Source organism: Bacillus sp. FSL K6-2865, assembly GCF_040311405.1.
Lineage (GTDB): Bacteria > Bacillota > Bacilli > Bacillales > Bacillaceae > Bacillus > Bacillus velezensis.
In genome coordinates, this window is sequence record NZ_CP152036.1 from 622501 (window position 1) to 679819 (window position 57319).

Annotated in this window: 57 protein-coding genes and 2 riboswitches (2 of these 59 running past the window's edge); of the genes, 43 read left to right on the forward strand and 14 right to left on the reverse strand. The window is 46.7% G+C overall.

All coding sequences use genetic code 11. The features are described from left to right. The 5 genes in view from thiL to tsaD are tightly spaced (at most 15 nt apart) and all read left to right on the forward strand, a layout consistent with a single transcriptional unit that may run on beyond the window. A protein-coding gene (gene thiL, locus NYE42_RS03110) for a thiamine-phosphate kinase (RefSeq protein WP_144665094.1) crosses the window boundary here: on the forward strand, positions 1-100 show its 3' end. The gene continues 878 nt to the left of window position 1, outside the view; 100 of the gene's 978 nt are visible here — the last part of the coding sequence; the start codon falls outside the window, past its left edge; its stop codon occupies positions 98-100. Between the two features lie 15 nt (positions 101-115). Continuing rightward, positions 116-592, forward strand: coding sequence for a tRNA (adenosine(37)-N6)-threonylcarbamoyltransferase complex ATPase subunit type 1 TsaE (tsaE, locus tag NYE42_RS03115; protein ID WP_007408853.1), 477 nt, complete (start codon positions 116-118; stop codon positions 590-592). Next, the gene (gene tsaB / locus NYE42_RS03120) at positions 573-1262 is read left to right on the forward strand and encodes a tRNA (adenosine(37)-N6)-threonylcarbamoyltransferase complex dimerization subunit type 1 TsaB (protein WP_033574938.1); all 690 of its coding nucleotides are present in this window, start codon (positions 573-575) and stop codon (positions 1260-1262) included. Before tsaE ends, tsaB begins: the two co-directional genes overlap by 20 nt. A gap of 10 nt (positions 1263-1272) precedes the next feature. Continuing rightward, a complete protein-coding gene (gene rimI / locus NYE42_RS03125; RefSeq protein WP_003155993.1) occupies positions 1273-1728 on the forward strand; it encodes a ribosomal protein S18-alanine N-acetyltransferase in 456 nt (151 codons plus the stop codon). Then, positions 1721-2761: a tRNA (adenosine(37)-N6)-threonylcarbamoyltransferase complex transferase subunit TsaD gene (gene tsaD, locus NYE42_RS03130; protein WP_020955419.1), complete on the forward strand. Its 1041-nt coding sequence runs from the start codon at positions 1721-1723 to the stop codon at positions 2759-2761. The genes rimI and tsaD overlap by 8 nt, the downstream gene beginning before the upstream one ends. 222 nt (positions 2762-2983) lie before the next feature. Here tsaD and NYE42_RS03135 read toward each other — a convergent pair whose 3' ends face one another. Beyond that, entirely contained in the window at positions 2984-4912 is a 1929-nt protein-coding gene (locus NYE42_RS03135; RefSeq protein WP_352426748.1) for an ABC-F family ATP-binding cassette domain-containing protein, read from the reverse strand. A gap of 139 nt (positions 4913-5051) precedes the next feature. On the opposite strand from NYE42_RS03135, the gene moaC reads away from it, so the two are divergent. The 4 genes from moaC to tatC are packed head-to-tail and all read left to right on the forward strand — an operon-like array spanning position 5052 to position 7165. Further along, entirely contained in the window at positions 5052-5564 is a 513-nt protein-coding gene (gene moaC / locus NYE42_RS03140; protein WP_003155986.1) for a cyclic pyranopterin monophosphate synthase MoaC, read from the forward strand. After that, on the forward strand, positions 5561-6208 hold the full coding sequence (locus NYE42_RS03145) for a redox-sensing transcriptional repressor Rex (RefSeq protein ID WP_003155984.1): 648 nt from the start codon (positions 5561-5563) through the stop codon (positions 6206-6208). Before moaC ends, NYE42_RS03145 begins: the two co-directional genes overlap by 4 nt. Positions 6209-6226: 18 nt before the next feature. Continuing rightward, complete coding sequence (locus NYE42_RS03150) at positions 6227-6397, forward strand: twin-arginine translocase TatA/TatE family subunit (RefSeq protein ID WP_003155981.1); 171 nt, start codon at positions 6227-6229, stop codon at positions 6395-6397. A 6-nt stretch (positions 6398-6403) separates the two neighbouring features. Beyond that, positions 6404-7165: a twin-arginine translocase subunit TatC gene (gene tatC / locus NYE42_RS03155; RefSeq protein ID WP_095284668.1), complete on the forward strand. Its 762-nt coding sequence runs from the start codon at positions 6404-6406 to the stop codon at positions 7163-7165. A gap of 38 nt (positions 7166-7203) precedes the next feature. Here tatC and NYE42_RS03160 read toward each other — a convergent pair whose 3' ends face one another. Further along, entirely contained in the window at positions 7204-7395 is a 192-nt protein-coding gene (locus NYE42_RS03160; RefSeq protein ID WP_003155975.1) for a YdiK family protein, read from the reverse strand. Continuing rightward, positions 7392-8126 (reverse strand): type II CAAX endopeptidase family protein, encoded by a 735-nt coding sequence (locus NYE42_RS03165; RefSeq protein ID WP_003155972.1) that lies wholly within the window; start codon positions 8124-8126, stop codon positions 7392-7394. The genes NYE42_RS03160 and NYE42_RS03165 overlap by 4 nt, the downstream gene beginning before the upstream one ends. Before the next feature lie 236 nt (positions 8127-8362). Between NYE42_RS03165 and groES the strand changes: the two genes are divergently transcribed. After that, on the forward strand, positions 8363-8647 hold the full coding sequence (gene groES, locus NYE42_RS03170) for a co-chaperone GroES (RefSeq protein ID WP_003155970.1): 285 nt from the start codon (positions 8363-8365) through the stop codon (positions 8645-8647). A gap of 41 nt (positions 8648-8688) precedes the next feature. Further along, complete coding sequence (gene groL, locus NYE42_RS03175; RefSeq protein ID WP_003155941.1) at positions 8689-10323, forward strand: chaperonin GroEL; 1635 nt, start codon at positions 8689-8691, stop codon at positions 10321-10323. Positions 10324-10540: 217 nt separating this feature from the next. Here groL and NYE42_RS03180 read toward each other — a convergent pair whose 3' ends face one another. Further along, entirely contained in the window at positions 10541-10888 is a 348-nt protein-coding gene (locus NYE42_RS03180; protein WP_014417068.1) for a DUF4064 domain-containing protein, read from the reverse strand. Positions 10889-11902: 1014 nt separating this feature from the next. Beyond that, entirely contained in the window at positions 11903-14404 is a 2502-nt protein-coding gene (locus NYE42_RS03185) for an NB-ARC domain-containing protein (RefSeq protein WP_352426749.1), read from the reverse strand. 200 nt (positions 14405-14604) lie between these two features. Here NYE42_RS03185 and gutB point away from each other — a divergent pair, with 200 nt between their 5' ends. The 8 genes from gutB (at position 14605) to NYE42_RS03225 (ending at position 22396) form a co-directional block, all read left to right on the forward strand. Next, a complete protein-coding gene (gene gutB / locus NYE42_RS03190; protein ID WP_352426750.1) occupies positions 14605-15666 on the forward strand; it encodes a sorbitol dehydrogenase in 1062 nt (353 codons plus the stop codon). 73 nt (positions 15667-15739) lie between these two features. Further along, a complete protein-coding gene (locus NYE42_RS03195) occupies positions 15740-17113 on the forward strand; it encodes an MFS transporter (RefSeq protein WP_352426751.1) in 1374 nt (457 codons plus the stop codon). Positions 17114-17214: 101 nt separating this feature from the next. Further along, positions 17215-18177: a carbohydrate kinase gene (locus tag NYE42_RS03200; RefSeq protein ID WP_352426752.1), complete on the forward strand. Its 963-nt coding sequence runs from the start codon at positions 17215-17217 to the stop codon at positions 18175-18177. A gap of 232 nt (positions 18178-18409) precedes the next feature. Further along, positions 18410-18727 carry a YjdJ family protein gene (locus tag NYE42_RS03205; RefSeq protein WP_041482420.1) on the forward strand — a complete coding sequence of 106 codons (318 nt, stop codon included), beginning with the start codon at positions 18410-18412 and terminating at the stop codon, positions 18725-18727. Positions 18728-18841: 114 nt separating this feature from the next. After that, positions 18842-19528, forward strand: coding sequence for a PspA/IM30 family protein (locus tag NYE42_RS03210; protein WP_015239300.1), 687 nt, complete (start codon positions 18842-18844; stop codon positions 19526-19528). Between the two features lie 50 nt (positions 19529-19578). Continuing rightward, a complete protein-coding gene (locus NYE42_RS03215) occupies positions 19579-20604 on the forward strand; it encodes a TFIIB-type zinc ribbon-containing protein (RefSeq protein WP_352426753.1) in 1026 nt (341 codons plus the stop codon). Further along, the gene (locus NYE42_RS03220) at positions 20604-21365 is read left to right on the forward strand and encodes a TPM domain-containing protein (protein ID WP_012116978.1); all 762 of its coding nucleotides are present in this window, start codon (positions 20604-20606) and stop codon (positions 21363-21365) included. Before NYE42_RS03215 ends, NYE42_RS03220 begins: the two co-directional genes overlap by 1 nt. A 26-nt stretch (positions 21366-21391) precedes the next feature. Continuing rightward, a complete protein-coding gene (locus NYE42_RS03225) occupies positions 21392-22396 on the forward strand; it encodes an SPFH domain-containing protein (protein ID WP_020955434.1) in 1005 nt (334 codons plus the stop codon). Positions 22397-22438: 42 nt separating this feature from the next. Here NYE42_RS03225 and NYE42_RS03230 read toward each other — a convergent pair whose 3' ends face one another. The 4 genes from NYE42_RS03230 to NYE42_RS03245 all read right to left on the reverse strand — a co-directional run bounded on the left by NYE42_RS03230 (position 22439) and on the right by NYE42_RS03245 (position 27206). Then, positions 22439-24349, reverse strand: coding sequence for an acyltransferase family protein (locus NYE42_RS03230; RefSeq protein WP_352426754.1), 1911 nt, complete (start codon positions 24347-24349; stop codon positions 22439-22441). A gap of 271 nt (positions 24350-24620) precedes the next feature. After that, positions 24621-25481 (reverse strand): anti-sigma-V factor RsiV, encoded by an 861-nt coding sequence (gene rsiV, locus NYE42_RS03235; protein ID WP_015416955.1) that lies wholly within the window; start codon positions 25479-25481, stop codon positions 24621-24623. Beyond that, complete coding sequence (locus NYE42_RS03240; RefSeq protein ID WP_003155802.1) at positions 25481-25978, reverse strand: RNA polymerase sigma factor; 498 nt, start codon at positions 25976-25978, stop codon at positions 25481-25483. Before NYE42_RS03240 ends, rsiV begins: the two co-directional genes overlap by 1 nt. 187 nt (positions 25979-26165) lie before the next feature. Next, the gene (locus tag NYE42_RS03245) at positions 26166-27206 is read right to left on the reverse strand and encodes a 2,3-butanediol dehydrogenase (RefSeq protein ID WP_007408876.1); all 1041 of its coding nucleotides are present in this window, start codon (positions 27204-27206) and stop codon (positions 26166-26168) included. A gap of 365 nt (positions 27207-27571) precedes the next feature. Here NYE42_RS03245 and NYE42_RS03250 point away from each other — a divergent pair, with 365 nt between their 5' ends. Together NYE42_RS03250 and NYE42_RS03255 are read left to right on the forward strand one after the other, a co-directional pair. After that, positions 27572-27940 (forward strand): RlpA-like double-psi beta-barrel domain-containing protein, encoded by a 369-nt coding sequence (locus NYE42_RS03250; protein ID WP_007408877.1) that lies wholly within the window; start codon positions 27572-27574, stop codon positions 27938-27940. 65 nt (positions 27941-28005) lie between these two features. Continuing rightward, a complete protein-coding gene (locus NYE42_RS03255; protein ID WP_007408878.1) occupies positions 28006-29052 on the forward strand; it encodes a PD40 domain-containing protein in 1047 nt (348 codons plus the stop codon). 31 nt (positions 29053-29083) lie between these two features. Here NYE42_RS03255 and NYE42_RS03260 read toward each other — a convergent pair whose 3' ends face one another. From NYE42_RS03260 to gabP, 4 genes are all read right to left on the reverse strand, one after another. Continuing rightward, positions 29084-29242 (reverse strand): hypothetical protein, encoded by a 159-nt coding sequence (locus tag NYE42_RS03260; protein WP_003155794.1) that lies wholly within the window; start codon positions 29240-29242, stop codon positions 29084-29086. Between the two features lie 98 nt (positions 29243-29340). After that, the gene (locus NYE42_RS03265) at positions 29341-29550 is read right to left on the reverse strand and encodes a cold-shock protein (protein WP_007408879.1); all 210 of its coding nucleotides are present in this window, start codon (positions 29548-29550) and stop codon (positions 29341-29343) included. Positions 29551-29754: 204 nt separating this feature from the next. After that, positions 29755-31293, reverse strand: a complete 1539-nt coding sequence (cotA, locus tag NYE42_RS03270; RefSeq protein WP_352426755.1) for an outer spore coat copper-dependent laccase CotA — start codon at positions 31291-31293, stop codon at positions 29755-29757. Between the two features lie 108 nt (positions 31294-31401). Further along, positions 31402-32787: a GABA permease gene (gabP, locus tag NYE42_RS03275; protein WP_007408881.1), complete on the reverse strand. Its 1386-nt coding sequence runs from the start codon at positions 32785-32787 to the stop codon at positions 31402-31404. A 386-nt stretch (positions 32788-33173) separates the two neighbouring features. On the opposite strand from gabP, the gene NYE42_RS03280 reads away from it, so the two are divergent. From NYE42_RS03280 to guaA, 5 genes are all read left to right on the forward strand, one after another. Next, positions 33174-34046: a cation diffusion facilitator family transporter gene (locus tag NYE42_RS03280; protein ID WP_352426756.1), complete on the forward strand. Its 873-nt coding sequence runs from the start codon at positions 33174-33176 to the stop codon at positions 34044-34046. 138 nt (positions 34047-34184) lie between these two features. Next, complete coding sequence (locus NYE42_RS03285) at positions 34185-35147, forward strand: MoxR family ATPase (protein WP_007408884.1); 963 nt, start codon at positions 34185-34187, stop codon at positions 35145-35147. Further along, positions 35147-36331: a DUF58 domain-containing protein gene (locus tag NYE42_RS03290; RefSeq protein ID WP_039252488.1), complete on the forward strand. Its 1185-nt coding sequence runs from the start codon at positions 35147-35149 to the stop codon at positions 36329-36331. Before NYE42_RS03285 ends, NYE42_RS03290 begins: the two co-directional genes overlap by 1 nt. Positions 36332-36349: 18 nt before the next feature. Beyond that, on the forward strand, positions 36350-38557 hold the full coding sequence (locus NYE42_RS03295; protein ID WP_352426757.1) for a DUF4129 domain-containing transglutaminase family protein: 2208 nt from the start codon (positions 36350-36352) through the stop codon (positions 38555-38557). A 163-nt stretch (positions 38558-38720) separates the two neighbouring features. Next, on the forward strand, positions 38721-40262 hold the full coding sequence (guaA, locus tag NYE42_RS03300; protein ID WP_007408887.1) for a glutamine-hydrolyzing GMP synthase: 1542 nt from the start codon (positions 38721-38723) through the stop codon (positions 40260-40262). A 184-nt stretch (positions 40263-40446) separates the two neighbouring features. Here the strand turns inward: guaA and NYE42_RS03305 are convergent, their stop codons facing one another. Then, complete coding sequence (locus NYE42_RS03305) at positions 40447-41214, reverse strand: GNAT family N-acetyltransferase (RefSeq protein ID WP_277506922.1); 768 nt, start codon at positions 41212-41214, stop codon at positions 40447-40449. 319 nt (positions 41215-41533) lie between these two features. Between NYE42_RS03305 and NYE42_RS03310 the strand changes: the two genes are divergently transcribed. The 17 genes from NYE42_RS03310 to purN form a co-directional block, all read left to right on the forward strand. Beyond that, positions 41534-42067, forward strand: a complete 534-nt coding sequence (locus NYE42_RS03310; protein ID WP_144664896.1) for a sigma-70 family RNA polymerase sigma factor — start codon at positions 41534-41536, stop codon at positions 42065-42067. Then, on the forward strand, positions 42049-43491 hold the full coding sequence (locus tag NYE42_RS03315) for a DUF4179 domain-containing protein (protein WP_144664897.1): 1443 nt from the start codon (positions 42049-42051) through the stop codon (positions 43489-43491). The genes NYE42_RS03310 and NYE42_RS03315 overlap by 19 nt, the downstream gene beginning before the upstream one ends. A 122-nt stretch (positions 43492-43613) precedes the next feature. After that, a riboswitch (purine riboswitch) is annotated at positions 43614-43715 on the forward strand. Positions 43716-43846: 131 nt separating this feature from the next. Further along, complete coding sequence (locus tag NYE42_RS03320; RefSeq protein ID WP_007408891.1) at positions 43847-45169, forward strand: NCS2 family permease; 1323 nt, start codon at positions 43847-43849, stop codon at positions 45167-45169. Between the two features lie 197 nt (positions 45170-45366). Next, complete coding sequence (locus NYE42_RS03325; RefSeq protein ID WP_324636074.1) at positions 45367-46149, forward strand: hypothetical protein; 783 nt, start codon at positions 45367-45369, stop codon at positions 46147-46149. Positions 46150-46286: 137 nt separating this feature from the next. After that, positions 46287-46460, forward strand: coding sequence for a Fur-regulated basic protein FbpA (locus NYE42_RS03330; RefSeq protein ID WP_352426758.1), 174 nt, complete (start codon positions 46287-46289; stop codon positions 46458-46460). A 121-nt stretch (positions 46461-46581) separates the two neighbouring features. Beyond that, positions 46582-47136 (forward strand): DUF5698 domain-containing protein, encoded by a 555-nt coding sequence (locus NYE42_RS03335; RefSeq protein ID WP_007408893.1) that lies wholly within the window; start codon positions 46582-46584, stop codon positions 47134-47136. After that, on the forward strand, positions 47133-47330 hold the full coding sequence (locus NYE42_RS03340; RefSeq protein ID WP_003155772.1) for an NETI motif-containing protein: 198 nt from the start codon (positions 47133-47135) through the stop codon (positions 47328-47330). Before NYE42_RS03335 ends, NYE42_RS03340 begins: the two co-directional genes overlap by 4 nt. Before the next feature lie 78 nt (positions 47331-47408). Then, positions 47409-47510, forward strand: a riboswitch (purine riboswitch). Between the two features lie 132 nt (positions 47511-47642). Then, complete coding sequence (purE, locus tag NYE42_RS03345; protein ID WP_007609846.1) at positions 47643-48131, forward strand: 5-(carboxyamino)imidazole ribonucleotide mutase; 489 nt, start codon at positions 47643-47645, stop codon at positions 48129-48131. Beyond that, positions 48085-49266 carry a 5-(carboxyamino)imidazole ribonucleotide synthase gene (gene purK, locus NYE42_RS03350; protein WP_352426759.1) on the forward strand — a complete coding sequence of 394 codons (1182 nt, stop codon included), beginning with the start codon at positions 48085-48087 and terminating at the stop codon, positions 49264-49266. The genes purE and purK overlap by 47 nt, the downstream gene beginning before the upstream one ends. Continuing rightward, on the forward strand, positions 49266-50558 hold the full coding sequence (gene purB, locus NYE42_RS03355) for an adenylosuccinate lyase (RefSeq protein ID WP_007408896.1): 1293 nt from the start codon (positions 49266-49268) through the stop codon (positions 50556-50558). The genes purK and purB overlap by 1 nt, the downstream gene beginning before the upstream one ends. A 75-nt stretch (positions 50559-50633) precedes the next feature. Next, positions 50634-51353: a phosphoribosylaminoimidazolesuccinocarboxamide synthase gene (gene purC, locus NYE42_RS03360; RefSeq protein ID WP_015416969.1), complete on the forward strand. Its 720-nt coding sequence runs from the start codon at positions 50634-50636 to the stop codon at positions 51351-51353. Then, positions 51353-51607: a phosphoribosylformylglycinamidine synthase subunit PurS gene (gene purS, locus NYE42_RS03365; protein WP_352426760.1), complete on the forward strand. Its 255-nt coding sequence runs from the start codon at positions 51353-51355 to the stop codon at positions 51605-51607. The genes purC and purS overlap by 1 nt, the downstream gene beginning before the upstream one ends. After that, positions 51604-52287: a phosphoribosylformylglycinamidine synthase subunit PurQ gene (purQ, locus tag NYE42_RS03370; RefSeq protein WP_007408898.1), complete on the forward strand. Its 684-nt coding sequence runs from the start codon at positions 51604-51606 to the stop codon at positions 52285-52287. The genes purS and purQ overlap by 4 nt, the downstream gene beginning before the upstream one ends. Next, positions 52271-54499 (forward strand): phosphoribosylformylglycinamidine synthase subunit PurL, encoded by a 2229-nt coding sequence (gene purL / locus NYE42_RS03375; RefSeq protein WP_144664900.1) that lies wholly within the window; start codon positions 52271-52273, stop codon positions 54497-54499. Before purQ ends, purL begins: the two co-directional genes overlap by 17 nt. Further along, positions 54475-55905: an amidophosphoribosyltransferase gene (purF, locus tag NYE42_RS03380; RefSeq protein WP_007609856.1), complete on the forward strand. Its 1431-nt coding sequence runs from the start codon at positions 54475-54477 to the stop codon at positions 55903-55905. Before purL ends, purF begins: the two co-directional genes overlap by 25 nt. 91 nt (positions 55906-55996) lie before the next feature. Then, a complete protein-coding gene (gene purM / locus NYE42_RS03385; protein WP_015239317.1) occupies positions 55997-57037 on the forward strand; it encodes a phosphoribosylformylglycinamidine cyclo-ligase in 1041 nt (346 codons plus the stop codon). Continuing rightward, positions 57034-57319 carry the 5' portion of a phosphoribosylglycinamide formyltransferase gene (purN, locus tag NYE42_RS03390; RefSeq protein WP_012116999.1) on the forward strand. Its footprint extends 302 nt past the window's final position, so the window shows 286 of its 588 coding nt (coding positions 1-286); the start codon lies at positions 57034-57036; its stop codon lies off the right edge, out of view. The genes purM and purN overlap by 4 nt, the downstream gene beginning before the upstream one ends.

A 57319-nucleotide genomic window follows, 5' to 3' on the forward strand; every position in this document is an offset into this window, starting at 1 on the left:
AGGAGCGGTATCTGAACGGAAGGAAGCATGTGTTCTTTTGACAGCCAATGATCAGAGACAAATCGTCCTTGAGAAAAAAGGATACAATCATTTTAAATAAGACGGGTGACTCACTTTGAAGACATTACAATGGAGAACGAAAAACCCCGAAGAAACGAAAGCCGTAGCCAAGCTTGCCGCTTCTTTGGCAAAGCCGGGAGACATTTTGACACTGGAAGGCGACTTAGGTGCGGGAAAAACGACTTTTACAAAGGGTTTTGCCGAAGGACTGGGAATCACGAGAGTGGTAAACAGCCCGACTTTTACAATTATAAAAGAATACCATGACGGTTCGCTTCCTCTATATCATATGGATGTGTATCGTATGGAGGATGAAAGCGAAGACTTAGGGCTTGAAGAATATTTTGAGGGACAAGGCGTCTGTTTAATTGAATGGGCTCATTTAATTCAGGATCAGCTGCCTGCTGAACGGCTGCAGATCGTCATCACAAGAGCCGGTGATGAGGCAAGGGACATTACCTTTACGGCTTGCGGAACACGGTATGAAACGCTTTGTGAGGAGATAAATAAACATGACAATACTGGCAATTGATACGTCAAATTACACACTGGGTGCCGCGCTCGTTCGTGACAAAACGGTGATGGCGGAGTATATTACATATTTAAAAAAGAATCATTCCGTGCGGGCCATGCCTGCTGTCAATTCATTGCTGAAGGATTGCGGCCTAACACCGCAGGACCTTACGAAAATAGCGGTGGCGAAAGGACCGGGTTCGTACACAGGTGTCAGAATCGGTGTGACGCTGGCAAAAACATTGGCATGGTCGCTGAAGCTTCCGGTTTCCGCTGTCTCGAGTCTGGAGGTGCTGGCGGCTAACGGACGGCACTTTCAAGGACTGATCTGCCCGTTATTTGATGCCCGGCGCGGACAGGTATATACGGGGCTTTATGAATATCAGGACGGCCGATTACGATCCGTTATTCCTGATCAGAATGTCCTTTTGACTGATTGGCTCGGCATGCTGAAAGAAAAAGCGTCTCCGGTTTTATTTTTAGGGCACGATACAGCCATTCATGAAGAAACCATTCTTCATGAATTGACATCTCAAGCAGTGATTGGAACGGCTGCACAGCATAATCCGCGGCCGTCAGAGCTGGCGTTTTTAGGCTTGGAAAAAGAGGAAGCGGATGTCCACAGCCTTGTTCCGGATTATTTGCGTCTGGCAGAGGCTGAAGCGAAATGGATGGAATCTCAAAAATAGGGTGATAGGGATGAAAACGAAAACGGCGATTCGAAGCATGCGTCCGGAAGATATTGATCAAATTTATGAAATTGAAACAGCATCCTTTACTTCTCCGTGGACGAAGGATTCATTTTATCATGAGCTTTTGGAAAATCCGTATGCCCACTACCTTGTCATTGAAAAGGACGGCTGTCTGGCGGGGTATTGCGGAATCTGGATTATTATAGATGACGCGCAGATTACGAACATAGCCATTAAGCCGGAATATCGGGGCCAATCATTGGGAGAAGCGTTGTTTCGCTCTGCGATAGAATTGTGCAGAGAAAAAAAGGCAAGAAGGCTCTCTCTCGAAGTCAGGGTCTCAAATCATCCCGCCCAATCCTTATATAAAAAATTCGGTCTTCAGGCCGGAGGAATCAGAAAACAATACTATACAGATAACGGAGAAGATGCGTTATTAATGTGGGTGACATTACATGAGTGAAAAACAAGATATTTATGTATTAGGAATCGAAACAAGCTGTGATGAAACAGCGGCCTCAGTCGTAAAAAACGGGAATGAAATTATTTCAAACGTTGTCGCTTCTCAAATTGAAAGCCATAAACGTTTCGGCGGGGTCGTGCCTGAAATAGCGTCCAGACATCATGTGGAGCAGATTACCCTTGTAATTGAGGAAGCTCTTTCAAAAGCGGAGATGGGCTTTGATGATCTTGATGCGATTGCCGTAACGGAAGGACCCGGACTTGTCGGAGCCCTGTTAATCGGAGTCAATGCGGCAAAGGCGTTAAGCTTTGCCCATCAAATACCGCTAGTCGGCGTCCATCACATCGCGGGCCATATTTATGCAAACAGGCTGATAGGAGAGCTTCAATTCCCGGCGCTTGCTTTGGTTGTGTCAGGCGGACATACGGAATTGGTTTATATGAAAGAGCACGGTTCATTCGAGGTTATCGGTGAAACGCTGGATGATGCCGCAGGCGAAGCTTACGATAAAGTGGCAAGAACGATGGGGCTTCCTTATCCGGGAGGGCCGCAGATTGATAAGCTGGCTGCTGTGGGAACGGATTCCATTCCGCTTCCGCGTGCGTGGCTGGAAGAAGGGTCTTACAACTTCAGCTTCAGCGGCCTGAAGTCAGCCGTGATTAACACGCTTCATAACGCCTCGCAAAAAAATGAGGTGATTCCTCCGGAGGATCTTGCAGCAAGCTTTCAGCAGAGTGTCATTGATGTACTGACGGCAAAAACCTCTAAGGCCGCGAAAGAATATGGGGTTAAACAAGTGCTGCTGGCAGGGGGCGTAGCCGCTAACAAAGGGCTGAGAGCCGCACTGCAGCAGGAATTCAGCCATTCGGGAGATCCCGAGCTTGTCATCCCGCCGCTTTCTTTATGCACGGACAATGCAGCGATGATTGCGGCTGCCGGAACCGTTGCTTTTGAAAAGGGAATTCGGGGCTCATATGATATGAACGGACAGCCCGGTTTGGAATTAACATCCTTTGATCGTCTCACGTTGTAAAACGTGAGGCTTTTTTTACTTATTAACAGATAATTCTAACATATCCACAGGATTGTGAATATATCCAGAAATCCAGGCTGGATAAGGGGCTGTAAGTTGTTAGTAAAGTGGATAAAGTCAGAAAATTTTGTGGATAGTGTGTATAAAACGCTTACTTACATGGCTGACAAGGAGGATAGCTGTGGATAAAAAAGCACCCCTTAAAGAGGTGCTTGACGTTTTCTATTCTTCTGAGGAGAGTTCCTCCCATTCTGCTAATAAGTTTTCGAGCTCTTGATTCAGAGCTTCATTCTCCGCGTGAATAGTCTGTACCTTTTCATGATCCTGATACACGTCAGGATCGCACAGAAGCTCCTCATTGGCGCTGATTTTCTCTTCGGCGGATGAGACGGCTGTTTCAATTTCTTCAATGCGTCTCAGGCGCTGCCGTTCTTTCTTCTTCCATTCTTTTTCTTCCTCGTAAGTTCTTTTCGTATCCTGTTTGACCTTGCCGGCAGGCTGAGCCTGCTCTTTTTCCTGCCGCTTCATTTCTTCCAGTTCCAGCTGCTGGGCTTTTTTCTCGGTGTAATAGTCATAGTCTCCCAAATATTCTTCTGCATGATCAGGTGACAGCTCCAGCACCCTTGTGGCGATCCTGTTAATAAAGTAGCGGTCATGCGATACAAATAACAGTGTTCCCGGATAGTCGATCAGGGCGTTTTCCAGCACTTCTTTACTGTCCAGATCAAGGTGATTTGTCGGTTCATCAAGGATGAGAAAGTTTGCTTTTTGCAGCATCAGCTTGGCAAGCGCGACTCTTGCTTTCTCCCCGCCGCTTAACGAGCGGACCGGTTTCAGGACATCGTCTCCGCTGAACAGGAAGTTGCCGAGGCATGTTCTGATCTCTTTTTCCGGCATGTCCGGATATTCATCCCACAGCTCGTCCAGCACGCGTTTGGACGAGGTCAGTTCAGCCTGCTCCTGATCGTAATAGCCGATTGTGACATTGGAACCGTACGTGATCGACCCGGATTCCGGGCTGATCGTGTTCATAATGGTTTTCAGCAAGGTTGATTTGCCGATTCCGTTCGGTCCGACGAGGGCGGCGCTTTCGCCTCTTGTAATGCCGAAGGTCAGGTTTTTCAAGAGCGGCGGCTGGCCGTCATAGCTGATGGAAACATCCTGTACGCGCAGGACGTCGTTTCCGCTCTGTTTTGTAATGTCAAAACGGAAGGCGGCTGATTTTTCATCCCCGAGCGGCTTTGCCATGACGTCCATCCGTTCAAGCTGTTTTCGTCTGCTTTGAGCTCTTTTCGTTGTAGAAGCTCTGGCCAGATTGCGGTCGACAAAATCTTGAAGCTTGGCGATTTCGTCCTGCTGTTTTTCATACAGCTTCAGGTCTTTCTCATACTGCTCAGCTTTTTGTTCTAAATAGGCGCTGTAGTTGCCGAGATATTTTTTACTTTCTGTCCGTGAGACCTCATACACTTGACTGACGACTTTATCAAGAAAGTATCTGTCGTGGGAGACGATCAGAATGGCGCCTGAATATCCCTGTAAATAATGCTCAAGCCATGTAAGCGTATCGATGTCGAGATGGTTCGTCGGTTCATCCAGAATAAGCAGATCAGGCTGGGTCAGCAGCAGTTTTCCGAGCGCAAGCCTTGTTTTCTGGCCGCCGCTCAGGCTTTGCACTTTCACGGAATCGTCAAATTTTCCGAAGCCGAGTCCGTGAAGGATAGATCGGACGTCCGCTTCATATTGATAGCCGCCTTTATCCTTGAAATCCTGCTGAAGCCTGTCATAGGTTTTCATCAGCGTCTCAAGCTCCGCGGGGGCGGCCGTGGCCATCTTTTCTTCAATAGAGCGCATTTCTTTTTCCATTGCTTTCAGGAAATCAAAAACACTCAGCAGTTCTTCTTTTATGGTAAGCTGGGATTCCAAGCCTGTGTGCTGGGCAAGATATCCCATCGTTAATTCTTTCGGTTTGATTAATTCACCCTTTTCATATGAAAGGTGACCTGCGATAATTTTAAGGAGAGTTGATTTGCCGGCTCCGTTTCTGCCTACTATGGCGATGCGATCCCGAGATCTGACTTCAAGCTTTATATTGTTTAAAATAGGATCAGCGCCAAAAGATTTGGATAGCTGATTAATTTGTAAGATCATCATATTATTTCACCTCTGTTATAATAAGTTAAGTGTAGCTTATCAACCTGCTGTCAGCAAACAATACATCATAATTGGAACATTATAGGATAAGACATCAGGGAGAAAATAGTGTATGATCAGAAGTAAGGAGAGTTTAAATATGAATGGATTTTCTCATTTTAATGAAGAAGGCCGTGCCCGCATGGTGGATATAAGCGATAAATCTTCAACAGTCCGTACTGCCGCTGCGATATCCAGCGTACACATGAAGCATGACGTGTACAGTAGAATCAAAAACCGCGAGATCGGAAAAGGAGACGTGCTGGCTGTCGCACAGGTGGCAGGAATTATGGCCGCAAAGCAGACGTCAGCGATTATCCCGATGTGCCACCCGCTTTCTTTAAGCAGCGTCGACATTTCATTCGGCTGGGAGGAAAAGGATTCCGAAGCCGTTCTTCATATACAGGCAAGCGTAAAAACGAAAGGGAGTACAGGTGTGGAAATGGAAGCGCTAACTTCCGCTTCAGTCTGCGCTTTGACCGTTTATGACATGTGCAAGGCGCTGGATAAAGGAATGGTCATCGGCCCGACCTGCCTCATGGAAAAAACAGGAGGCAAAAACGGTGATTTTAAAAGAGATGCATCTGAGTATAAAGTGGAGGACCAATCATGAACAAGGATCAATCAAAAATTCCACAGGCGACGGCAAAACGGCTGCCGCTTTATTATCGCTTTTTAAAGAATTTACACGCGTCAGGAAAACAGCGCGTTTCATCAGCTGAACTGAGCGACGCGGTAAAAGTCGATTCGGCCACGATCCGCCGGGATTTTTCCTATTTCGGGGCGCTCGGCAAAAAAGGATACGGCTATAATGTGGATTACCTGCTGTCATTTTTTAGAAAAACACTGGATCAGGATGAAACGACGAACGTCATTTTGATCGGTGTCGGGAATTTAGGGACGGCGTTTCTTCACTATAATTTCACAAAAAATAATAACACAAAAATATCTATGGCTTTTGATGTGAATCAGAGTAAAATAGGAACTGAGGTAGGCGGTGTGCCTGTCTTTGATCTTAATGATTTAGAGCTTCACATTAAGGATGAACCCGTGGCGATTCTTACCGTTCCGGCGGTTGCCGCCCAGTCAATCACCGACCGGCTCGTGTCGCTCGGAATCAAGGGAATCCTTAACTTTACGCCGGCCCGTTTGAATGTGCCGGATCACATTCGAATTCATCATATAGATTTAGCTGTAGAGCTTCAATCATTGGTTTATTTCTTGAAGCATTATTCTGTTTTGGAAGAAATTGAATAGCGAAAGGAGGAGCTGCACATGATCGGTCCTGGAAGCCTGGCGGTTATCGGTGTGGTGGCGGTGATTATTTTCGGTCCGAAGAAGCTTCCCGAGTTAGGAAAAGCCGCGGGGGACACGCTTCGTGAATTTAAGAACGCTACTAAGGGATTAGCCGGTGAAGAAGAGGAAAAAAAGAAAGAAGAACAGTAAGATAGGATGACGCGTATGAGAGTGAATCAAATGACGCTTGTGGAGCATATTGCCGAACTTCGGAAACGATTGCTGATTGTGGCGTTATCCTTTACGGTTTTCTTTATTGCCGGCTTTTTTCTGGCAAAACCTATCATTGTGTATCTTCAAAAAGCCGATGAAGTAAAAGAGCTCACCCTTAATGCTTTTAACCTGACGGATCCGCTGTTTATCTTTTTGCAGTTCGCGTTTATCATCGGCATCATTTTGACTTCGCCGATTATTCTCTATCAGATTTGGGCGTTTGTCAGCCCGGGCCTGTATGAGAAGGAGCGCAAAGTAACACTCAGCTATATTCCGATTTCGATCGTGCTGTTTGTCGGCGGTGTGTCGTTTTCTTATTATATTTTATTTCCGCTGGTCGTTGATTTTATGAAGCGGGTCTCGAATGACCTCGATGTCAACCAGGTGATCGGGATCACCGAGTACTTTCATTTTCTGCTCCAGCTGACGATTCCGTTCGGGCTGCTGTTTCAGATGCCGGTGCTGATCATGTTTTTAACGAGACTCGGTGTTATCACGCCGATGTTTTTATCGAAGATCAGGAAGTACGCGTATTTTGTGCTGCTTGTGATCGCCGCGATGATTGCGCCGCCTGAGCTGCTGTCTCACTTGATGATTACCATTCCGCTTTGCATTTTATATGAGATCAGCATTCTTATCTCAAAAGCGGCGTATCGGAAAAGGCAGACCGGCAGCAGCGAATCCGATCAGGACGTATCAGCATAAAAAAAGCCATTTCTCAATGATGAGAAATGGCTTTTCTTTTATTTTTGATTTTTCTTCACTTTAAATGAGAAAGCGAACATTTTAAACGAGATGCTGATATTATAAGCGGCGAAAACCATCAGCAGTATGGAATAAAAAGACCACATGCTTCCCGGAGAGCTTGCGGCCAAATACGTAAAGATACAGCCGACTGCGAAATAAATCAAGCCCCAAGTCATTGGGTTCCTCATACAAACAATCCTCCAATAATTAATTGCATTTGCTCACTATGCTGTTCAATATATTTTTGGGCGGGGCCGAGCTGCATGACCACGACAATGGTATTCATCATGACATGGGCGAATATCGGCACAATAATCCGTTTCGTCTGCACATACAAGAACGCAAAGGTAAAGCCCATGGCCGTATACAGCAGCAGGTGCGTGAGGTCTTGGTGCACAATGCCGAAAATGACGGAACTGATCAGTCCGGCGATAAAGAAATTCGTTTTTTCATATAATACACCGAAAATGATCTTCCGGAAAATGATTTCTTCAAGAATCGGCCCGACGATAGAAGAAACGATAATCATGAGCGGCATGGCTTTAATAATGTTAAGAATGGCTTTCGTGTTTTCGGAACCGCTGCCCACATGAAAGACATACTGCTCAATCATCCCGGCGATTCCCTGAGAAAATAAAGCGAGCCATATTCCCGCGACCGCCCAGAGAACGGACATGCCGGCGGATGCTTTCTTCCCGTTTCTTAATGTCTGCTTCGGCGCGGTTCTCAAAATCAAGAGAACGATAATCAGGCAGATGAAAAAGCTTACGACGGAATAAATCCCCTGAGCCATGGTGAGATTCGCATTCGTAGGGTGCCCGCCCGCATAGCCGAATTTGTACATTAAAGGAATGCCGATCAATGCGGAAAGCTGCATGATAACATATGTCAAAATGATATACCAATACTGTTTTCTCAAATGATATGTACTCCTTTATCCTATAAAATCAACTTATTTGTTCTTATTGTAACACAAGTGAACTTGACGTGAAAAAAGGAGAAAATCAGTGTGAGAGAGAATCATGTAAGCGTGAAAATTTTTTATTCTTATGACTTGAAATTGGAAGTGAGATTCTTTATTATAATAACTGTGTTAGCACTCTTTAGAGCTGAGTGCTAAAATTACATATTCATACTATTGAGGAGGTTATTACATTGTTAAAGCCATTAGGTGATCGCGTTGTCATTGAACTCGTAGAATCTGAAGAAAAAACTGCCAGCGGAATCGTATTACCGGATTCTGCAAAAGAAAAGCCGCAAGAAGGCAAAATCGTGGCAGCCGGTTCAGGTCGCGTGTTGGAAAGCGGAGAGCGCGTTGCTTTAGAAGTAAAAGAGGGCGACCGCATTATCTTCTCAAAATACGCCGGTACTGAAGTGAAATACGAAGGTACTGAATACTTAATCTTACGTGAAAGCGACATTTTAGCTGTAATCGGCTAAGCAAATAAATATTTTTAAAAATTCGAGGAGGTTTCGTTAACATGGCAAAAGATATTAAGTTTAGTGAAGAAGCACGCCGCGCTATGCTTCGCGGTGTCGATGCGCTTGCTGACGCTGTAAAAGTAACTTTAGGGCCAAAAGGACGCAACGTGGTTCTGGAGAAAAAATTCGGTTCTCCGTTAATTACAAATGACGGTGTGACAATCGCAAAAGAAATTGAACTTGAAGATGCGTTTGAAAACATGGGTGCGAAGCTTGTAGCTGAAGTAGCCAGCAAAACAAACGACGTTGCCGGTGACGGTACGACGACTGCGACTGTACTTGCGCAGGCTATGATCCGCGAAGGCCTTAAAAACGTAACTGCGGGGGCTAACCCTGTCGGCGTGCGTAAAGGTATGGAACAAGCCGTGACTGTAGCAATCGAAAACTTAAAAGAAATTTCTAAGCCGATCGAAGGCAAAGAGTCTATCGCTCAGGTTGCTGCGATCTCTGCTGCTGATGAGGAAGTCGGAAGCCTTATCGCTGAAGCAATGGAGCGCGTAGGAAACGACGGCGTCATTACAATCGAAGAGTCTAAAGGATTCACGACTGAGCTTGAAGTTGTGGAAGGTATGCAATTCGACCGCGGATATGCGTCTCCTTACATGGTGACTGACTCTGATAAGATGGAAGCGGTTCTTGACAATCCTTACATCTTAATCACAGACAAAAAAATCACAAACATCCAAGAAATCCTTCCTGTGCTTGAGCAAGTTGTACAGCAAGGCAAACCATTGCTTCTGATCGCTGAAGATGTTGAAGGTGAAGCTCTTGCTACACTCGTTGTCAACAAACTTCGCGGCACATTCAACGCTGTTGCCGTTAAAGCTCCTGGCTTCGGTGACCGCCGTAAAGCAATGCTTGAAGACATCTCTGTTCTTACAGGCGGAGAAGTGATCACAGAAGACTTAGGCCTTGACCTGAAATCTACTGAAATCGGACAATTGGGACGCGCTTCTAAAGTTGTGGTAACGAAAGAAAACACAACAATCGTAGAAGGCGCCGGCGACACTGAAAAAATCGCTGCACGCGTCAACCAAATCCGCGCTCAAGTGGAAGAAACAACTTCTGAATTCGACAGAGAAAAATTACAAGAGCGTCTTGCGAAACTTGCCGGCGGCGTAGCTGTCATCAAAGTCGGCGCTGCGACTGAAACTGAGCTGAAAGAGCGTAAACTTCGCATCGAAGACGCCCTCAACTCAACTCGCGCAGCTGTTGAAGAAGGCATCGTATCCGGCGGTGGTACAGCGCTTGTCAACGTATACAACAAAGTCGCTGCAGTGGAAGCTGAAGGCGATGCGCAAACAGGTATCAACATTGTGCTTCGCGCGCTTGAAGAGCCGATCCGTCAAATCGCGCACAATGCAGGCCTTGAAGGATCTGTCATCGTTGAGCGCCTGAAAAACGAAAAAATCGGCGTAGGCTTCAACGCTGCAACCGGCGAATGGGTAAACATGATCGAAAAAGGTATCGTTGACCCGACAAAAGTGACACGTTCTGCTCTGCAAAACGCAGCTTCTGTAGCAGCAATGCTCTTAACAACTGAAGCGGTTGTCGCTGACAAACCGGAAGAAAACGCCGGCGGCGCAGGAATGCCTGACATGGGCGGCATGGGCGGTATGGGCGGCATGATGTAATTAAACGGCGAAAACCCTTGATATAACAAGGGTTTGACCGTTTTTCATCACCCCAATCAGCCGAAAAAATAGCAAAAAGATAACATTCATTGAGGATGCTTCCAAAAGTCTGCTGGGACTTTGTGTGAGGCATCCTCTTTCATAATTCAAATTTAATATATCGGGAACTTTTGTTTTTTATTGGCTAAAAAAGAAAGGCCCTGTTAAGGGCCTTTCTTTAAGCTGCTGTTGTTGTCGTTTTATCTTTTCTGACAAGTCCCATGATACCTGGAATAATAAGAAGAACAGCAGGCAGTAAATAGAACATTGATATACAAATTACTCCGCCAATTCCTGAGATAAGAAGCAATACTCCTCCGACTTTAGGTTTCTTCTTAACTACTACCGAAGCGACAATACCCAAAATTGATAAGACAACAGCTCCCCAGCCTAAACCAATGATTTCGCTTGTACCGCTTGAATTAAAAGAGGCATCAAGTCCACCAATAATCAATGCCATGATCGCTCCAATAAAACCAAAAATTCCACCCAATAATCCTAAAACAAATTCAGTTGTTCTTTTCATTATTAAACTCTCCCTTACTTAACTGGTACTGTAATTGATACAGCTTTATTTTTCATGAAGTCTATGTGACAACATATCCAAGGTTCAATTTAATTTCTTTTGTCTTTATCAACATCATTTTTTTCATCTGAACAGAGAATTCAAATACGCCTTTTTGTTTTATTCCGCCTTGGACTTCTCCATCAGTTAAGAACATGTTTGCAGCTAATTGCCAATAACGGCATTTCCTTGGTCAGGATAAAAGGTCAGGTTTTTGTCAGTTGTATTTTTGATGTATATTCCGACGTTTACCTTGTCTCTCATGATCTTTATATCGCCCAGCTTAACTCATGCCCAGTGCTTCAGCATATTGTTTGCTTGTAACGACTTTTTTAGAACAGTCATCTTAGTCTCTCAAGCTTTTTTATTTTTTGAATCACTATCCCTGTGAGACATCATTTGTCGAGCTACTACAAGCCACTAAAAACTAAGGGTAGTACTAAAGACATGAATAAAAAGAGTTGCTTTTTCACCTAAAACCCCCAGTTTATATAATATAATACCTATATATAATCGGCTATAATCAATTAAATTTCAAGGGGATATTACCACTTTTTCTAAAAAATTCTTAGCGGAAGAAATTAAGCTATAAAATATCACTTGAAATATCAAAGTTGGAAATCATTCAACTTACTGCTAGCTTTAAACATTAAAGGCCACATACAGTTTGACATCCTATTAAGTTCTAGTGTAGCCCTAGTACTGGTTTTATCATTTTGACGGATTTGTTATCCCATCACTGCTAAACATTGATTCAAAAATATTTATTAAAAACTAATTTTTCATGATGTTAGGAGGAATAATGCCAATAAACAGCAAAAACCCTTGTTATATCAAGGGGAGGATATTTGATTTCCATCTAAATTGCTCATGCATTCTAGCAAAAAAGACCTTATCAGTTGAGTAAACTGATAAGGCCTTATTTATAAATAAGGTGTGAGGGGGTTATCTAAGACGGAACTCACACTTTCCTAACTACAATGTGACTTCATCATTTCCTTCAAGCACCATTCTCAGCAGCTCCACCTCACCCCGAATCCCAATCCCAGGCTCCCACGAATCAATCAAACGCATCGCCTTCTGATTCGATTCCATCGCTTTCTTATTTTCTCCTTTACGATACAAGAGCTGTGCCATTCCGTAATAGTAATAGATCAACTCAACTTGATTGGCGTTATGTTTGTCATAGAGCAATTGTTCAAAGGCTTTTTCCGCTTTTTTGAGCTGATCACACTTCACGTAAGCCATGCCGAGGTTGAAATAGGCTTCTATCGTTTTTTCGCCGCCGTATGCGGCGCTGGTTGTGTTTGCCGCTTCGTATAATATGATGGCTTCTTCGTAGTGAGAGCGGGCGAAACTCAGGTCGCCGCGAACCAGAAGAACTCTGTGGCGGATAATGGGGGAGACGGGCTGATCTTTGATTCCGTCCAGCATTGCTGCCGCTTTGTCCGGTTCTCCGATTTTTAACAGCAGCCTCGATTGCAGGGCGGTTCCCCATACTTTCAAGTCGTCGTGATCCGGTGCGCCTGATTGTTCGAGTATTTTCAGGCCGGCTTCTATTTGCCTGAGAGCTCCGTCTGAATCGTTGACTTCCATCAGCGCCCACCCTGCCGTGTCGATCCGAAAGTAAGCTTCCCGCGTGTGTTCGCCTGATTGACGGGCGGCATCGGCGGCTTTTAATCCGTATTCGATTCGCAGGGGCAGGTTGATTCTGCTAAGAAAATGGCTGATGCGGATGATGAGTTTAATCAGGATGTCATGTTGTCCGGTTTCGCCCGACCATTCGATGACCTTTAGGATGTTCGGCCATTCCTTTTTCATTTGCTCTAAATTCCGTCCCAGCAAGTAGCTCCAATAGACGGAATTGGGCTGTTCCCGCTTTATATGGGTTTCCGCATAATCAATATAATAATGCGCCCAGCGGCTGCGGGCTTCTTTTGCAAATTCGTGATTTTCGGATAAGTGCTGTTCTCCGTAAGCGACAACGGTTTGATGGGCTGCATATTGAATACTTCCTTCGCTTCGTTCCGGCTGTATTAAAGCATATGACCGCATTTGCTCAATCGCGTAATGAAACCGCCGGACGTCTAATCCGGCCGCTTGAGCCAAGCTTTTTTCATCAGGAGGCTTAGCGAAAAAGCAAAGCGTCTGCCATAGTTTTCGTGTGTCTTCATGACATCTGTCCCATGTGCGGCCAAAGAGAACCTCAAACAATTCCAATAATGAGTAGCCTGCTTGTTTAAGTTCTTGAATGAGCTGCGGAGCGGGGATGTCGTCGTCTGACATGTAAGCGATGCTCAGTGCCATGGCCTTCGGGTTGCCGGCGGCTGCCGAGATGAATTCATTCTTAAGGTCAGGCGATAGCTGCAGCAGCTGCTCCAGCTTTTCCCGTTTATGCGGGAGGTTGCATGTTTGCAGACAGCGGTGCACTTCTTGCTGAAAAAATTCAAGGGCATCTGTTTGTTCAAGGCCGCTCAGCTGGATGGCCGCCAGTTCCCCGAGGCCGTCCCGGTAAGTCTGTTTTACGTTTTCCCGTGCCGTAAGGAGGACTTTTACGCCTTGCGGAAGGCCGATAATAAATTCGTGAATGTCACGTTCCGCTGTATCAATGCTGTCAACGATCAGCAATACCGGTTTTTCGTTTGAATGAGCGGCTAATGCATTGCGGACGACGAACCGTTTTTCGTTGATGGATTTGTCGATTTGTTCTGTGCGTCCGAGCTGATAGGCGATCGTGTTTAAAAAATCGCTGAAGCTCAATCCTTTCCAGTCCGCGCTGATCCAGATGATGCTGTTGAATGCCGGCCAATCTGGTGAACCGCCGGCACAAAGGTAGGCTGCTTCAAGAGCGATCGTTGTTTTTCCCATGCCGGCCCACCCTGTGATTAAACAGACCGGTGACGGAGACAGCATCCATTGTCGAATCGCCTCTATATCAAAGCCGCGGCCGATAAAGTTCCCGGTCCGGCGTGACGGTAAGTTATGCGTGCCGGACTGTTCTGTAAGCGCATTCGTTTCGTGGCTTGGTCTGTCATGAAACAGCCGCTTTACTGCTTTTTCAACATCTTCATCACTCGGCGCTCCGAATGATCCGTCTTTCCGGAGTATTTTTGCTTTTTTTAGACAAGACGCCGTCCAAACGGGCAATGCGGGTTTGATGACGGGAATGGTGGTGGTTTCCAGAAGATCGGTCAGCCATTCAGAATCCATATCAGTCTTTTCTATAATGATCCAGATCATGCCGAACAGCTTTCCGTCGTCAATTCGTCCGGGAATGTAGTTTGCGCCCATCTGTCCGATCCAGCTTTTGATCGTGTTAGAGGAAACGCCTAATCGGAGTGCGATTTGATCTATATAAGACTGTCCTGTTTTTTCGTTCTTTTTCCTTCTGACTTTATAATCAGGATGAAGTTTCAGCGATTTGACGGCAGGTGCCAGCAGTTCTGCAAAATGTGTCCGGTTTTCAAGTTCAGCCATTAGCCTGCACCTCCTATTAGTACTATTTTATCAATTCAGTGTTTTTTGTATATGAAAAAATAAAAAGTACAGTGCGGCTGTCCTTTTATACAGCAGGAAAGGCTGTTGAACGTATGGAAAAGCAGATAAAATAGGGGCAGTAACAGAGAAAACAAAAATGTATGCACTTACATTTCAGAGCAGAGAAAGGATTTTGCCAAATGACTCACACAGTGCCTCAAAACATGAAAGCGGCGGTTATGCACAACACGAGAGAAATCAAAATCGAAACATTGCCCGTGCCTGACATCAATCATGATGAAGTGTTAATTAAGGTGATGGCTGTCGGAATTTGCGGATCTGATCTGCATTACTATACAAATGGCAGAATAGGCAATTATGTAGTGGAAAAACCATTTATCCTCGGTCATGAATGCGCGGGAGAAATTGCCGCCGTCGGATCGTCTGTCGATCAATTCAAGGTGGGAGACCGTGTCGCCGTCGAACCCGGTGTCACATGCGGACGCTGTGAGGCGTGTAAGGAAGGGCGTTATAACCTTTGCCCGGATGTACAGTTTTTGGCGACACCGCCGGTTGACGGCGCGTTTGTCCAATATATCAAAATGCGCCAGGACTTTGTTTTCTCGATTCCGGATTCACTATCCTATGAAGATGCGGCTTTGATTGAACCGTTTTCTGTCGGCATTCATGCGGCCGCGAGAACGAAGCTTCAGCCCGGTTCAACAGTTGCGATCATGGGAATGGGTCCTGTGGGGCTGATGGCCGTTGCGGCAGCGAAAGCATACGGGGCAGGCACAATTATTGTGACCGACTTGGAGCCGCTGCGGTTAGATGCCGCGAAGAAAATGGGAGCGACGCATGTCATTAATGTCCGGGAACAGGACGCCGGTGAAGAAATCAAAACGATCACGAATGGCAAGGGCGTTGATGCTGCCTGGGAAACAGCGGGGAATCCGGCGGCATTGCAATCCGCACTGGCTTCCGTGCGCCGGGGCGGAAAACTGGCGATTGTCGGCTTGCCTTCTCAGAACGAGATCCCGCTCAATGTGCCGTTTATTGCAGATAACGAGATTGATATATACGGAATCTTCCGTTATGCGAATACGTATCCGAAGGGAATTGAATTTCTCGCTTCCGGCATTGTGGACACGAAGCATCTTGTAACGGACCAATATCCGCTGGAGCAGACGCAAGAGGCGATGGAACGGGCCTTTCAATACAAAAATGAATGCTTAAAAGTGATGGTGTATCCAAATCGCTGAGTGAACGGGGAGGATCTTTGCATTCTCCCTCTTGCTTATCAAAAATGAAAACGGATTCTTGGGGTGGGAAATGATGATTGAAACAGAAAAAGCAGCGGCAGTAAAGACACATCGCGGCCTGTCCTGGATGGAACGGATCGGCTACGGATTCGGCGATATGTCGTACAATATTATCTTTCAGTTTGTAAACGCATACTTATTATTCTACTATACAGACGTCGGCGGCATTAAGCCTGCGGTCATCGCAGCTTTGTTTCTTATCGTAAGGGTGCTGGACGCTATTTTTGACCCGATTATGGGCGTGATTCTAGACAAGACGAATACAAAGTGGGGAAAGGCAAGGCCGTATCTTTTGTGGGTGGCGTTTCCTTTTGCGCTATTTACGTTTTTATGCTTTACGACCCCTCATTTCGGCGAGACGGGGAACATGGTTTATGCGTACATCACTTATATTCTGCTTGGGATGTCCTTCAGCATGCAGACGATTCCGGTCAACAGCTTAACGGGTCGGATGACGAATTCCGTGGAGGAACGGACGGTTCTGACGACGACCCGGATGATTTTGGTTTATATCGGAATTCTGTTATCGATTTCCTGTGCGACACCGCTTGCGGACGCCATCGGCGGGAAAGATCAGGCGTTCGGATTTCAGATGACGGCGCTTATCTATGCGGCGGTGAGCATCGCGTTGAATCTGTTCAGTTTCTTTACTGTGCGGGAACGGATTCAGCCTGAAAAAAGAAAAAAACAAGGAATGAAAAAAACGTTGTCCGTTTTGTTCCGAAACAAGCCTTTGCTCATTTTGGTTTCTGCATTTTTGGCGTTTGCGATTGGGTTTAACATTAAGCTCAGCACGATGGTGTACTATTTTACGTATAACGTCAGCCATAAGGAATTTGTATTTTTAGGAACCGTGTTGTTTTTCGGCGCAGCGCTGATCAGCAATCTGTTTATTCCTTTCTTTTCTGAGAAGCGGGGCCGGAAGCAGGTTATGATCATCACGGCGGCGCTATCGCTGATTTCTTATGCGGGCCTTCAGTTTACATCGTATTCTTCGCTGCCGCTTATTTTCTTTTGGCTTTTCGTTTCGGGATTTTTTACGACGCCTTTAAATACGCTTGCTTGGGGAATGGTTGCCGATTGTGTCGATTATGCGGAATGGAAAACCGGAGTCCGGGCTGATGGCGTGGTGATTTCGAGCATGAGTTTCATCAATAAGCTCGGAGTTGCGTTAGCCGGGTCATTTTCGGCCGTTTATCTCGGAATCGCCGGATATGCCGCGAATACCGATCAGACGGCCTCGTCATTGAATGCGATTAAAAATATGAATGCGCTCATTCCGGGATTGTTCATTCTGCTGTCTATTATTCTTATTTCTTTTTATCCTTTAACTGAAAAAAAATATCAGCAAATGATGTCTGATCTGGAGCAAAAGGCTGCCAGATAAGTATACGTAAAATTTAAAATATTCTATGTAAACGGTTGTATTTATAACAGAAAGCACTATACTGAAACTATAATCGAGAATTGATAAATGAGTGTGATAATGTGGGAAGCCAATCTGTTATTTGTATTGGAGAATTGTTAATTGATTTCTTTTGTACCGATGTGGATGTTGATTTGACGGAAGGGCGCAATTTCTTAAAAAGTGCCGGCGGCGCACCGGCGAATGTGTCGGCTGCCATTGCTAAGCTGGGCGGAGACGCGGCTTTCAGCGGAAAAACAGGCAAAGATCCGTTCGGGTATTTTCTGAAGCAGACATTGGACGCCGTACATGTCGATACCTCTATGCTCGTCATGGATGAGAAAGCGCCTACAACGCTTGCGTTTGTTTCATTAAAACAAAACGGGGAGCGCGACTTTGTGTTTAACAGAGGAGCGGACGCTTTGTTTACGCTGAATGATATTGATCTGGAAAAGGTAAACGATGCCAAAATCCTTCATTTCGGATCAGCGACGGCATTGTTATCTGATCCGTTTTGCTCAGCCTATTTACGGCTGATGTCGATTGCGAAAGACAATGGACAGTTTATTTCCTTCGATCCTAACTACCGTGAGGATTTATGGAAAGGAAGAGTTTCAGAGTTTATAAACACCGCAAAAAAAGCCGTTGCCGTAAGTGATTTTGTGAAAGTCAGTGACGAAGAGCTTGAGATCATCAGCGGTGCGAAGGATCATAAAGAAGGTGTTGCGGTTCTTCATGAGCTCGGGGCCGGCATTGTTGCGGTGACACTCGGAAAAAGCGGTACCCTTCTTTCAAATGGGAAGGATATTGACATCATTCCGAGCATTCCGGTGACATCAATAGACTCAACGGGAGCGGGAGATGCGTTTGTCGGCGCGGCGCTGTATCAGCTGGCGCGCACGGATGAGATTCAGACGGCAGCCGAAGATTTTGCGAAGCTGCGTGATATTGTCTCATTTGCCAATAAGGTGGGGGCGCTCGTGTGCACTAAAATCGGTGCGATTGATGCTTTGCCGAGCTTAAAAGAGGTTGGAGTGACTCTGTAAAATATCGAGGATGCTTCTTGAAAGTCATCGGACTTCGGGAAGCATCCTCTTTATTTAGGTCTGAAACCCTTTTCGATATACGGTATACTTTAGAAAAGCATCCAGTAAATTGAACCGATGTGAAGTACATACAATCACGTTTTTATCAGTTCTGAGTAAAACCAAGTTTCTGCTGCTGCCGTCATGTATAGTGTGACGGCCCATGATATTGAACCGCGGAGGAATGTTTTTCATGAAACATGTTTTTCTTATTGTGCAATGCGCGTTTTCTGTTTTTTGTTTTCTCTGTCTCGCCGCTGTGAATTGGTATCAGGGGAGTGAGCTTGTTTCTGATTCGTTTGATTGGAATGATACGGCGAAATTTTCAAAGCTTTTGAATGGGACGGATACGATTACAAGTCCTGAACAGATTTCGCAGCTTGATTTCTTTGTGTATGCTGCGAAACATTATCCGTTAATGAGCGGGTTGATGATCGGGCTGTTTGTTTATTTTTTGTTCTCACTGTATCTGGTCATAAAGAATTTCCGCCGGCACAAATGGGCTGGATGAGACTATTTTCATATAAAAATACATAAATTCATGAGAAAATGAAACTTTTTTCGAAAAAAACAGTATAGATAACTATGAACTTGTTACTATTTAATTTTGGGAGGAAAATGAAAAATGAGTATTTTAGGAAGATTTAAAGACATCATGTCAAGCAATATCAATGCGCTGCTGGATAAAGCTGAAAACCCTGAAAAAATGGTTGATCAATATTTGCGGAATCTGAACAGTGATTTAGGAAAAGTGAAAGCGGAGACGGCTTCTGTCATGGCTGAGGAACAGCGGGCGAAAAGAGCGTTAACAGAATGCCAGGCTGATGCCGAAAAGATGGAAAGTTATGCGATGAAAGCGTTGCAGGCCGGCAATGAAGCCGATGCGCGGACATTTTTGGAAAGGAAAGCGGCTGTTGAATCAAGACTGACTGAGCTGCAGACGGCTTATCAGCTCGCTTCTTCCAACGCGTCTCAAATGCGCAAAATGCATGACAAGCTTGTCGCTGATATCGGAGAGCTTGAGTCGCGCCGAAATGCCATCAAAGCGAAGTGGTCTGTGGCAAAAACGCAGGAGAGAATGAACAAATTGGGGTCCTCTGTGTCAAATGCGGGCCAATCGATGACAGCTTTCGGCAGAATGGAAGACAAGGTCAACCAAGCGCTTGATCATGCCAATGCGATGGCTGAGCTGAACGCGTCTCCGAAAGACGATATTGACGATCTGACGGCTAAATATGACAGCAATCAAAGCAGTGTCGATGATGAATTGGCGGCGCTTAAGCAGAAAATGCTTTTCAGTAAAGATCAATAGACAGCGGGCTGCAGCTTTGTCCGATATAAAGAGAAAGTGAGAGAAACAGAATGATCATTTCTTATAAATGCCCGAACTGCGGCGATGATATGGTCTTTGACAGTTCATCCGGCATGCTGACATGTCACAGCTGCGGGCGGCAGGATCAGATTGAGAGCCTGCCAAAAGAGTATATAACGACGAGATTTTCTGAAAATGAGGCGAACGAGTACCGGTGTGAGAATTGCGGTGCGGTATTAATGACTGAGGCGGAAACGACGGCCACGACGTGCGGGTTTTGCGGAGGAGCCGCCGTTCTCGCCGACCGATTATCGGGAAATCTCGCGCCTTCGATGGTGATTCCTTTTACGATCAGTAAAGAAGAAGCCATGAGCGCTTTTAAAAAGTGGTGCCGAAACGGCCGTCTGACACCGAAAGGATTTATGTCTGCTGATCGGGTGAAGAGCATAACGGGCATGTACGTGCCGTTTTGGATGTTTGATTTAAACAGCAAGGTTCAGGTCAATGCCGTTTGTACGAGAGTGCATCACTATGATGATGGAGAATACCGGGTGACGGAGACCGAGTATTACAACGCGTACCGCGATATCAATCTTGATTATCTCAAAATTCCGGTCGACGCTTCAGAAAAAATGAGTGATGAATTAATGGACAAATTGGAGCCTTACTCATACAGTGAGCTGAAGGAGTTTAATACGGCCTATTTAGCGGGATATATAGCGGAAAAGTACAATTATACCGATGACGATCTCTTTCCGCGGGCGAAGGATAAAATCAGCCATTATATTGATTCTTATATCAGATCCACCTTCTCCGGATATACGACGGCTGACATTACGGATGAGCAGATTCAGACCGATAAAATCAGCAGCTTTTACGTACTGCTTCCGGTCTGGATGGTCAGCTACGACTATGAGCGGGCTGAGCACATTTTTGCGATGAACGGGCAGACGGGCAAGGTTGTCGGCAAACCGCCGATCAGTGCCGGAAAAGTGGCCGCGTGGTTCGGCGGCATAACCGCCGGTGCGTTTTTAGCATTAAGAATCGTCTCACTTATGATAGGAGGCGGTTTTTGATGAAAGTATCGATAAAAAAAGCGTGTCTCTTCTGCTTCGTCCTTTTTCTGATGCTGTCTTTTGGTTTACATACATCGGCGTCTGCCGCGGAACAGAAGCAATATGTTTATGACAATGCTCATTTATTAACGAAGGATGAAACGAAGAAACTTGAGGAATTGGCCGGGAAGCTCGGGGCAAAGCGCCATACCGATTTTATCATTCTTACCGCAAACGGAACGGGCGGTAAGGACATCGAGCAGTACGCCGGTGATTTTTATGACAGTCATTTTAGCGGAAGCACGGCGATTTTGACCATTGATATGAAAAAGCGGGAAGTATTTATCTCCGGATATAAAAAGGCGGAGACGTATTTGAATAACAGCCGGCTGAATACGATCAGAAATACGATCTCGTCAGATATTTCCGCAGGCCATTATGAAAAGGCGTTTCAGACCTACATCAAGTTGGCTTATAAAGATATGGGGAAAAGCCCGGACGACAAGTCTGACAATCTGCTGCTCACATGGTGGTTTCAGCTCATTATTGCCGCAGCCGCGGCCGGCATCGCCGTCACTGTGATGGTGTACAATTCCGGCGGCAAGGTCACCGTCACCGGCAGCACGTATATGGATCACGATACGTCTGAAGTGCTGAGCCAGCACGACACATATATCCGAACCGACGTTACAAGAGAAAAAAAGCCTGATAAAGATAATGACAATGACGGCGGAGTCACGAGGGGCGGCACGAGTTACAGCGGAAGCAAGGGAAGTTTTTAAATTATATGTAAAGGATTTGAGCATACATGGGTTTTTTCAGAAATCAGTTAGCAAATGTGGTGGAATGGGAAGAATTCAGAGATGACATGGTTTTCTATAAATGGAACAACCGTGAAATTAAAAAAGGCAGCCGTCTGATCATCCGGCCGGGACAGGATGCCATCTTTTTATACAACGGGAAGATTGAAGGGATTTTCCGTGATGACGGCGATTATGATATCGAATCAGAAATCATTCCGTTTCTATCTACACTAAAAGGGTTTAAGTTTGGCTTTAACAGCGGCATGCGGGCTGAAGTGCTGTTTGTGAATACGAAGGAGTTCACCGTGAAGTGGGGCACAAAAAACGCTATCAACATTCCGGCGGCAGGTATGCCGGGCGGTATGCCGATCCGCGCAAACGGCACATTTAACTTCAAGGTCATTGACTACATCGGATTGATTGATAAGATTGCGGGTGTCAAAGACAGCTATTTAGTGGAGGACATTAAAATCCGGATTACGTCTATTCTCGATCAGCTTTTGATGAAATGGATCACCAGAGAAGGAAAAGACATGTTCAATCTGCAGTCGAATTCCTTTGAAATCGGAAAAGGGATTCAAGAAGATCTTGATATGCAGCTGATCGGAGACGGCATGTCGATTACGGGCTTCAATATTATGAGCTTTAACTATCCGCAGGAAGTTCAGGATATGATTACGAAAAACGCTTCTTACGGCATGGTGGGCGATGTGAACCGCTATCAGCAGATTTCCATGACGGACGGAATGTCATCCGGCAAAATGAGCGGAAGCGGCGCCGCCTCAGACATGGCAGGCATGATGATGGGAATGAATGCGGCAAATCAAATGATGAACCAAATGAACCAAAATCAGCAGAACCAGCCGCAGCAAAATCAAAGTCAGCAGAATCAGGGGACGGCACCGGCGAACGGCTCGGAAGGAGCGGCTAAGCCGAAATTCTGTCCGAACTGCGGAACGAAAACGGAAGGCGCGAATTTTTGCCCGAATTGCGGACAGAAGCTTGCGTGACGATATACGAAAAAGAGGCCTTTTTTGGGCCTCTTTTTTTTGTCATGATTTCATTGTTTGAACGATGAGGGATGTCAGCGCTTTTGATCCCTCAGGTATGAGATGGACGCCGTCCGGTGTGAAGTATTCAGGGTGCTGCAATGCTTTTGCGTGCCAATCGACAAGCGTCACATTTTTCCGTGACTCGGCCTGCCGGCGCAATGACTCGTTTACTTTGCTTTCCCACTGCCGCGGCACACGTGTGTTGACAAGATAGATATCGGCTTTTGAAAAGGAGCTGATCAGTGATTCAATTTGGCTGTTTGTGAAATAGCCGTTCGTCCCTAACTCGATGATGACCGCTTTGTTCGGCTGATTAAATGACGCATATTCCGAAGTGAGCTGGAGTGCTTGAGAGACTTGTCTTCCTACCTTTCCGTCGATGGTGACATGAGGGAGGGACTGCCGCAGGTATGACGCAATGTCCAGCATCACCGAGTCACCGATAGCCAGCACGTCTTGCTGAGGCTGTGTTTGTTTTGAATCAGCCGTTTTTTGAGATGACCGTTCCTTTTTCTCTTCGTTTTTCTTTGTATTTGATTTGTCTGTTGGTTCTTTCTTGTTTGTGTCTGACGCGGTGTCTGTTTTTTCGCCGCTGTGTTTTTTCTTGCTGTCATCTTCTTTTGCAGGCTGATCGTGATCGGCCGTTTCTTGCTGATCATTTTGCGCGTACGTCCATTGCGGCTGTTTTTTCTCTTCGGCTATTCCTGACAGCCCGCCCGCAAATACGAGAATGGCGGCAAGAATGAGGCCGAGCGACATTCTGCTGATGACAGAGGACGTCTTCCATTCCAAAAAGCGGTTCAGAAACACGCGGCGTAAAAATGGCCGGAAGCCCGCAGTGCGGATCGGCTGTTCAATGAAATGGTAAGATAGCTCGGCAAGAATGAAAGTGGCGCCGATTCTGACGGCGCAGTGCCAATAAACCGGATTTCCGATTTCCTGCACGGGTGTGCTCAGTACGATAACCGGGTAATGCCAAAGATAGATTCCGTATGATCTCGTTCCGATCCAGCGAAGCGGCTTCCATGAAAGAACATGTCCCAAAAAGCTGCTCGGATGGCATAAACATGCGACAAGAACCGCTGCGGTGATACTGATCAAAAGCATGCCGCCCTTGTACAAGAAGGGTTCATATTCATCCGTGTAAAAGACGCAAAGCAGCAGCGCGGCAAAAGCCGCAAGCTCCGTCCCGTGAAGCAGGTGTTTCATGCTGCTCGGCAGCCGTTTGGAAGATAATCGTTTCATCGGCCACACTAAAGCTAAAGCGCAGCCGATCAGCAATTCAAATGAGCGGGTATCCGTCCCGTAATAAACGCGGCTCGGATCTCCGCCGGGCACATACATCATACTCATTACGACTGCCGAACATAACGCGAGGAACATGACCGCGGCCGCAAGCCGGGCCCGTGTTTTACATATGTACATTCCCGCAAGCAGCAGGAAGGGCCATATGATATAAAACTGTTCTTCAATCGCCAGCGACCAAAGGTTTTTTAATGGCGAAGGGGAGCCGAAGCTGTCGAAATAAGAAAGCTGATGAAAGATAAACCACCAATTGCTTATGTAAAAAAGTGAGGAGACCGCATCCCCGCGTGCGGTATGCAGGAGCTCGCTGTTAAACAATACGACCCAAATGACCGTCGTGATAATCATGAGATAAGCCGCCGGCAGAAGCCGCCTGATCCGGCGCACCCAAAAATCACGCAAATCAAGAGTGATGGCATTGCCTTGGGCAGGCAATATAATAGATGTAATTAAATACCCCGATAAAACAAAAAAGATATCAACACCAATGAAACCGCCGTCGGCCCAGTTAAAATTCAGATGATATGCGATAACTGCGAGGACGGCAAAGGCGCGAAGTCCATCCAGTCCGGGAATATAGCGGTGATGCAGTGACTTGTCTGACATGGTATTCCTCCAATAATGTGTGCGGAAATTCTCGCTGTTTTGCGGATGGCTATGGCAGATTTCTGTACAGTCTTCCATTTGTTCCGTTAATTAGACGCATTCGGAAGGGGATTTTGTTTCAGAAAAAATGAATGAAATGCTGTGATTTTCTTAAACTTTTCAGCCCCCGTCCGGCGTCTGTTATATGAAAAGGGTCCCTTGTGCATCTTGGCTGTTGCGGGACGAAAGAAAAAATCCATGATCTGCGGATATCATGGATTTTTTTCTTTCTTTATCTGATGTAGCGGTCTCCGACAAGCAGCTTGGAGATGACGGAGGTCGGTATTGTAAACTCTGTAACGCCCATATATCCGGGTGCCGCTTCGTATTCATCAAATGAGATGACAAGTTTGTGCTTATCTGTAATATAAAAATTCTGGTCGGCGCGGATGGCTTTAAAAGGCTCCGACATATCATTATCTTCGACCCAGTATATTTTATTCGGATCTTCTTTCATCTGTTTTTTCATTTGTTCTTTAATATTTTCGCTGATGACTTTAATATAACGGTCATCTTTAAATAAACTCTTTAACGTAAGCACGGCCTCATTCTTTTTATCAATCGTGATGTAACGGCTTTGCGTATAAGATGAAGCTTGTGTTTTTTCGATATCACGGCGGATTGAGATCAGATCCGCTGTGTCAGTAACGGTTTCATAATCGCTGTAAATACTGAGGTGGCCTTTTTTGCTTTTTGAGGTCGCCTTCATAAATTCCTGATACAGCTCTTTGCTTTCTTTCATATAATGCCGGTTGATGCTGTCTTCGAGTTTATGATCGGAAAGGCCGGACAGAGCGGGCGTTTTCACATCAATGCTTGATTGGTTCTTTTCTTCCTTCATCTCCGTGAATGTGATGGCTTGGACGACTTTGCCGATGACGGGGATTTTAGACATGGCTTGTGCGGCATCCGGGTTGATATTGACAACGGCGGTAAATAAGACGGCCGCAGCGACTGCCGCGGATGTCGGCCACATCACGATTCGTTTTTTCTTCGGTTTTTGCTGAAGGGCTTTTTCGACAATGCTGTCCAGTTCCTTAGGAATGGGTACGCTTTTATACTCTTCTCTTAATTGTTCTAATCTCTTTTCCATTAAGAAAGATCCTCCTTCGTCAGCTGAATGCGCATGAGCTTCAGCCCCCTGTAAAGGCGTGTTTTGACGGTGTTGATGTTTTCCCCCGTGATGTCCGCGATTTCTTCTAATTTCAGGTCTTCAAAGAAACGCAGAATGATAATGGTTTTATATTGATGCGGCAGGTCATCAAGCGCTTCGTGAAGGTCTGTGTCTTTGTAGTGATCTTCCTTTCCGCGGCTTAAAAACTCGATCGTTTCATCGTCCATCACTTTCAGTTTTTTCTGTTTGCGGAGAAAATCAATGGCCGTGCGCACTAAAATTTTATAAAACCAGCTTTTGATCACATCGGGGTTTTTGACGGATTCGACCGATGTCAGCGCTTTTTGAATTGATTCTTGAACAATATCTAACGCGTCATCCTTGTTCTTTACGTAACTGTACGCCAGCCGGTAAAAGTCTTCCTTGCGCTCAGTTATGCACGTCACAAGCGACGCTTTGGCTGTTTCGTTCTTCATTGCTTCAAAGGGCTCCTTTTTTTAAAATACGTATCATAGGCTGCTGCCTAAGGATAGACGGGACAGGGTGAAAAATAGTTTGCGCAGAGGGGATCATTTTTAAAAGGAAAAGGAAGGAAAGACGATGAGATAAAAAAAAGAGCCGGAACGGCTCTTTTTCGGATGTGTTGATATTCAGCTGAACGGTTTAGTTCGGTTTGACTAAGATTTTCACTTGGTTTTTCTCTTTGATTAAAGCGCCGAAGCCTTCTTCAATCAGATCGTCGAGCACGATTTTTTTCGTGACGAGCTTATCTGCTGAGAAGTACCCCTCTTTCATCAGTGCAAGAACGGAAGGGAAGATGTCACGGTATCCGATAATGCCTTTTACGGTCCGTTCTTTGATGACGATATCGTTCGGATGAATTTCCGCTCCTTTTTCCCAGATGCTGACGATAACCGTTTCACCGGCAATGTTTGTTGACTGGATCGCCTGGCGGAGAACGACAGGAACGCCTGTTACTTCATAAGAAACATCAACGCCGCCGTTTGTGCGTTTAGCGATTTCTTCAACGACATCGTCCGTTTTTGACGGATCAATGATGATAGCGCCGAGTTCTTTCGCTTTTTCCTGACGTTCCGGTGAAAGTTCAACCGCGTAAATATCTGTGGCGCCGGCCGCTTTCAGGGCTTCAATCACAAGCAGCCCGATCGGTCCGCAGCCAAAAACTGCCGCCTTGTCGCCCGCTTTTAATTTGCTTTGGCGGACGGCGTAAAGCGCTACCGCTGACGGCTCAACAAGCGCGCCCTGTTCGTAAGAAAGCTCTTCAGGAAGCTTAAACAGCAATTCTTCGTCAACGGATACATATTCAGAAAATCCGCCGCCGCCTCCGGCTAAGCCTAAGAATCCCATTTGTTCATCAAGGTTATAGGCTCCCTGATGTCCGTGTGTGGCAAAAATCGGTTCCACGACGACACGGTCGCCGACGCTGTAATTTTTGACGCCTTCGCCCACTTCAACGACTTCTCCTGAGAATTCGTGACCCATCGTGACGGGCGCCATTTCGTTTGTTAACGGATGAGGTTTGCCGACCGGAATAAAGATCGGGCCTCCCAAATATTCATGAAGGTCGCTTCCGCAAATCCCGCACCATTTGACTTTAATTTTGACTTTACCCGGTTCTGCTTTAGGTTCATCAATGTTTTCGATTCGAATGTCTTTTTGATTGTGCCATCTTGCCGCTTTCATTGATTATCACTCCTAGTCTGATTGAAACGAGTATAGGTACATGATCAATATGAACCACGGTTAAAAGGAATAAAGTGCCTGCTTCCTAAAGCCTGATTTTTCTCAAAATATATCATATTATGCAACTATCAATAGGCCTTATAAAAAGTCCATATTGAATGCAGAAATACTCTATGAATATTATAACGCTAATGAATTAAATTTTGTAGTATAATTTACCATGGAATTATATAGAACAGGAAATTGTGTCTTCGTTGTGTGCATGTCTCATCACGTTGTAATGAACATGTAAAGTGATTGAAATATTATAATCGTCTTCTTGGTGTATAATTTTGCCTAGAATAAAGAATCAGGAGGACGAAAGCTTGAAGAAGTTATTCTTAGCCTTATTGATTTTAGCAGGAAGCACGCTGGGAGCGATCAGTTACTCTTCTGATGCAAGTGCTAAAAAAGTGAACGGAAATATTACATGGTATAATGGAGTCGGTAAAAAAGGATCTTCCGGTAAAAAACTGGGACACTGGGATTGCGCGACAAAATTAGGATTTGACGTTCCGAGAAACGGAACGAAAATCAGAGCTTATGCGAAAGCAAAACCGAAAAAGGTTATCACCGTATACAAAAATGATGTAGGCCGTCTGCCGAATGCCGTATTGGATGTCAGCCCGAAAGCGTTCAAAGCGCTCGGATATCCATTAAGCAAAGGAAGAGTATCCGGACACTACAGCTATTAAAATAGACCATCTTAAAAAGCAAGGACACTGATTCTTGCTTTTTCTGATTGACGGAGAGATTGATAATGAAGAAGAAACGATGGATCTGGATGTTGCTGGCTGCCGTTTTGGCGGCGGCGGTCATCGCGTCCGTTTTACTGATTAAAGGAAAAAGCGACGGCGGCGGGAAAGCCGTTGTCTCCGGCGGCCATGACAAGCTGCTTGTTTCCATTACAGACAAAGATCTGATGACGAAATATTACGAGGACGGCCGCGTGCTGTACGAGGAAAAGCTTTCGGCATATCCGGCGTTTGCGCTGGATGACGCCCATCAGGTGCTCTATTTTGTCGGGAATAATGACCAAAATGAGATGCGTCTCTATAAGCTTGATCTGAAGACGAAAAAGAAGACGGTGCTTTATAAAGGAACGGCAAGCGCTGACAGTCTGTTTTTATCAAAGGATCTGACGCACATTTATTTCCGTCTCGGAAAAGCGGATGAAGATATTTTCCGTCTCGCATCTTTTGATTTGAAAACGAAACGTTATGAAAATCTGTATCCCGCCGCCGATGAGAAAGACGACAGTGTGAGCAGCTTCTTTTATAACCGCAGCCAAAACGATTTTGCGCTTCTGCATTATTCCGTAAAAGAGGATTATCAAAAAACGGATGAGGCAAATGAGAAGGGGATTGACCCTGAACCGACGAATATCCGGTTTGCAGCAGGAGCGGGCGAACACCTTCAGGATTTGACAAACCTTGAACAGTTTATCAGCGACGTGGCGGTGTCACCGGACGGAAAGAACCTTGTCTTTACATCTTATACACAAAAAGGGACGGAACAAAAAGCGTCCATCCGTCTGATGAATGTCAAAACGAAAAAAGATGAAACGATTATCTCAAACGGGAAGGACTTCGCTCCGCTGATTGATGCCCAGCCTCAGTTTTCTAAAGACGGCAGCATCATTTATTTCATGGCGGAAGCAAAAGGCGCTAAGCGTCTGAAGGATGAAACGGGGCGGAATGCGAAGGTCCGGACCATTTATGCTTATCATTTGGATACGAAAAAATGCGAAAAAGTCTGGGAAAATGACAACGGCATTATCAACAGTTTTTCCGTCATCCAATCATGAAAAAAAACACTCAGCGCCCGCTGGGTGTTTTTTAATGAACAAAGCTGGCTGCGGCTGAGGCGAGCCATTTGAAAAAACGGAGAATCGGAACGGCAAAATGAAGCGTTTCGATGAATGACTGTGCGGCAAGGTTCATTTTCCGCCGTTTTGCCATTTCCTTCAGATCTTTCTGCTGCCGATCGTTTTTCATGTTCATTGCTCCTTTGCATCATAAAAGGAAATGATAACGCAAAGGCCTCTCATGAGACATGGAGGCCTTCTCTATGTTGAGACTCGTAAAAGGGAGGTCTAACTTGATGCCGTTTGGTTATTGTTTTGGAGATTTACCAACGAACGGACGCCGTCGATCATTTTACTGCCGCAAAGGGGGCAAGTCGGGGTATCACTGCCGGCAAAATTCTTTCTGCTCCAGCCGATACAGTCCTCTTTTGTGCATTCCCACGTACTGACATCTTCTTTAGGCAGCGGTTCCTGATTACGTTTGTTGTAGTAAGACATAAAGTCACTTCTTCCCTTATGAATTTTCGTGCACTCCTTCATTGTCTCATACTTTTCCCTAATCTCCTAATTCCTTTTTCTATCCAGATTTCCAATGAGGGTGCATCGTCTTCCTGTTATTACAGTATATGCAAATAAGTGTCTTCTTATTTTTTCTTTTTGGATAAATAAAAAATCCCCTTCTCTAAAAGGGGGGATATTTGTTTACTGCTTATTCGTGACGTCCATCGGTCTCATCATGTCGTAATCTTCATGTTCTAGAATATGACAGTGCCATACGTAGCGTCCGCTGTAAGGAGCGAAGGTCGCCGCGATTCTGATGACCTCTCCCGAGTGCGCCTGCACGGTGTCTTTCCAGCCTTTTTCACTTGGAGGAGGCGGGACGGCTGGCCCTGTATACACAATGTCGCCGAATTTATTATAACGCTCTAAGTCAAAAGGACGCCGATCAAGGATTTGGAAGGAAACAAGGTGCAGGTGTATCGGATGGGTTCCTCCCATCGGATTGATAATCGACCAGATTTCCGTTGTGCCGAGCTTCGGCGCTTCTGTCACAGGATCATGCCATCGCTTGTTATTCAGCGTCAAAACGGGCCGGCCGTATTTGTCTTGCGTATTTGTGAGTTTAAGCGTCCTGATATTGTGTATTCTCTTTGATGTCACATTAGGCATTGTTGAAAGATATTTAGGCTTCCGGCTTGTGTCTGCTCCCTTCAGCGGTTTTGTGACGCGGAATTGCATCACATTGGCGTCTGTATCCGGATCGGCGTCGCCCCCGCAGCCGGTGCCGTTCGTTAAAATGATATGTTCTCCGTCAAAGGCGGAGAAATCGATGAGCACATCATACCGCTCTGCCGGGGCTAAGCTGATAGATTGTGTTTTGACAGAGCGGGGAAGCAATCCGCCGTCAGAACCGATTTGAATAAACTTCCCGCCGTTATTGAGCGAGAGAGAAAATGTTCTCGTATTGGAGGCATTAAGGATGCGGAAACGATATGTCCGCGGTTCAACTTCCATATACGGCCACGCTTTACCATTGACGAGAATGGTATTTCCGCAAAAAAACGGGACGATGGAAGGGTCGGGCAGCGTTTTGGAAGGGTTAGCAGGTCCGCTCGGGTAAGACAAGGAACCGTCGTCATTTAATGTGCGGTCCAAAATCATAAGCGGTACGTCATACTCTCCGGAGGGAAGCTTCAGCTGCTTTTCTTTTCGCTCGCGAATGATATACATCCCGGCAAGCCCGGCGTACACATTGAGCCTCGTAATCGCCATGGCGTGATCGTGATACCATAACAGAGCCCCGCGCTGTTTGTTTGGATAATGGTATACCTCTCTCTCAAAATAAGGACCCGTTTCCTTAAAATCCTTTGTGAACCATGCTTCCGGGTAGCCGTCGCTGTCCGGCGGCGTTGCTCCTCCGTGTAAATGGACGACGGTTTTGACATCGGGTTCCTGATGGCCGCTTTCTGAATGGTGAATGGTATGATCCACGGGCAGAAAATGCTTATCCGGAAGGTCATTCATCCATTTAATATAGACGTTTTCATCTTGGTTCACGTCGATCGTGGGGCCCGGAAATAAACCGTTATACCCCCACAGCCGGGTCGGCGGGAGATCGCGGTGCAGCTTGTGAAAGCATTCCTTCATGGTGACTTCATAATACGTGCTGCCGTCTGATTTCTTCTGCGGCTGGAGTGTTTCGATAATCGGCAGTTCATCTGCAAATTTTTCTAGAGCCATTTTTCATCCTGTCCTTATCATTTATTGAAATCCTGTACTACAGTTAATGCTGCCTTGAACAGGTTGGTTAAAAAAACACCCGCCCTTTTTTGAGGGGGGTGTTTGCGGTTATTGCGCAATCCGGCTTTCGGAAGCGCTCTCTTTCGGTTTTTGTTTTTTGCGGAATACATATGAGGCAAGTACCAGCAGAGTAATAAATCCTGTCAGCAGAAATTCAGACCGCATTGAACTGATAAACAGCATAGATAACAAGATGGCGCAAATGGCGATGATCGTCAGGTAGGTTAAGTACGGATAAAACCACATTTTGATTTTAAGAGATTCAGGGTTTGTCCGTTCGATTTTCTTTCTCATTCTCAGATGTGAGACGGCGATGACGAGATAGACGAGCAGTGCGATCGCCCCTGATGAATTGACCAGGAACAAAAATACGGAGTCGGGAGAAAAGTAGTTCATAACAACGGCAATATAGGAGAAAAAGGTGCCGGCGATAATGGCTTGAACCGGTACGCCTCTTTTGCTCAGTTTCATAAAACGCCGCGGCGCTTCATTTCGCTCTGCCAGTGAATACAGCATCCGTGACGTCGTATAAAGCCCGGAGTTCAGGCAGGACAGAACGGCTGTCAGGACGATGAAATTCATGATTTGAGCGGCTGCGGGAACCCCGATATGGCTCAAAACGGCAACGAAGGGGCTTTCCAAAATATTGGCTGAATCCCACGGCAGCAGTGTGACCACAACCGCAATGGAGCCGACGTAAAAAATAATGATCCGCCAAACGACTGAGCGGGTCGCCTTCGTGACGGATTCGACCGGATTTGACGTTTCTCCCGCTGCGATTGCGACGATTTCAGATCCCATGAAAGAAAAAATGACAACGACAATGCCGAGCAGAACGGAACTTGGACCTTTAGGGAAAAATCCGCCGCTGCCCGCCAGATTTTCCAGCCCGACCGGTTTGCTGCCGGGGACGATTCCGAAAATGAACGCAAATCCCGCGATTAAGAAGACAACGATCGTCGCTACCTTCACTAAGGAAAGCCAGTATTCAAATTCGCCGAACGATTTAACTGAATAAATATTCGTCAGTGTTAACAGCACGGTCAGAAGCAGACTCGTCAGCCATAACGGAATGCCCGGGAACCAGTACTGTATGATTCCGGCGCCTGCAATGGCTTCAATGGCAATGACGATGACCCAGAAAAACCAATACAGCCATCCGATCGTAAAACCGGCCCAAGGACCGATGGCGTCATGCGCGTACTGTGAAAACGAACCGCTTGTCGGGTTGACGGAGGACATTTCCCCCAGCATTCTCATAATAAAAATCACTAATAATCCTGCTAAAGCGTAGGAGACAATCGCTCCGGGTCCGGTGGAATGAATGACGGATCCGCTTCCGACAAATAATCCGGCGCCGATCACGCCGGCAATTGAAATCATAGTCATATGCCGGGTTTTTAATCCCTTTGATAAAGAGTTAGGCTGATTCATTCTTTGCCTCCTTTTGGTTTGTTTATGCTGAATATTCCGACAAGTATTATTCTATCATAAATGCCACAGGCAGTTGAAAATGATGTAAGAAAATATGACATTTTTTCTCGTCCGTACAGCAGAAAGTGCCGGAAGGAAAAGAAATAATTTTCTGTTATTTCTGTGTTTTAATGGTTTTGAAAATAATTCCATGAACGTGGGTTGGCGAGAAACCTTGATACGATTGGGATGAGAGGGGTTTTGTGAATGAAAATAAGTTTCCTGAGTGCATAAATGTTCTATGCTTACTATTTTTCTGTGGAAAGTGAATCATGTTTCTATAGACCCACTGTGTCCTCGCTTTGTATGATAATGAAGGAAAAATTGAACGGGAAGGAGGATTTTCAGTGGAGAGATATCATGAATTGAAAAAAGGCGAAACCGGAGCGATTGTCAGTATTGGCGCATATGCGGCATTGTCGGCTGTGAAGCTTGTGATCGGTTATTTGTTTCACTCAGAAGCGCTTCGGGCCGACGGTTTAAATAATGCGACTGATATCGCGGCATTTGCGGCTGTTTTCATCGGTTTGCGCATCTCTCAGAAACCTCCTGACGAAGATCATCCTTACGGCCATTTTCGGGCGGAGACCGTCGCGTCACTCATTGCTTCCATTATTATGATGCTTGTCGGAATGCAAGTGCTGTTCAGCGCCGCGCAATCTATTTTTTCCGTTAAAGAGGAAACACCGGATATGATAGCCGCCTGGACGGCCGCGGGGAGCGCCGTGGTGATGCTGATGGTCTGCCGCTATACGAAAGGGCTTGCGAAAAAGGTAAACAGCCAGGCCCTTTCAGCTGCGGCCGCTGATAATAAATCAGATGCGCTCGTCAGTATCGGCACGTTTATCGGAATTTTTGCTTCACAGTTCCATTTGGCTTGGGTGGATACGGTTACCGCGTTTATCATCGGGTTGATCATCTGCAAAACCGCGTGGGATATTTTTAAGGAATCCTCTCATTCGCTGACTGACGGTTTTGATGTCAAACATATTTCTGATTATAAAAAGACGATTGAACAGATTGCGGGCGTCAGCCGTTTAAAAGATATTAAAGCGAGATATCTGGGCAGCTCCGTTCATATTGATGTCGTCATTGAAGTGCCGTCAGATCTGAACATTAAAGAGAGTCATGAGATCGCAAATGAGGTAGAACGCAAGATGAAAGAGGAACATGCCATTGACCATTCACACGTTCATATGGAGCCTCTCCAGCTGAAATAAAGCTTCCTTTCTAAAGGGAGCTTTTTCCTTTTTCAGACTGGAAACAATTCGCTGGAAACGTTTTTTTATACTGTTTATATTTTGTGGTAAAGTTAGGTTACGATAATTGAAATTTGAGAGATGACTAGGAGGAGAAGAATGGCTTATAAAGAAGAGCTGCATCCGCTGCTGGAGAAAGCCGTTGAGCATATTGAAAACATCATCATAGGAAAACGGGATATCGCCATACTCAGTCTGGCCGCCATTCTCGCAAAAGGGCATGTGCTGCTGGAAGACGTGCCGGGAGTCGGAAAAACGATGATGGTCCGCGCTTTGGCCAAGCTGATCGGAGCTGACTTTAAGAGGATTCAGTTCACGCCGGATCTTCTGCCGTCAGATGTGACGGGTGTCTCTATTTATAATACGAAAACGATGGAATTTGAATACCGCCCTGGACCGATCATGGGGAATATCGTGCTGGCTGATGAAATTAACAGAACTTCTCCGAAAACGCAGTCTTCCCTGCTTGAGGCAATGGAGGAAGGGAATGTTACGATTGACGGAAAGACAATGCGGCTGGCTGAGCCGTTTTTCGTCATGGCCACACAAAATCCGGTTGAATATGAAGGAACGTATCCGCTTCCCGAAGCCCAGCTTGACCGGTTTTTATTTAAGCTGCGCATGGGCTATCCGACTGCCGAGGAAGAGCTTCAAGTTCTGTCTTTGCAGGAAGGGCGCAATCCGCTTGAAACAATCGAGCCCGTCATTTCTAAAGAACAGTTTATCAGCCTTCAGCAAAAATTGGAGCAGGTGCGGGTGGATGATGGAATTAAAGCGTATATCGTCGGCATTACTCAGCATACCCGCCGGCATCCGTCCGTACATCTGGGCGTAAGTCCGCGCGGTTCAATCTCATTAATGAAAGCCGCGCAGGCGTACGCGCTGCTTCATGACCGCGATTACGTCATTCCTGATGACGTCCAGTATTTGGCTCCGTATACGCTGCCGCACAGAATGATCTTGACCGCCGAGGCGAAATTTAACGATGTGACCCCGGAAGCGGTTATAGAAGACATCATGCAAACGGAAAAAGTGCCCGTCCAAAGGATGTCGGTCCGCTAATGAGAAGGAAGATGCATTGGCTTCTATATGGCTGGAAGCTGCTTATGTTGGCCGTACTGACAGCGGCTGTCTTTTCTTATGCCATGTTTCAGGGCGGATTTGTGAGCTGGTTTTTATTTTATGCGTTTTTGCCGTTTACCGTTTACGCCGGGCTGGTCGCTGTGTACCCGCTGCGGGCGTTTCAGGTGACGCGTGACGTGTCCTCCGCCCAGTTAACCTCAGGCGACAGGCTGTCTGTCACCATCAGGCTGACGAGGCGCCTGCCGTTTCCGCTGACATATATGGTCATTGAAGATGTGATGCCGGAAACGCTTGGCGAGAGGCGCAGTGCGAAACAGCTCGTGTTTCCGTGGTTTCAAAGGAAGCTGACGTTACAATATGAGCTGCCGCAGGTGCCGCGCGGAGAGCATCATTTACATACGATAAGAGTGCGGACGGGAGATGTTCTCGGGCTTTTGGACAAGACGGCGTCGTTTTCCGTTACGGATACGGTTCTGGTTTTCCCGGCGTACGGGTCTGTTCACTATAAGCCGCAGGCCGCATCCGGAGAAGAGGGGGCGGCTGCCGGCGCTCCGTTTCAGGTACACCGCTCCGCAATGGCTGCGAGCGTCAGAAATTATCAGCCGGGCGACCGGTTTTCCGCACTTGACTGGAAAACATCAGCGCGGCGAAATGAGCTGATGACGAAGGAATTTGACCCGCTGCAGAGTGTGAATATGACTCTCCTTTTGGACTGCAGGCCGTCCCCATCGTTTGAAGCCGCGGTATCAGCTTCGGCATCCCTGCTTTACACGGCGCTTGTGAAGGGCTCTCCCGCAGGATTTATTTCATTGGGGAGCGACCGGACCGTATTTCCCGTCCGGGAGGGAGACCGGCATTTCAGAAAGATGCTGCGTTACCTGGCATCAGCTTCAGAATCGGAAGAAGCCGATGCAGGCGGGCGTTTAGGAAAAGAGCTGGCGGATCCGCGCGTCCGCAAAGCTTCCATTGCCGTCGTGACGGGCAGTCTTACAGAAGACCTTCTCAAACAGGCTGAGCCCGGCCGTGCTGACATGACGGTGTTTTTGGCGAAAGAAACGAATGCCGCGCTTTCGGAGAAAGAACGGAAACTCGCTCTCATCTTCGCTCAAAAAAATATTAAGGTGCAAATGATCAGGGACAAACGGGTGTCCCATGTTGTTTAGAAAGAGAGGTGGCGCGCCATGCCGCATGACGAGAACCAGGGAAGCAGGCTGAGTCTGCTGCTGTTTTATTTTCTCGCTTTTTTATTGTTATGGGAATGGCTCAGGCCGCTGCACAATTTTACAGATACAAAACATACTGGTTTTTTCATCGTTTTTATCGGTTTGGCATTTCTGCTGTCATTCTTCCGGATGAGGTGGTACGTCACCGTGCCGTCCTGCATTCTGTTTACGTTGATCAGTATTCACATCCTGTTTTATAAAGGTTCGGTTTTTCAGCCGGAATGGCTCGTTTCTTTTTTGCGGGACGTGATGCAAAATGCCCGCCACATCGGGTCCGGAAGATGGAATGACATGAATCCGTCATTCCGCACATTGCTGTTTTTTGTGCTTTTATGGCTGCTCGTGTATTTGCTGCATTACTGGGTGATCTATCAGCGGAAAATATTATTCTTTTTTATCATGACGGTGGCGTATATCACCGTGCTTGATACGTTTACTCCTTATGATGCCGCGTACGCCGTCATCCGGATCGTCTTTATCGGCTTTTTGATGATGGGGCTTTTGTATATGGAGCGCATCCGGCTTACGGAACACATAGCGTTTAAAAAAAGATTGATACTCAAATGGTTTCTGCCGCTGATGCTGTTTATCTGCGCTTCCGTCGTGTTCGGTCTGGCGGCTCCGAAATCAGACCCGAACTGGCCGGACCCCGTGCCGTTTCTTAAAAAAATAACAAACCACAAGGAAGTGCCCGCCGCCGAAAGCAAAATCGGCTACGGCAATCATGATGAAACATTGGGCGGCCCTTTTCAGCAGGATGATACGCCGGTTTTCACATGGAAGGGAAAAGAACGGGCGTACTTCCGGGTGGAAACGAAGGATACATACACGGGAAAAGGCTGGGTGGAGACCGATCAGGGCATGTCCTATAAACTGAACGGCGGCAACGTGGAAGATATATGGTTTGACCGGAGTGTGCAGACGAGACGGTATACGGCACAGGTGTCCATTGATGAAAATTATCTCTATAATCACGTCATGTATCCGATCGGCGTCTCCAATATTAAACCGAAGCACTCGATTCAGCTTGAAATGAACGGAAACACCGAGCAAATTACGCCGGTCAGTGAACAAGTGGGCAACATCCGCAATATGGGACGGTACACGGTGACTTTTCAGGCGCCCGTCTTTAAGCTGAATGATCTCAGAAAAGTGAAAGTGAAACGATACCGTGAGCAGAATCAATTCAATGACCGGTATTTACAGGTCCCCGACAGCCTTCCGAAAAGAGTGAGACAGCTTGCGGACAGACTGACGCGGGATCATCATAATATGTTCGATAAAGCGAAGGCGATCGAGGATTATCTCGGATCTTCCGCATTTTCGTATAATACGCAGGATGTCGCGGTTCCGGAGCACAATCAGGATTATGTCGATCAATTTCTGTTTGAAACGAAAAGAGGATATTGTGATAACTTTTCATCGGCAATGGCTGTGCTGCTCCGCTCTGCGGGAATCCCCGCCCGTTGGGTGAAGGGCTATACATCCGGCGAATATAAAGGGGCAGGCGACCATAACGGCCACATTTATGAAGTCACAAACAACAACGCCCATTCGTGGGTGGAAGTGTATTTTCCCGATCAGGGCTGGGTGACGTTTGAGCCGACAAAAGGCTTCACCAATCCGACGGAGTTTACGTCAGAGCAAAATCATACCGCGGCAAAAGACAGCGGAGGCTCAGCGGGAAATTCGGATGAACCGTCTGACAAGCAGCGTCAGGAAACAAAGCCGGAAAAAGAGGAAAAGCCGAAAAAGCGGGATCACAGCGCGGCACCGCAGCCTGTGATCCGCAACAAAACCGCGGCACAGCTGTGGCCGTATGCAGCCATCGTCATCGTGATTTCAGCCGCGGCGGCACTCGCCTGGCTGTTCCGGGCGCGCTGGATTCCGCACGTTACAGCAGCCAGATTGAAGCGGCGTACGGATGAAGACGTCTTTTTCGACGCATATGCCGCGCTGCTCCGCCAGCTGAAACGAAAAGGATTCAGCAGGGGAGACGGAGAAACGCTGCGCGATTTTGCCGCGAGGGTTGACGAGGCGCACCATACAAACGACATGTCCGAGCTGACGCTGCGCTATGAGCGTGCGTTATACCGCAGCGATAATGCCGCAAAGCTTTGGAATGAATCGGGACAGTTGTGGGAAAATATAATTAAAAGAAGATAGTCTTGACCGCATACCGTCCTGTTGTTAGAATAAATGAATGTTAAATGGGAGCCCGGGAGCGTTAAAAAGCCGGGCTTCCGGACAAGTCTTGCGCGACAGAGGGCTGAACGTTTGTCCTCCGTTTTTTCTGTGTCAAAAACTTAGAGGAGATTAGGTGACAACCATGACGAAGTTAGTGAATGAAATGATTCTTGTTCTTGATTTCGGCAGTCAGTATAACCAGCTGATTACCCGCCGGATCCGTGAATTTGGCGTATATAGCGAGCTGCATCCCCATACGTTGACAGCTGAGGAAATCAAAGAAATGAATCCAAAAGGAATTATCCTTTCAGGCGGACCAAACAGTGTATATGATGAAGGATCTTTCCGCTGTGATGAAAAAATCTTTGAACTCGATATTCCTGTATTAGGCATCTGCTACGGCATGCAGCTGATGACTCATTACCTCGGAGGGAAAGTCGAGGCGGCAAGCCAGCGCGAATACGGAAAAGCGAACATTCAGATTCAAGGAACCCCTGACTTGTTCAAAGATCTTCCGGAAGAACAGGTTGTGTGGATGAGCCACGGCGATTTGGTTGTAGAAGTTCCAGAAGGCTTCACTGTTGACGCAACAAGCCATCACTGTCCGAATTCAGCGATGAGCAAAGCGGACAAGAATTGGTACGGCGTTCAGTTCCACCCGGAAGTGCGCCACTCTGAATACGGCAATGATCTTCTGAAAAACTTTGTATTCGGCGTTTGCGATTGTGAAGGCAAATGGTCAATGGAAAACTTTATCGAAATCGAAATGCAAAAAATCCGTGAAACAGTCGGAGACAAGCAGGTTCTTTGCGCGCTAAGCGGCGGTGTTGATTCCTCTGTTGTGGCTGCTTTAATTCATAAAGCGATCGGCGACCAGCTGACTTGTATTTTCGTCGATCACGGCCTGCTTCGTAAAGGCGAAGCGGAAGGCGTCATGAAAACGTTCAGCGAAGGCTTTAATATGAATGTCATTAAAGTTGATGCGAAAGACAGATTCTTAAACAAGCTGAAAGGTGTTTCTGATCCTGAGCAAAAACGCAAAATCATCGGCAACGAATTCATTTACGTGTTTGATGATGAAGCGGACAAGCTGAAAGGCATCGATTACCTTGCGCAAGGAACGCTTTACACGGATATTATCGAGAGCGGTACTGCTACGGCGCAAACGATCAAATCGCATCACAATGTCGGCGGACTTCCTGAAGATATGCAGTTTGAATTGATCGAGCCGCTGAACACCCTTTTCAAAGACGAAGTGCGCGCGCTCGGCACAGAGCTCGGCCTTCCGGATGATATCGTATGGCGTCAGCCGTTCCCGGGCCCTGGACTTGGCATCCGCGTACTCGGCGAAGTAACGGAAGAAAAACTTGAGATCGTTCGTGAATCAGACGCGATTCTGCGTGAAGAAGTGGCGAACCACGGCCTTGAGCGCGACATCTGGCAGTACTTCACGGTTCTTCCTGACATCCGCAGCGTCGGCGTCATGGGAGATGCGAGAACGTATGATTACACAATCGGTATCCGTGCCGTAACATCAATTGACGGCATGACATCTGACTGGGCGCGTATCCCTTGGGATGTGCTCGAAGTGATTTCGACACGGATCGTCAATGAAGTGAAACACATCAACCGCGTCGTGTATGACATTACGAGCAAGCCGCCTGCAACGATTGAGTGGGAATAGTCAAAAGAAGCTTAGAATCCTTGGTTTATAAGGGTTCTAAGCTCTTTTTTCTTTTATAGCAACAATTGATCCAATATTATTAATTGAACCGTGAATTTTAAAGAAAAAGTATTCCACAATGGGATAATAATTAATGTTGTTTTAGAATAAAGTTTGTTCAAATTAAGCAAATTAAAGAAACCCTCTATTCAAATACAACCATTTCTCCGACATCTATAAATCCAAATCGCTTATAGATATTTTTTCCATCCTCTGAAGCCTGTAATACAACTGGTTTTTGTTTATCCTTTGTTTGCTTTAGAAGAAATTGAAACATTTCACTGCCAATTCCTTTACCTCTAAATGTTTCTTTTGTCATCACATCATAAATACCATAGCTATCTTTGGTTTCTATTAATAAACCGGTAGTTACAGGCATTTCATCTATGCATCCAATAAACATCTGAACTTCTGAACCTAATTTTACTTGTGAAAACGTATTAAAATAACTTTCTAGTGCATCTTTTTCTGGTGTACCCTCAAATAAGCTCATGAATATGTCTATATATTTTAAAAGTTCTTCATCATTTTTCACAGCAGTAATCATAAGCTGATGGGAAATTCTTTGCCCAACATTAAGAGTATTTTCAAGTTTCATCATTACATTACGTTCCGCTTCTTTTAGATCATATTCTTGTATAAGTTTTGTCCAATCCTCAGTTAAATACTGAGCATCAATCCATATACTAAAGGGATATTTTTTATATGAAAAATTATCGATTCCATGTCTGATCTTAACTGTATTTTTGATATTTGGAGATTTCGGTAATATTACATTGAATGTATCAGTGGGGATTTTTGTATTTGCTATGATGAAATCTTCTTCCTTTGTAAGCTCTCCGCTAACTGTATGGGTAAATGATTTTAATTTTTCTTCCAAATTGTTTATGACTAATTGTTGATTTGTAATCATGTTTTTGCACCTTTCAATTCGATTTAGTGCGCTTTTTTTATTATAAGGTCAACTAAAACACTAAATCACAGTATTTACCCCCTCCCATAATATTCAGAACACGGGGGAGCAATATTTTTAATGGTAACTTCTAAATCAAGGAACTACAAACCCCAAAAGGCTTGATATTCAATAAATTAATTCTTATAATGTTTAGAAAGCATTGAATGGGAATAAACCAAGATAAAAAAACGTCTCTTTTAAAAAAGAGGCGTTTTTTTTCATCTTTTTGAAACCGTTTTGCCCTGATTCATATCTAACAGCATAGGAGGTGGATAAGGTGAAGGAAGAACGATTGATCAAAAAGGCGAAAAAAGGTGATGCCGCAGCCTTTGAAAAACTGATCACTGCTCATCAGGAGACTTTATATAAAACAGCTTATCTCTATTTGCATCACAAGGAAGATACGCTGGACGCAGTACAGGAAACGGTTTACAAGGCTTTTCTGCATATCGCGCAGTTGAAGGAGCCGAAATATTTTCAAACGTGGCTGATCCGGATTTTGCTTCATACGATTTTTGCGATGAGGAAAAAGCACGGAGACGTCATCCCGTTTGAGCCGCAACATGATACACGCGCGGAGAATAAGAACATTGAAGAATACATAGATCTTCGGAATGCCCTGGAAACGCTTGACGAACATATACAGCTGACCATTCAGCTTTATTATTTTCAAGATTTCTCGATTGCTATGATCGCTGAACAGACCGGTATGGCGGAAGGCACTGTAAAAACGCATCTGCACAGGGCGAGAAAAGCATTGAAGCAGGAGCTGGAAAAGGAGGATAAACATATATGGAAAAGCATCAAATGAAGCAATTGTATCAGGACATTGACGTGCCAAAAGCTGAATTGAAAAACGTGATACACAGCGCCGCAGTCCGTGCCGGAAAAGAAGGCGCCGTCAGACGGAGATGGGGACGAAAAGTGATAAACGGCCTCGCGGTTGCTGCTGCTTTGTTTATTCTGTATCTGTCCTCAGGCTTATTCATGCCCTCCGTTAACACGGCTATGGGAAACATTCCTGTTGCCGGACAAATTTACAGTCTGTTTCAGGATAAGGCAGGTTCTGCGCTGTTTAAAAGCAATTTGGTGACAAAACTGAATGAGAAAGCGGAATCACGCGGGATTACGGTGACAGTGAAAAGTGTGTATTACGACAGCGGACAGCTCGTTTACAATTTTACCGTTGACAATTTGAAATCAGATGAGGAGAGCATCTCTTTTCAAGTTGATTATAAAGATCCACGGAATATGTTAGCAGAGGATTATGACAGCAGTGATATGAAAAAAATGAAAGACGGGCGGTACGCGGGGCAGCTTCGCCTGTTCACGGACGGCTCAAAGCTGAAAGACGGTGATAAGCTTCCGCTTGTCATTACACAAATCAAGGATATCCCCGGAAATTGGCGCTTTACACTTCCGATCAAAAAACAAAAGTCCGTTTCTCTTGAAGGAACGAAAGCTGTGAATGTAAATCACGGATTATACCGCTTTTTCGATATCCGGGCGGAAAACGGAACGATGGGATCGGCTCTCCTGTATTCTATCGACTTTCAAGATGCAGCTAAAAATGATGCCATCTCGATTGACGAAGCAACGGATGATGCAGGAAACCATTATGAAATGACGATGTCGAATATTGAACTTGGCGGCAGAAAGAATCTTCCCGGAGGCGGGAAAAGAATACGCGGCCAAACTCAATTCAGCAAACCGATAGACCCGAAAGCGAAAACACTTTTCATAACGGGTAATTTAAAATCAGAATCAGAGCCGGGAGAAATCGTGCCTCTGAAAACAAAACTGCCTGTCAGTTATGAAACGAAACATCATCATGTCGGCATTACCGTCAAAAAGATCAAACAGCAAGGCAGACGGGTGATCGTCGATTATCAATTCACAGGAATTAATTACAGCAAAGCGGAAAAAGATCAGCTGATCAATGTCGGTGAGTCAATCGGTCTCGGCAATACGAAAAAAATGAAAACCTGGCCATCAGTTGATGAGTATGAAAAAGGCTATTATCTGAAAGGAAATAAGGCGAAAGTCATGAATCTTAAAACGGGTGAAATGGAATCCGTTTTTGAATTGGATGATTCATCCGATAAAGACTATTCGTTGCGCGATTTTTCATTCGATTCATATGCTTTGTACGTCAATCAAACGGTTATGAACTTGCTGGCGGATGACAGCGGAATCACATTCGCGGTGCCGGTTCGGCCTGCGGACGGAAAATGATGTCTGGAAGGCGGCTTTTGCCGTCTTCCATTTTTGGTCAATTAACGAATAAACCAATTTTTTTTAACGGGATTGTTCGTTTTTTTATTGAGTTTTCAAAATTGAATTGATACAATAGACTCAGAAATCAAATATGCAGATATCGTATAATGGCGGGGATATGGCCCGCAAGTTTCTACCAAGCTACCGTAAATGGCTTGACTACGGATCAATCTCAATCGTTTGATATAAATAATCCATTCTTATTTATTCAGACTGAACGTATGTAGTCAAGCGTCCCAAATGTATTTGGGGCGTTTTTTATTTGGCGGATAACGGGCAGAATAAATGGGAGAGAATGAAGGAGGCAATTGGCTTGAAGCAATTTTTTCAGTTTGATGAGCTGGGGACAAGCTATCGTAATGAAATCATCGGCGGTTTAACGACCTTTTTGTCAATGGCGTACATTCTGTTCGTCAATCCGCTGACATTGTCTTTAAACGGTGTGAAAGGATTTCCCGAAGCATTAAAAATTGATCAGGGCGCGGTGTTCACCGCTACAGCCTTGGCGTCTGCGGCCGGCTGTATTTTAATGGGGCTCATTGCAAAGTATCCGATCGCGATTGCGCCGGGTATGGGATTAAATGCGTTTTTTGCTTTCTCTGTCGTCCTCGGCATGGGGATTTCATGGCAGGCTGCGCTTTCCGGCGTCTTGATTTCCGGAATTATCTTCGTGGCGCTTTCGCTGACGGGATTGCGGGAAAAAATCATTAATGCGATTCCGCCTGAGCTGAAATTAGCGGTCGGCGCGGGTATCGGTTTGTTTATCACATTTGTCGGTTTGCAGGGTTCGGGCATTATTGAAGCAAACTCATCGACTTTGGTGTCTATCGGCAATATTCACAGCGGCCCTGTGCTGCTGACGGTTTTCGGTGTTATTGTGACGGTCATTTTGATGGTGCTTCGCGTAAACGGCGGCGTATTTATCGGAATGCTTCTGACGGCGGTTGCCGGCATGGTCTGCGGACTGATTCCGGTTCCGACGCACATTGTCGGCAGCGTGCCGAGTCTTGCGCCGACTTTCGGACAGGCGTGGATGCATCTTCCGGATATCTTCTCCGTACAAATGCTGATTGTCATTTTAACTTTCTTGTTCGTCGGGTTTTTCGATACGGCCGGAACGCTGGTGGCTGTAGCGACACAGGCCGGGCTGATGAAGGAAAACAAACTTCCGCGTGCGGGAAGAGCGCTTCTGGCGGATTCAACATCAATCGTTATCGGAGCCGTACTCGGTACGTCTACAACGACTTCTTATGTTGAATCCAGCTCAGGCGTTGCGGCGGGCGCGCGCTCCGGCTTCGCGGCTGTTGTGACGGGCATTCTCTTTTTGCTGGCGATGTTTTTCTCGCCGCTTCTGTCAGTTGTCACCACGAATGTGACGGCTCCGGCTTTAATTATTGTCGGCGCGCTGATGGTGGCGCCGCTCGGGAAGATCGCCTGGGATAAATTCGAGGTGGCTGTGCCGGCATTCTTAACGATGATTATGATGCCGCTGACGTACAGCATTGCGACGGGGATTGCGATCGGTTTTATATTCTACCCGATTACAATGATCTGCAAAGGAAAAGGAAAAAGCGTTCACCCGATTATGTACGGGCTGTTCGTCATCTTTATCCTGTATTTCATCTTCTTAAAATAACGGAAAAACCGGCTGAGGAAAGCCGGTTTTTTGTTTTTGTCCTATTCCGTAAAACCAATACATACTATAAAACGTCATGTGGGTGTCCGGGTGAAGAAAACCGCTTGACTGTTTAAGGACGCTTCGGTACCTTATATAAGTGTTTTATTTTCTTGTTTAACAAATTCCGCCGTATTTTTTTGATAGGAGTTGCTGACATGACGGAAGAAAGAAAAGAAACGTTGGAAGAAGAAAAACAGCATCAGGGGACTGATGAAGAACCGCTGTCGAGAATGTCCAGAAATGCTGGACGTTATCAAAAGCAAAAGAAAAAAGAAAAGGAACGGCGCCCGGCTCCGGCTTTTACGGAAAAACTCGCTTCTGCATGGGCCGCGGTCAAACGTTATTGCCGTTTCGCGCTGCGCATTTTGACATCACCGGTGAAGGTCGTTGGGGAAGACGGCTTTTCCCGCTTTAAATATGCTCTTATTTCAATGCTTGTATTCAGTATCTTTTTCTCAATCGGAAATTGGTTTCAGCTGAGGGCTAGCCAGCAAAGGCCTCTCGGATACGGAGAGCGGCATCATACGTTTTTTGACGGTTTTACCGTCGTTCTCGTGTATACGCTCGTCTTTTTTGCCGCTGCGGCCGGGGCGGTCTGGCTTGTATCACGTTATATGATGAAACAGAAAATTACGATGCGGGATGCGGCCGCGGGGGTTGGATCGCTTTTGGTTCCGGCTGTCGCCTGCTCTATCGTGTGGATGATTTTCGCGATATTGAATCTGCCGGTCGTCACCGTGGTGTTTACGGCGCTGACCTTGTTTCTGGCCGTCTCGGCGATGGTGCAATTTGTGCAGATTCTTTACAAATCGGCTGAAAAGCCTGCGGCTGACGTGATGTACTGTATTTCCGCGGCGGTCATCATCATGCTCGTTTTTACGGCTGTGACATGGCCGCTCATTTCCGAGTACTTTACTGCTTCGCTGATTCCTTTATAAGTCGAAATTTGTCTTTCACAATGTTTACAAATATTTCTAATAAAGCGTGTTGTTTTGAAAAGCCGTCCGATATATGATGGGAGCAACAGAAATTGGAAAGCGGCATTAATCTTTATGATTCGGAAAGGATGATGAAGATGGCCCCGTTGTTGCGAGAAGCCATTAATCGGAAAAAACAGCACCTGAGGACAAAACTGATCCGCTCAGGGTTTTATCAAGACCATGTTCAGGAACTGTCCGGATACACGCTGAGTGAACTTGAGAAGGAATATGAAGCCGTCAAACGATTGAAAAAAGCCGATATTCACTGATAAGAGCTTGAAAGTCTGCCTTGCGGGGCGGGCTTTTTTTTCTTTTGAAAATGATCAAAAGAGGGTAAACTATCCTTAATTGAAAGATTGGCTTTTCAAATTATCAGAGGAGGGGGAATCAATGATGCAGACGATTTTATCCAACAGTATAGGTATGGTTCTCATTATTCTCATCATTAACATTATATATGTCTCTTTCTTTACGATCAGGATGATTCTGACATTAAAGGGACAGCGCTATTTCGCCGCAGGCATCAGTACGATTGAAATCCTTGTGTATGTAACCGGCCTGAGTCTCGTGCTCGGCAATCTGAATCAAATTCAAAACGTCATTGCCTATGCGCTCGGCTACGGCCTCGGCGTCATAGTGGGAATGAAAATTGAAGAAAAACTGGCGCTCGGCTACATAACAGTCAACGTCATTACGAAAGAGCTTGATCTGGACCTGCCGAAACAGCTCCGGGAAAAAGGATACGGAGTCACAAGCTGGGTCGCGGGCGGCCTTGAAGGGGACCGGACCGCCATGCAGATTCTGACGCCGCGCAAATATGAGCTTCAGCTGTATGATACGATTAAAACGCTCGATGAAAAAGCGTTTATCATCGCTTTTGAGCCGAAAGCGATCCACGGCGGATTCTGGGTGAAAGCAGTGAAGAAGAGGAGAATTAAGGAATGACAAAGCCAAAGAAGAAACGGTTTGAAGTAACGGAACATGAAACGATTGACACCATTCTCACTTTAATGAAGGAAGAGGGCTATATGCCCGTCCGGCGGATGGAAGAGCCGATCTTTACAGAAAAGAAAGAAAATGGATCAATTCAAGTCGTTCCTTGCGGGAAAAAAATCGTATTTGAAGGGAAATTGATCTAAACACGAACATTAAAAGAAAGAATTTTTATATCGTTCGATAATGTCGTTGACATTATCTAAGTCCGTTGTTAAGATAAACATGAAATCAAAACACGACCTCATATAATCTTGGGAATATGGCCCATAAGTTTCTACCCGGCTGCCGTAAACGGCCGGACTATGCAGGAAAGTGATAAACAGCTGACATGGATATCGCAGAAGCGAACGACTGACGATACGCGCGCCATGCCCGGTTTGTATTGCTTCCTCATAGTTGCAATATAAGCCGGGCTTTTTTTTCTGAAAAACAAAGCATGAGAAGGTGGGAACAGAATGCAGCCGCTAGCAGGAATCATCATGGGAAGCACTTCCGATTGGGAGACAATGAAACATGCATGCGACATACTTGACGAACTTCACATTCCTTATGAAAAACAGGTGGTATCCGCGCACCGGACGCCTGATTTGATGTTTGAATATGCAGAAAGCGCCAGAGACAGGGGCTTAAAAGTCATTATTGCCGGAGCCGGGGGAGCGGCGCATCTGCCGGGTATGACGGCGGCCAAAACGACACTGCCGGTGATCGGCGTACCGGTTCAGACAAAATCGCTTAACGGGCTTGATTCTCTTCTGTCTATCGTACAGATGCCCGGAGGCGTGCCGGTCGCGACGACGGCGATCGGGAAAGCGGGCGCAGTGAACGCGGGTCTGTTAGCCGCGCAAATTTTGTCGGCATTTGACGATGACATTGCGGATAAACTAGAGGCGAGAAGAAATGCGACAAAACAAACGGTGCTGGAAAGCAGTGATCAGCTTGTCTGATAAAAAAACGATTTACCCCGGCGCCGTCATCGGCATTATTGGAGGCGGACAGCTCGGAAAAATGATGGCTGTCGCCGCAAAACAGATGGGCTATAAAGTCGCTGTCGTCGATCCCGTGAAAGACTCGCCATGCGGACAGATCGCCGATATTGAGATTACCGCCCAGTACAATGACCGTGAAGCGATTCAAAAATTGGCCGGAGTCAGTGACATCATTACGTACGAATTTGAAAATATCGATTACGAGGCGCTCAACTGGCTCAAAGAACATGCATATCTTCCCCAGGGAAGCGAGTTGCTGCTCATCACCCAAAACAGGGAAACGGAAAAAAAGGCGATCCAGTCAGCAGGCTGTCAAGTCGCGCCTTATCGGATCGTAAACAGCGGATGGGAGCTTGAGGAAGCCGTTCAGGCACTGGGGCTCCCGGCGGTGCTGAAAACATGCCGCGGCGGATATGACGGCAAAGGCCAATTTGTCATTAAAGAAGAAGGACAGACAGATGAAGCGGCTGCGCTGTTAGAAAACGGCACGTGCATACTGGAAAGCTGGGTATCGTTCCGGATGGAGCTTTCCGTTATCGTGACGAGATCGGTGCACGGTGAGATTTCAACCTTTCCGGCTGCTGAAAATATCCACAAAAATAATATTCTGTTCCAAAGCATCGTGCCCGCGAGAGCGGAGGAAACGGTTCAGAAGCGGGCAGAGGCGCTTGCCGTTCAGCTCGCGGAGAAATTGGAACTTGTCGGGCCGCTTGCGGTGGAAATGTTCGTCACGGAAGACGGAGACCTTTTGATTAATGAACTGGCGCCGCGTCCTCACAACTCCGGGCATTATACGCTCGACCTTTGTGAAACGAGCCAATTCGAACAGCACATCAGAGCGGTCTGCGGACTTCCTCTCGGCAGAACCGATCTTCTCAAACCGGGAATGATGGTGAATCTGCTCGGTGATGAAGTGAAGCTTGCGGAGGAGCATACGGAGCTTTTAAAGGAAGCCAAACTGTACCTGTACGGAAAACATGAGATAAAAAAAGGCCGCAAAATGGGGCATATGACATTTTTGCGGAAGCCTGATGAAACATGGATTCAGGACATCACGAACATATGGATGAAAAGAGACGGAGGACGAGCATAATGATCGAACGTTATTCAAGACCTGAAATGTCCGCGATCTGGACGGACGAAAACAGATACCAGGCATGGCTGGAAGTCGAGATTTTAGCCTGTGAAGCCTGGGCTGAGCTTGGCGTCATTCCGAAAGAAGACGTCAAAGTCATGCGCGAAAACGCGTCTTTCGACATCAACCGCATTTTGGAAATCGAGCAGGATACGCGTCATGACGTCGTTGCATTCACCCGCGCGGTTTCAGAATCATTAGGCGAAGAAAGAAAATGGGTTCACTACGGCCTGACGTCAACAGATGTCGTGGATACCGCTCTTTCCTATCTATTAAAACAGGCGAATGAGATCTTGCTCAAGGACATTGAGAGATTTGTTGACATTATAAAAGAAAAAGCGAAAGAACATAAATACACGGTCATGATGGGCCGCACGCACGGCGTACACGCGGAACCGACGACATTCGGCCTGAAACTCGCGCTTTGGCACGAAGAAATGAAACGCAACCTTGAACGTTTCAAGCAGGCAAAAGAAGGGATCGAAGTCGGGAAGCTTTCCGGCGCGGTCGGCACATATGCAAATATTGATCCGTTCGTAGAGCAGTATGTCTGTGAAAAACTCGGCCTGAAAGCGGCGCCGATTTCCACTCAGACATTACAGCGCGACCGTCATGCGGATTACATGGCAGCACTGGCTTTGATCGCGACGAGCATTGAAAAATTCGCAGTGGAAATCCGCGGTCTGCAAAAGAGTGAAACACGTGAAGTGGAAGAGTTTTTTGCAAAAGGACAAAAAGGCTCATCGGCTATGCCTCATAAACGGAACCCGATCGGGTCGGAAAATATGACGGGCATGGCGCGCGTGATCCGCGGGTACATGCTGACGGCATACGAAAATGTACCGTTATGGCATGAGCGTGATATTTCTCATTCATCAGCTGAGCGCATCATTCTTCCTGACGCGACAATCGCGCTGAATTACATGCTGAACCGATTCAGCAATATCGTCAAAAACTTAACGGTATTCCCGGAAAATATGAAACGCAACATGGACCGCACACTCGGTTTGATCTATTCTCAACGCGTGCTGCTTGCTTTAATCGACACGGGTCTGCCTCGTGAAGAAGCATATGACACGGTTCAACCGAAAGCGATGGAAGCGTGGGAAAAACAAGTGCCGTTCCGCCAGCTTGTCGAAGCGGAGGAAAAAATCACGTCCCGTCTCACACCGGAACAGATTGCCGATTGCTTTGACTACAATTATCATTTGAAAAACGTCGACTTGATCTTTGAGCGTTTAGGTTTATAGAAGAAGCCAGCCGGAGGCGGCTTCTTCAGCCGCCATAGATTGAATATTCCCAACATTCGGGTTAGGAGGCCTTCCGTGAATATTGTGAACAATAATCTTCTTTATGAAGGAAAAGCGAAACGAATTTATCAAACTGAAGACGAACAGATTCTCCGCGTGGTCTACAAGGATTCCGCAACAGCCTTTAACGGTGAGAAAAAAGCGGAGATCAGCGGAAAGGGCCGTCTGAACAATGAAATTTCAAGCCTGATTTTCAAACATCTGCACGCCAAAGGAATTGACAACCACTTTGTGGAGCGTGTTTCAGAATCAGAGCAGCTTATCAAAAAAGTGACCATCATTCCCCTTGAAGTCGTGGTCAGAAACATTGCCGCCGGAAGCATGTCGAAACGTCTCGGCATCCCGGAAGGAACTGAGCTTCCGCAGCCGATTATCGAATTTTACTATAAAGATGACGCACTCGGTGATCCGCTCATCACAGAAGATCATATCTGGCTTTTAAAAGCGGCGGCTCCTGAGCAGGTGGAAACGATCAAATCGATTACAAAACAGGTGAATCAAGAGCTGCAGCATATTTTTGAAGACTGCGGCGTCAGATTAATAGATTTTAAGCTGGAATTCGGCTTAGACGCAGAGGGACGGGTGCTTTTAGCGGATGAAATTTCTCCTGACACGTGCCGTCTGTGGGACAAAGACACAAACGAAAAGCTCGATAAAGATTTGTTCAGACGGAACTTGGGAAGCTTAACCGACGCATATGAAGAGATTTTCAAAAGACTGGGAGGCATTTCATAATGTATAAAGTGAAAGTTTATGTCAGCTTAAAAGAAAGTGTGCTCGATCCTCAAGGAAGCGCGGTGCAGCATGCATTGCACAGCATGACCTACAATGAAGTGCAGGATGTGCGCATCGGAAAATACATGGAGCTGACGATTGAAAAATCTGGCCGCGATCTTGACGCGCTCGTGAAAGAAATGTGTGAAAAGCTCCTTGCCAATACAGTCATTGAAGACTACCGATATGAAGTTGAGGAGGTTGTCGCACAGTGAAATTTGCGGTGATTGTGTTACCCGGCTCCAACTGTGATATTGATATGTTCCACGCCGTAAAGGACGAACTCGGCGAAGAAGTCGAGTATGTCTGGCACGAGGAAACAAGCCTTGACGGATTTGACGGCGTGCTCATCCCCGGCGGGTTTTCATACGGCGACTACTTGAGATGCGGCGCCATCGCCAGATTCGCAAACATCATGCCGGCCGTGAAAAAAGCAGCTGCCGAAGGAAAACCGGTTCTCGGCGTTTGCAACGGATTCCAGATTCTGCAGGAGCTCGGACTTCTGCCCGGCGCGATGAGACGCAACAAAGATTTAAAGTTCATCTGCCGACCGGTTGAATTAATCGTGCAGAACGGCGGCACGTTATTCACATCTTCCTATGAAAAAGGACAATCGATTACGATTCCGGTTGCCCACGGCGAAGGCAATTTCTACTGTGATGACGAAACGCTTGAAAGATTAAAAGAAAACAATCAAATCGCCTTCACATACGGCGGCGATATTAACGGAAGCGTCAGCGGCATTGCCGGCGTCGTGAATGAGAAAGGCAACGTATTAGGCATGATGCCTCACCCTGAGCGCGCAGTCGATGAACTGCTCGGTAGCGCAGACGGTCTTACATTGTTCCGGTCTATCGTGAAAAATTGGAGGGAAACTCATGTCGCTACTGCTTGAACCAAGTAAAGAACAAATAAAAGAAGAGAAACTCTATCAGCAAATGGGTGTCAGTGATGACGAGTTCGCACTCATTGAATCTATTATCGGAAGATTGCCGAACTACACGGAAATCGGGATTTTTTCCGTCATGTGGTCAGAGCACTGCAGCTATAAAAACTCAAAACCGGTTTTACGCAAATTCCCGACTAGCGGCGAACGCGTGCTGCAGGGTCCCGGAGAAGGCGCGGGAATCGTTGACATCGGTGACAATCAGGCGGTCGTGTTCAAAATTGAATCTCATAACCATCCGTCAGCGATTGAGCCATACCAAGGTGCTGCGACGGGAGTGGGCGGCATCATCCGTGACGTTTTCTCAATGGGCGCCCGTCCGATAGCTGTATTAAACTCTCTTCGATTTGGTGAGCTCACTTCACCTCGTGTGAAGTACTTGTTTGAAGAAGTAGTGGCGGGAATCGCGGGATACGGAAACTGTATCGGAATTCCGACGGTCGGCGGAGAAGTGCAGTTTGACGCAAGCTATGAGGGCAATCCGCTTGTCAATGCAATGTGCGTCGGCTTAATTGATCATAAAGATATTAAAAAAGGCCAGGCGAAAGGTGTCGGCAACACGGTCATGTACGTCGGCGCTAAAACGGGCCGCGACGGCATACACGGCGCTACTTTCGCATCGGAAGAAATGTCAGATTCATCTGAAGAAAAACGTTCCGCGGTGCAGGTCGGCGATCCTTTCATGGAAAAACTTCTCCTGGAAGCATGCCTAGAAGTCATCCAATGCGACGCCTTAGTCGGCATTCAGGATATGGGGGCGGCCGGTCTGACAAGTTCGAGTGCTGAAATGGCAAGCAAAGCCGGCTCAGGCATTGAAATGAACCTTGATCTCATTCCGCAGCGGGAAACAGGTATGACCGCTTACGAAATGATGCTTTCCGAGTCTCAGGAACGCATGCTTCTCGTCATTGAACGCGGACGTGAACAGGAAATTGTCGATATTTTTGATAAATATGATCTTGAAGCGGTTTCCGTAGGTCATGTTACGGATGATAAAATGCTCCGCCTCCGCCATAACGGAGAGGTTGTTTGCGAGCTTCCGGTCGACGCGCTGGCGGAAGAAGCGCCTGTATACCACAAGCCGTCAGCAGAACCCGCGTACTACCGCGAGTTTCAGGAAACGGAAGTTCCCGCGCCTGAAGTAAAAGATGCGACAGAGACGCTTTTTGCCCTGCTGCAGCAGCCGACAATCGCCAGCAAAGAGTGGGTGTACGATCAATATGACTACATGGTGCGCACAAATACGGTGGTCGCTCCGGGCTCTGACGCGGGAGTGCTCAGAATCCGCGGCACGAAAAAAGCGCTGGCGATGACGACGGATTGTAACGCCCGTTATTTATATCTAGATCCAGAAGAAGGCGGGAAAATCGCAGTTGCCGAAGCGGCGCGCAACATCGTATGCTCCGGCGCCGAACCGCTTGCGGTCACGGATAATCTGAATTTCGGAAACCCGGAAAAACCTGAAATTTTCTGGCAGATCGAAAAAGCGGCCGACGGCATCAGCGAGGCGTGCAATGTTCTCAGCACTCCCGTCATCGGCGGTAACGTATCACTTTATAATGAATCGAACGGAACGGCGATCTACCCGACGCCTGTTATCGGCATGGTCGGCTTAATTGAAGATACCGCTCATATTACGACACAGCATTTCAAACAAGCGGGGGATCTTGTATACGTGATCGGCGAAACAAAACCTGAGTTTGCCGGAAGCGAACTGCAAAAAATGACAGAAGGCCGCATTTACGGCAAAGCGCCGCAAATCGATCTTGATATAGAGCTGTCACGTCAAAAAGCATTGCTTGACGCGATTAAAAAAGGCTTCGTTCAATCAGCGCATGATGTGTCTGAAGGCGGCTTAGGCGTAGCGATTGCAGAAAGCGTCATGACGACGGAAAACCTTGGCGCCAACGTGACTGTAGCAGGAGAAGCGGCATTATTATTCTCTGAATCTCAATCCCGCTTCGTCGTTTCGGTGAAAAAAGAACACCATGAGGCGTTTGAAGCGGCTGTGGCCGATGCGGTTCATATCGGTGAGGTAACGGCTGACGGACTTCTGGCGATTCAAAACCAGGACGGACAACAATTGGTTCACGCGCAAACGAAAGAACTTGAGCGCGCGTGGAAAGGAGCTATTCCATGCTTGCTGAAATCAAAGGCCTGAATGAAGAATGCGGTGTGTTTGGCATCTGGGGACATGAAGAAGCTCCGCAGATCACATATTACGGCCTGCACAGCCTCCAGCACAGAGGACAGGAAGGCGCGGGAATTGTCGCAACTGACGGTGAAAAACTGACGGCGCATAAAGGACAGGGGCTTATTACCGAGGTTTTTCAAAACGGCGAACTGAGCAAAGTGAAGGGAAAAGGCGCGATCGGGCACGTCCGTTATGCGACGGCAGGCGGAGGCGGATATGAAAATGTCCAGCCGCTCCTATTCCGTTCGCAAAACAACGGCAGCCTCGCGCTCGCCCATAACGGCAACTTGGTCAACGCCACACAGTTGAAGCAGCAGCTTGAAAACCAAGGGAGCATCTTTCAGACTTCCTCCGATACGGAAGTGCTGGCTCATCTGATTAAACGCAGCGGACACTTTTCGCTGAAGGATCAAATCAAAAATTCGCTATCTATGCTGAAAGGCGCTTATGCCTTTTTAATCATGACTGAAACAGAAATGATCGTAGCGCTTGACCCGAACGGACTCAGACCGCTGTCAATCGGCATGATGGGCGATGCTTACGTCGTCGCATCAGAAACATGCGCATTCGATGTGGTCGGCGCGACATACCTTCGCGAGGTAGAGCCGGGCGAAATGCTGATCATCAATGATGAAGGCATGAAATCAGAGCGTTTCTCCATGAATATCAACCGTTCCATATGCAGCATGGAGTACATTTATTTCTCAAGACCTGACAGCAATATCGACGGCATTAACGTGCACAGCGCCCGGAAAAACCTCGGAAAAATGCTTGCCCAGGAGTCCGCGGTTGAAGCGGATGTCGTCACAGGCGTGCCTGATTCCAGTATTTCTGCGGCCATCGGCTATGCCGAGGCAACGGGCATCCCGTACGAACTCGGTCTCATTAAAAACCGTTATGTCGGCAGAACGTTTATCCAGCCGTCACAGGCTCTCCGTGAGCAAGGCGTCAGAATGAAGCTGTCCGCCGTCCGCGGTGTTGTCGAAGGAAAACGGGTCGTCATGGTTGATGATTCCATCGTGCGCGGGACGACAAGCCGCCGGATTGTCACAATGCTCAGAGAAGCGGGAGCGACAGAGGTGCACGTCAAGATCAGTTCACCGCCGATCGCTCATCCGTGCTTCTACGGCATCGACACATCAACCCATGAGGAGCTGATCGCTTCCTCTCATTCCGTGGAAGAAATCCGCCAGATCATCGGTGCTGACACGCTTTCTTTCTTAAGTGTAGACGGATTGTTAAAAGGAGTCGGCCGAAAATTTGAAGACACCAATTGCGGACAATGCCTCGCTTGTTTTACGGGCAAATATCCGACGGAAATTTATCAGGATACAGTGCTTCCTCACGTAAAAGAAGCGGTGCTGACAAAATAAAATCTGAAAATGACATAAAGGCAGCGGGAATTCAGGCTGCCTTTCTCTTTCTGCCTTTTAAGGAGAAACGAATTGATAAGGAGTGATAGGGATGTCTGATGCTTATAAAAATGCCGGAGTTGACATCGAAGCCGGGTATGAAGCCGTCAAACGAATGAAAAAACACGTGGAGCGCACGAAAAGGCTCGGCGTTATGGGAAGCCTGGGCGGTTTTGGCGGAATGTTTGATCTGTCAGAGCTTCCGTATCAAAAGCCTGTTTTAATTTCCGGAACAGACGGTGTCGGCACCAAGCTGAAACTCGCATTTTCAATGGATAAGCATGACACGATCGGCGTCGATGCGGTCGCGATGTGTGTAAATGATGTGCTTGCCCAAGGAGCGGAGCCGCTGTTTTTCCTTGATTATTTAGCGGTCGGCAAGGCCGATCCGGTAAAAATTGAGCAGATCGTTCAGGGCGTGGCGGACGGATGCGAGCAGTCAGGATCAGCGCTTATCGGCGGTGAGACGGCGGAAATGCCGGGGCTGTATACGGCTGATGAATACGATATTGCGGGCTTTTCAGTCGGCGTCGCGGAAAAAGACGAAATCGTCACCGGTGAACATATCGAAGAGGGGCATCTCTTAATCGGACTTACTTCAAGCGGCCTTCACAGCAACGGGTTTTCCCTAGTGAGAAAAGTGCTTCTTGATGACGGCGGACTTGATTTGGATACGGTCTATGAACCGTTTGCGCGTCCTCTCGGAGAAGAATTGCTGGAACCGACGAGAATATATGTGAAGCCGGTGCTCAAGGCGGTGAAAAGCGGTAAGGTGGACGGCATGGCGCATGTGACAGGCGGAGGATTCATCGAGAACATCCCGCGGATGCTGCCGGACGGATTGAGCGCGGAAATTGATCACGGATCATGGCCGATCCCGCCGATTTTTCCGTTTCTGCAGGAGCACGGCAAGCTGAAAGAAGAAGAAATGTTCAATGTCTTTAATATGGGCATCGGTTTTGTCCTTGCTGTTAAAGAAGAGGACTTGACAGACGTTATCGACACGCTTGAAGCTCAGGGCGAGAAGGCTTATTTGATCGGCCGGGTCAAGCGGGGCGAAGGCATTTCTTTCGGCGGTGCGGCTCTTTCATGAAAAAGTTTGCGGTATTTGCTTCAGGAAACGGATCGAACTTCGAGGCCATTGCCAAACGCATGAGAGAAGAGAAGTGGGATGCGGAGCTCTCGCTTCTCGTGACGGATAAGCCTCAGGCAAAGGCGGTGGAAAGGGCGGAGGCTTTACACATTCCGTCATTCGCCTTTGAACCGTCATCTTTTGAAAACAAAGCGGCCTTTGAACGGGCCGTTATTGAACAGCTGCGCCTGCACGGGGCGGAATTAATCGTTCTCGCCGGCTATATGAGACTGATTGGAGATA

Excerpts from the sequence above, each read along its gene's own strand:
- NYE42_RS03185 (WP_352426749.1), bottom strand. The coding sequence starts at position 14,404 with ATGGCTGAACTTGAAAACCGGACACATTTTGCAGAACTGCTGGCACCT.
- purF (WP_007609856.1), top strand. The coding sequence starts at position 54,475 with ATGCTTGCTGAAATCAAAGGCCTGAATGAAGAATGCGGTGTGTTTGGC.
- rimI (WP_003155993.1), top strand. The coding sequence starts at position 1,273 with ATGAAAACGAAAACGGCGATTCGAAGCATGCGTCCGGAAGATATTGAT.
- NYE42_RS03265 (WP_007408879.1), bottom strand. The coding sequence starts at position 29,550 with ATGTCTTACTACAACAAACGTAATCAGGAACCGCTGCCTAAAGAAGAT.
- NYE42_RS03145 (WP_003155984.1), top strand. The coding sequence starts at position 5,561 with ATGAACAAGGATCAATCAAAAATTCCACAGGCGACGGCAAAACGGCTG.
- NYE42_RS03195 (WP_352426751.1), top strand. The coding sequence starts at position 15,740 with ATGATTGAAACAGAAAAAGCAGCGGCAGTAAAGACACATCGCGGCCTG.
- groL (WP_003155941.1), top strand. The coding sequence starts at position 8,689 with ATGGCAAAAGATATTAAGTTTAGTGAAGAAGCACGCCGCGCTATGCTT.
- purE (WP_007609846.1), top strand. The coding sequence starts at position 47,643 with ATGCAGCCGCTAGCAGGAATCATCATGGGAAGCACTTCCGATTGGGAG.
- NYE42_RS03295 (WP_352426757.1), top strand. The coding sequence starts at position 36,350 with ATGCCGCATGACGAGAACCAGGGAAGCAGGCTGAGTCTGCTGCTGTTT.
- cotA (WP_352426755.1), bottom strand. The coding sequence starts at position 31,293 with ATGGCTCTAGAAAAATTTGCAGATGAACTGCCGATTATCGAAACACTC.
- purL (WP_144664900.1), top strand. The coding sequence starts at position 52,271 with ATGTCGCTACTGCTTGAACCAAGTAAAGAACAAATAAAAGAAGAGAAA.
- moaC (WP_003155986.1), top strand. The coding sequence starts at position 5,052 with ATGAATGGATTTTCTCATTTTAATGAAGAAGGCCGTGCCCGCATGGTG.
- tsaB (WP_033574938.1), top strand. The coding sequence starts at position 573 with ATGACAATACTGGCAATTGATACGTCAAATTACACACTGGGTGCCGCG.
- NYE42_RS03215 (WP_352426753.1), top strand. The coding sequence starts at position 19,579 with ATGATCATTTCTTATAAATGCCCGAACTGCGGCGATGATATGGTCTTT.
- purS (WP_352426760.1), top strand. The coding sequence starts at position 51,353 with ATGTATAAAGTGAAAGTTTATGTCAGCTTAAAAGAAAGTGTGCTCGAT.
- NYE42_RS03210 (WP_015239300.1), top strand. The coding sequence starts at position 18,842 with ATGAGTATTTTAGGAAGATTTAAAGACATCATGTCAAGCAATATCAAT.
- gabP (WP_007408881.1), bottom strand. The coding sequence starts at position 32,787 with ATGAATCAGCCTAACTCTTTATCAAAGGGATTAAAAACCCGGCATATG.
- NYE42_RS03285 (WP_007408884.1), top strand. The coding sequence starts at position 34,185 with ATGGCTTATAAAGAAGAGCTGCATCCGCTGCTGGAGAAAGCCGTTGAG.
- NYE42_RS03160 (WP_003155975.1), bottom strand. The coding sequence starts at position 7,395 with ATGAGGAACCCAATGACTTGGGGCTTGATTTATTTCGCAGTCGGCTGT.
- NYE42_RS03335 (WP_007408893.1), top strand. The coding sequence starts at position 46,582 with ATGATGCAGACGATTTTATCCAACAGTATAGGTATGGTTCTCATTATT.
- NYE42_RS03260 (WP_003155794.1), bottom strand. The coding sequence starts at position 29,242 with ATGAAAAACGATCGGCAGCAGAAAGATCTGAAGGAAATGGCAAAACGG.
- purM (WP_015239317.1), top strand. The coding sequence starts at position 55,997 with ATGTCTGATGCTTATAAAAATGCCGGAGTTGACATCGAAGCCGGGTAT.
- NYE42_RS03290 (WP_039252488.1), top strand. The coding sequence starts at position 35,147 with ATGAGAAGGAAGATGCATTGGCTTCTATATGGCTGGAAGCTGCTTATG.
- NYE42_RS03315 (WP_144664897.1), top strand. The coding sequence starts at position 42,049 with ATGGAAAAGCATCAAATGAAGCAATTGTATCAGGACATTGACGTGCCA.
- NYE42_RS03180 (WP_014417068.1), bottom strand. The coding sequence starts at position 10,888 with ATGAAAAGAACAACTGAATTTGTTTTAGGATTATTGGGTGGAATTTTT.
- NYE42_RS03220 (WP_012116978.1), top strand. The coding sequence starts at position 20,604 with ATGAAAGTATCGATAAAAAAAGCGTGTCTCTTCTGCTTCGTCCTTTTT.
- NYE42_RS03325 (WP_324636074.1), top strand. The coding sequence starts at position 45,367 with ATGACGGAAGAAAGAAAAGAAACGTTGGAAGAAGAAAAACAGCATCAG.
- NYE42_RS03255 (WP_007408878.1), top strand. The coding sequence starts at position 28,006 with ATGAAGAAGAAACGATGGATCTGGATGTTGCTGGCTGCCGTTTTGGCG.
- NYE42_RS03225 (WP_020955434.1), top strand. The coding sequence starts at position 21,392 with ATGGGTTTTTTCAGAAATCAGTTAGCAAATGTGGTGGAATGGGAAGAA.
- guaA (WP_007408887.1), top strand. The coding sequence starts at position 38,721 with ATGACGAAGTTAGTGAATGAAATGATTCTTGTTCTTGATTTCGGCAGT.
- NYE42_RS03340 (WP_003155772.1), top strand. The coding sequence starts at position 47,133 with ATGACAAAGCCAAAGAAGAAACGGTTTGAAGTAACGGAACATGAAACG.
- purK (WP_352426759.1), top strand. The coding sequence starts at position 48,085 with ATGCGACAAAACAAACGGTGCTGGAAAGCAGTGATCAGCTTGTCTGAT.
- NYE42_RS03150 (WP_003155981.1), top strand. The coding sequence starts at position 6,227 with ATGATCGGTCCTGGAAGCCTGGCGGTTATCGGTGTGGTGGCGGTGATT.
- purB (WP_007408896.1), top strand. The coding sequence starts at position 49,266 with ATGATCGAACGTTATTCAAGACCTGAAATGTCCGCGATCTGGACGGAC.
- rsiV (WP_015416955.1), bottom strand. The coding sequence starts at position 25,481 with ATGGAAAAGAGATTAGAACAATTAAGAGAAGAGTATAAAAGCGTACCC.
- NYE42_RS03245 (WP_007408876.1), bottom strand. The coding sequence starts at position 27,206 with ATGAAAGCGGCAAGATGGCACAATCAAAAAGACATTCGAATCGAAAAC.
- tatC (WP_095284668.1), top strand. The coding sequence starts at position 6,404 with ATGACGCGTATGAGAGTGAATCAAATGACGCTTGTGGAGCATATTGCC.
- gutB (WP_352426750.1), top strand. The coding sequence starts at position 14,605 with ATGACTCACACAGTGCCTCAAAACATGAAAGCGGCGGTTATGCACAAC.
- NYE42_RS03330 (WP_352426758.1), top strand. The coding sequence starts at position 46,287 with ATGGCCCCGTTGTTGCGAGAAGCCATTAATCGGAAAAAACAGCACCTG.
- NYE42_RS03230 (WP_352426754.1), bottom strand. The coding sequence starts at position 24,349 with ATGTCAGACAAGTCACTGCATCACCGCTATATTCCCGGACTGGATGGA.
- tsaD (WP_020955419.1), top strand. The coding sequence starts at position 1,721 with ATGAGTGAAAAACAAGATATTTATGTATTAGGAATCGAAACAAGCTGT.
- NYE42_RS03205 (WP_041482420.1), top strand. The coding sequence starts at position 18,410 with ATGAAACATGTTTTTCTTATTGTGCAATGCGCGTTTTCTGTTTTTTGT.
- NYE42_RS03135 (WP_352426748.1), bottom strand. The coding sequence starts at position 4,912 with ATGATGATCTTACAAATTAATCAGCTATCCAAATCTTTTGGCGCTGAT.
- NYE42_RS03240 (WP_003155802.1), bottom strand. The coding sequence starts at position 25,978 with ATGAAGAACGAAACAGCCAAAGCGTCGCTTGTGACGTGCATAACTGAG.
- NYE42_RS03305 (WP_277506922.1), bottom strand. The coding sequence starts at position 41,214 with ATGATTACAAATCAACAATTAGTCATAAACAATTTGGAAGAAAAATTA.